This is a genomic window from Actinoplanes campanulatus, assembly GCF_014647795.1.
In the GTDB taxonomy this organism is placed as follows: domain Bacteria; phylum Actinomycetota; class Actinomycetes; order Mycobacteriales; family Micromonosporaceae; genus Actinoplanes; species Actinoplanes campanulatus.
In genome coordinates, this window is record NZ_BMPW01000018.1 from 169,476 (window position 1) to 224,648 (window position 55,173).

Below are 55,173 nucleotides of genomic sequence, written 5' to 3' on the forward strand. Positions count from 1 at the left end.
CTGGTGCAGAACGCGATCGGCGCCTCCCGTGCCGCGTGCATGGACGTCAACGCCGTCTGTGCGGGCTTCGTCTTCGCCCTCGGTGTGGCCAACGGCCTGATCGCCACCAACCCCGACGCGCTGGTCCTGGTCATCGCGTCGGACATCTACTCGCGCATCCTCGACTTCGGTGACCGGCGGACCGCCGTGCTCTTCGGGGACGGCGCCGGCGCCGCGGTGGTCGGCCGGGTCGCCGACGGTTACGGCATCGTCGACCTCGATCTCGCCTCGCGCGGCGACGCCAACGACCTGATCTACGTCAAGGGCGGTGGCAGCCGCCTGCCAGCCTCGCCGCAGACGGTCGCCGACGGCGACCACTACTTCCGGATGAACGGCCGGGGTGTCCGTGACTTCGTCGCCACCGCCGTGCCGCCCGCGCTCGACGCGCTGCTGCGCCGCAACGAGCTCAAGGCCGAGGACGTCGACCACTTCGTCCCGCACCAGGCCAACGGCATGATGCTCCAGGAGCTGGTCGAGTCGGCCGGCTTCCAGAACGCGCACACCCACCTCACCCTGCCCTGGTACGGCAACGTGGGCAGCGCCTCGCTCCCGGTCACCCTCGACGACGCCGCCCGCAACGGGTCGCTGCGCGACGGCGAGGTGGTTCTTCTCGCCGGATTCGGTGGCGGCATGTCGATGGGCGCGTGTCTTCTGCGCTGGGGGCGCTGAGACCTCTGATCTCCATCCCGGCCGGGTCCGCACGCGCGGGCCCGGCCGGGAGTCATTTCGGCTGGATCAGCCAGTCCCACGCCCGGCGTAGCCCGGTGGCGTGGCTCTCGGCCAGGTCGGCCGGCGCGTCGGCGCTCGGCTCGGCGAGGCGGACGGCCGGTTCGGTCACGATCACGGCGCGCTCGAAGAGCCCGTCCACCTGGTCGCCGCCGGCGAAACGCGGGCCGACCGGGGTCGCGATCAGCAGGCCGTGGAAGACGTCCTCGCGCTCGTCGGCGAGCACGTGCTCGATCGTGCCGACCGGGTCCCCGGACCGGTCGTAGACCGGCATCCCATCGGTGAGCACCAGGTATGAGACCGGTGCACCGAGGTCTTCGGGCACGGTCTCGCTGTTCTGCGTCATGCCGGTCGGGTTACCCCTCAACACAGCGATTCAGCCCCGGAAGGCCAACATCATCTTTTCGGTCGAGCGGCCTCTAAACATTTTGTACCGTTTTCGGTGTCTAGCGGCGAAACGCACGTGAAACCGCACGGTTCGCCGTGAATTCCCATACTGTCCGTTTTGCCAGTGAAGCGTCTCGTACGACGAGTACGGGAAAGGCGCGCACCGCGGTGCTCTCGCCGGCGGTGCTGCGATACAACCTGGCCGGGTGGCCACGACGGTCCGGGCGGTCCCGGACACGGTCACCCGGGCGGGCTGGGCCAGGACGGCCCCGGCGGTCCGGGGAACGGAGGCTCAGACGAAGACCCGAAGGGGTCCGGGTAGGGGCGGGCCCTGGTCATCACACCCCCGGTGGTGACCAGGGCAGCCCCTGAGCGGCGAACGGCAGGGTCCGGGCGGGCGGAATGGCCCGCGCCACCGACCGAACAGATACGCGATGCCCGGCCGGACGGAATCCGGCCGGGCATCGCATTTGCGCACGGCGTACGAAATGGTGGTTCGAAAAGTGGGCGCCCGGCCGATCCGGGGGGCACACCGGCCGGGCGCCCTGCTCATCAGCGGTTCGCCATGATGAGCCCCGCCGGGTCGCTGCAGACCAGGTAGAGGGCCCGGTCGATGACCGCCGGGTCGTAGGTGGTGCCATGGAACGTCGCCTCCAGGTGCAGGACGCCGTTCATCTCGCTGGTGGTCAGGGTGATGCCCTCAGGGCCGTTGAGCGTGGGCACGCTCTGGTTTACCCGGCCCGCCGGGTCGACGGCCCACGGCAGGTCACCGAGCATGTCGTGCCGGCCCTGGTTGCTGAACGTCAGCCGCGGCTGCGGCTCGACCGCCACCTCGGCCGGGTACGGGTCCGGCATGCCGGGCGCACCGGTCAGCATGATCTTGCCCTCGCGCAGCAGCATCATGGTCAGGATCCGGCCGGTGGCCAGCTCCGCCTTCAGCGTCGTGTGGATCGCCATCGGGTCGGTGAGGCTGGCCGGCGTCAGGAACGGGCCCATGCAGAAGTTGCTGTCGATGCTGACGCCCTTGTCCACGTACCGGCGGGCGTCGGCGAGGAACGTGCCGCCCCGCAGGTCCGGCTTGAGGCCCAGCTCGATCAGCGCCGCGGTGAACGCCGCGAACGTGATCGCCGAGGTGGTGACGCCGGGAGCGTGCTGGTCACGCCAGGTCCGCATCTGGCCGAGCACCTGGGCCGAGCGCGCGGTCCGCACGGTGAGGGCGGCCTGCCACGGACGGGTCGGGCCCTCCTCGATGTGCGGCGGGCGGGCGAAGCTCAGGCCCTCCTTCCAGCGGCCCGGCTTCAGGCCGAACTGCTTCCACCAGGCCTTCGGCAGCGCCGTCTTGTGCCGCTTCGACGGCGCGATCCGGGCCGCCCGCTGCTCGTACGCCGCCTGGACGATCTCGTGGACCAGCGTGTTGACCGGGCCGGCGTCGCCGTACGCGTGCGACACCTTCAGCGCGAAGTAGCCGCCGCCGACGAGGATCCGCACCGGGTGGTGGGCCCGCTGCTCGGACTGGAGCCGGCGGGTCATGTCGTCGAAGTCCACCGGGCCGGGGCCGAGGTCGGTCACCGCGTCCTCGACGTACCTGGCGAACGAGGCGCCGTCCATGTGCTGCCAGTTGGCGCCGGAACGGTCCAGCCGGGAGACGGCCCGGTGCGTCGGATCGGCGGTGTGCAGGCCGATCAGCGCGTCGCGCACCCGCTCGGCGTCGACCCCGGTGAGCGGGCCGACGGTGCGGATGTACTCCAGCGGCAGCCATGCGCGCTCGCGCAGGGTGAGGCTGGTGGTGGACATGACGTTAACTCCCTCTGCTACCGCGGACATGTCGACGACCGGGGCGAAGACGACCTTCAGCACGGTCGGGGCGACCAGTACCGTCTCGATCGCCATCACGATCGCCACGGCGGTGACCAGATCGTTCAGGTCACCGTGGGTGCCGGCCCACCAGGCGGCTAGCAACTCGGCCACGCCGGCGAAGACCGAGAAGATCCCCGCGCCGCGCAGCTTGCCCTGCACGCGGGAGATGGCCAGGAAGAAGTGGTGGAAGACGAACGGGACGTAGGTCAGGGTCAGGATGGCCAGGGTGTCGCCGGCGGTCCTCGCGTACTCCGCGCCGAACAGCCCCATGATCGTGTCGGACAGGAACAGCACCACGAGCGACGCCGGGAACCCGGCGCCCAGGCAGATCAGCAGGCCCACCCGGACCTTGCCGCGCAGCGCGCTCTTGTCGCCGGCGGTCACCGCGAACAGCGTGAGCGCCACGTTGCCCGGCACCATGGCCATGAAGGACAGCACCATGAACGCGGTGTAGAAGGCCGCGTTCGCCTCCGCGGACAGGGTCGCCGTGACGATCAGCGGCAGCGCGGCCCGGGGCAGGTAGGTGGCCAGGTTGAGCAGGTTGTGGTCGAAGGTCGCCCGGCCGCGCCCGCGCATCAGCGACGGCCGCGGGTGCAGCGAGTCGATCATGCCGCGCCGGTTCAGCACCCGGAACAGGATGGCGGTCGACGCCACGATGCCGGCGACCCAGGTGAGCAGCAGCACGGTGCCGGTCAGAGCCAGCCCGGGGATCACCGCGACCACGCCGAGCAGCACCAGCTTGAGCAGTGAGAACCAGGCGTTGCGCATCAGCTGGAGCGGGCCCTGCAACAGGCCGACCATGGCCTCGTCGAGGACGAGCGTCATGGCGTTCAGCGCGATGCCGACGACCAGCAGGAAGGAGCCGACGGTGCCGCCCAGCGCCTCCTGGAGGCTGGGGATCCACAGGGTGGCCACCAGCACGTAGAGCAGGCCGCCGACGGTCGCCGCCGAGCCGGCGGTGAGCAGGCAGGTCGAGATCAGGTCCCACTTGCCGCGGGCGATGGTGGGCAGTTCGGAGATGAGCATGGTGCCCATGCCGAACATGCCGATGGTGCCGATCAGCGTCATCGCCGAGACCGCGGCGGAGGCCTGGCCGACCGCCGCCTGCGGGGCCACGTGAGCCGCCACCCACCAGTAGGCGAAGCCGAACACCGAGGTGATGAGCGTGGTCGCCATGAGCGAGCCGGCGTTCAGGAACAGGTCGACGTGACCCTTGAGCGCCGCGAAGATGCCGCCCCTGCCCGTCGCCTCCGGCCCGGTGTGCTGCGGTGCGGCGTCGGTTGCCGTCACTCTGATATCCCCCCAAAGATCGACGCAGTCAGAAAACTAGTAACTCGCCGTATTTGTGGGCTAGGGCGGGACGCCCGAGCTTCGGCGACCGTCCGGTGTGGTAACCGGCCGTATCGGTGGTTGACAGGACCCTTTAGGTGGAATGACCACACCATATTGGGGGTCTTCACCGCGTGAATCAGCGCCGAATCAGACCGCGCGGCAGACTGTGATTTTCATCTCTGTAACTCTGAGTAACTGCGCAGATCACAGCCAACCGGACTTCTTGAGGCGGTGGTAGACGCCCCCGCCGATCAGCAGCATGGCCGCGATCGAGACGTAGAAGCCGTACGCCGCCCCGGTGCCCGGCATGACGTCGAAGTTCATCCCGAAGACGCCGGCGATCACGGTCGGCACCGCGGCGATCGCGGCCCACGCGGCGATCTTGCGCATGTCGTGGTTCTGGTCGACCGACACCTGGGCCAGCCTTGCCTGGAGGATCGAGTTCACCAGGTCGTCGAAGCCGCCGACCCGGTCCGCGGCCCGCGCCAGCCGCCCCCGCACGTCCTCCAGGTAGGGCCGCAGCCCGGCCGGCAGAACGCGCGAGTCGAGCAGCCGGGTCAGCGGCTCGGCCAGCGGCAGCACCGCCCGCTTGAATTCCACCATCTCCCGTTTCAGCTGGTAGATGTGGGCGAACTCGCCGGTGCGCTCGGACGCGAAGGTCTCCTCCTCGATGCGTTCCAGATCCCGTTCGACGTGCTCGGCCACGTCCAGGTAGCTGTCCACCATCCGGCTGCCCACCGCGTACGCCACCGACCACGGGCCCTGCCGCAGCACCTCGGGGCGGGCTTCCAGCTCCTTGCGCACCGCCCAGAGCGGGCCCACCGGGCCGTGCCGCACCGTGATCGCGAACCACGGGCCGATCAGGACGGTGACGTCCCCGGTCTCCACCACCTCGGACGTGGCGGTGAGGCGGTCGTGCTCGACGTACCGCGCGGTGCGCAGCACCAGCCGGGTCACGTCGCCCAGGGTCTGCACGCCGGGCCGGTGCCCGCCCGCGACGGCCTGCTCGACCAGCAGCTCGTGCAGCCCGAACACCTCGGCCACCGGTCGCATCGTGGCCAGGTCCGGTTCGTGCAGGCCGAGCCAGAGGAAGGTGCCACGGCGGCGCCGGGCCTGCCGGGCCGCCTCCGGATAGGAGACCGGCGCCGAACCGCCGCGCCGCAGGCCGTTCGCGTAGAGCGCGCAGTCCACCACCGCGTCCGGGTTGCCGCCGCGGGGGACCGGGCCGGACACCGGAACCGGCCGGGTGATGCCGCTCAGCAGCCGGCCGATCGCGTGCGGCAGGTCACCGAGGCGGGGCGGGCGCACCAGGCGCCGTCGTTCGGCTGAGTCGTCACTCCGACCGAGCATCGGCCCGCCACCTTCCCGCACGCATTCGGTTGCGAGGGAAAGGTAGCGGGCCGGGGGAAGCACGGCTCAGTCGGAGCGCCGCATGGCACGGACCCCGGCGGCCAGGCCGAGCAGCCCGACCAGTACGGCCGCGACCAGTCCCTCGAGCGTGCCGCGGGCCAGCACCTCGCCGTTGAACAGCGCCCGTTCGGCGTCCACCACGTACGTCATGGGATTGATCCTGGAAAGCGCCTGGAGCCAGCCCGGCCCGTTCTCGATCGGGAGCAGCACGCCGGCCAGCAGGAGCAGCGGGAACAGCAGGGTCTGCTGGACCGTCCAGAACATCCACTCCTTGTTCTTGGAGGCCAGCGCCAGCGTGTACGACAGCGCGCCCAGCCCGATGCAGAACCCGGCCAGGATGACCAGCCCGAGCAGCGCCCCGGCGAGGTGCAGCTCGAAGCCGAACGGGATGCAGACGGCCACGATGAGGGCGGCCTGCGCGATCATCGGCACGATCTCCTTCAGCGCCCGCCCGATCAGCAGCGCGGGCCGCCGCAGCGGGGTGACCAGCATCCGCTCGTGCGAGCCGGTCTGCATCTCGTAGAGCAGGTTGGAGCCGGTCATCGACGAGCCGAAGAGGCAGGACATCACGATGATCCCGGGCACGAACCACTGCAACGGGGAGCCGCCGTCCGGTGAATCGGGCAGCAGCGGCGCGAACAGGCCCAGGAAGAACAGCGGCTGGATCATCGAGAAGATCACGGTGAACGGGTCGCGGAGGACCGGCCGCAGCTCCCGGCTGAAGACCACCCGGGTGTCGGTGACGAGCGATGTCATGATCAGGCCTCCACGAGTTCGGATTCCGGCGCGCTGGCGTCCTCGCGCAGGCTGCGACCGGTCAGGGTGAGGAAGACGTCGTCCAGGGTCGGGCGGACGACCTCGATCGAGTCCGGCCCGAGGGCGGCCAGGCGGGCGGCGAGCCGGGGTCCGTCGTCGCTGGTGATCCGCACCTGGGCGCCGCGCTGTTCGCCACCGGAGGCGCGCGCCGCCTCGGCCGCCCCGTCGGGGCCGGCGAAGCCCAGGATCACCCGGTCGCCGACGTGCTTCGCCTTGAGCTGCCGGGGCGTGTCGTCGGCGATGATCCGGCCGTGGTCGATCACGATCACCCGCTCCGCCATCGAGTCGGCCTCGTCGAGGTAGTGCGTGGTGAGCACGATGGTGGTCCCGTGCTCGGCGCGCAGCCGCAGGATGTGCTCCTGGAGGTTGGCCCGGTTCTGCGGGTCCAGCCCGGTCGACGGTTCGTCGAGGAAGAGCAGCTCGGGCGCGTGGATGAGGCCCATCGCGATGTCCAGCCGGCGCCGCTGGCCGCCGGAGAGGGTGGAGACGGTCCGGTTCGCCACCTCGGCGAGGCCGAGCGACTCGATCAGCTCGTCGGCGCGGGTCCGGGCGGCGCGGACTCCCATGCCGTACGCCCGGCCCTGGCTGATCAGCTCGTCCCGGCCGCGCTGGCTGTGCCCGGCGCCGTTGCCCTGGCCGATGTAGCCGATCCGGAGCCGCACCTCACGCTGGTGGCGGACCACGTCGAAGCCGGCGACCTCGGCGCTGCCGCTGGTCGGGGGGATGAGGGTGGTCAGCATCCGCAGGGTGGTCGACTTGCCGGCCCCGTTCGGCCCGAGTATCGCGACCAGCTCGCCCCGCGCCACCGTCAGATTGATGCCGTCGACCGCGCGGACGTCCTTGAAGTGCTTCGTCAGCTCTCGCGTCTCGATCATTCCTCCACGGTAGGGTTCGTTGCGGCCACTTTCTGACCGCAATCCGATGGAGTCTGGTGCCATGGCGAATACGAGTGCACGGATGCTGCGGCTCCTGTCGCTGTTGCAGACACATCGCTACTGGCCCGGCTCGGAACTCGCCGAGCGGCTCGAGGTCAGCGCCCGCACGCTGCGCCGGGACGTCGACCGGCTGCGCGAGCTGGGCTATCCGGTGGACGCCTCGCGCGGGGTGGCCGGGGGCTACCAGTTGCAGGCCGGCGCGGCCATGCCGCCGCTGCTGCTCGACGACGAGGAGGCGGTCGCCATCGCGGTCGGGCTGCGCAGCGCCGCCGCCGGCTCGGTTGCCGGTTTCGAGGAGACCTCGGTCCGCGCGCTCGCCAAGGTGATCCAGCTGCTCCCGCCCCGGCTCAGGCGCCGGATCGACGCCCTCCAGGCGGTCACCGCGCCGGGCGTGTTCGGTGGCGGTCCGGTCCTCGACGCCTTCACCCTGACCACGTGCGCGATGGCCTGCCGGGGTGAGGAGCGGCTGCGGTTCGACTACACCCCGCGGCAGGGCGAGACCGCCCGCCGCCACGTCGAGCCGCACCGTCTCGTCTCGCTGGGCCGGCGGTGGTATCTGATCGCCTGGGACCTGGACCGTGGCGACTGGCGCAGTTTCCGCCTGGACCGGCTGACCGCCCCGCAGCCGACCGGCGCCCGGTTCCGTCCCCGCGAGCTGCCCGGCGGCGACCCGGTGCGGTGGCTGCGCTCCCGGATGCGGACCATCCCGAACCGGTACGCGGTGTCGGTCGTGGTGCGGACCGACGTGGCCACGATCCGCGGTTTCGTCGGCAACTGGGGCGAGGTGGAAGAACTGCCGGAGGGTGGCTGCCGGTTGCGGATGAACATCGACGACCTGGGCTGGCCGGTCATGGTGCTCGGGGTGCTGAACGCGCCCTTCACTGTGGAATCCCCGGACGAGCTGCGGGAACAGGTGCGCCGGGCGGGCGAGACGCTGCTGCGCGGCGCGGCCTAGGCGACTTTGGACGGACCGGCGCCCCCGTGGCGCCGGTCCGCAATGAAGAAAATACCGACGGGGTACGACAAGATCCCGTCACGTTTAACCATGCGCTTATATAAATCTCGATGAAAATCTAACCGGCGCGGCGGACCGACTCGGCGATCTCGAGCGCCTGCTTCGCGGTGAACGACCGGGGCGTCTGGATCCGGACGATCGAGCGGTCCGCGAGCCGCGCCTGCACCATCCAGAACTCCTCGGCCTGGAAGAGGTCGGCGGGCCGGCCCTGGACCGTCACCCTCGTCTGATTCTGGAGGCCCTGCACCTCCTCGTCCCGGAAGATCAGCCCTGACGCCGGCGTCCACTGCACGTGGAAGTCGATCTCCGGACGGGCCGGATCGCGGTACATCAGGATGCTCTCGTCCTTGAAGGCGGCCAGCTCCCAGCCGTCCGGGATGAGTCCCACGGTGACCTCGAAACGCAGCCGCTGCGGCTTGTCCTCGACCCTTTGGGCCAGCTCGATCAGCGCCTCGTCGGTGCCGTACCGGCCCTGACCGGTCAGGCGCAGCCACTCGCCGGGCCGGTGCTCCCAGACCAGGACCCGCGGCAGACCGTTGCCGTCGATCGACGACCCGGTGGGCTCGATGACCCGCCCCGGGCGGTCGCCCACCTCGACGTCGTGCTCGCCGATCCCCAGGAACCTCTTGTCGAAGTCCTTCTCGGTGCCGGTCAGGTAGACGTCGCTGCCGTCGTCGGCCAGGTAGACCGCGATCACCGGGTCGCCGGGGTTGGCGGTGAAGCTCGCCTCGCCGAGACCGGGCAGCGTGTACGGGAACTCCGGGACGCGCGCCGCCACCAGCCGGATCGGCCCGGCCGCGGTCGTCGTCGCCGTGGGGGCCGGGTCCGGTGGGTATCCCAGGCGGGGCAGTGTGACCCCGGCGACCGCCACGGCCATCGCCAGACCGAGCCCGGCCAGCGCCACGCGCCGGGAGAGAAAGCGGCGAGGCTGGGGAGAGTTCTCGGCGAGCAGCCGGGCGCGGGCCGCGTTCAGCACGGCGTCCGAGGGCGGGGCGGCGTCCGGGCCGTACGCGTCGAGCAGTTCGATGTCGTTCACTTGTCCACCTCCAGAGGCGCGAGGACGGCACGGGTCACCTTGCGGGCCCGGTTGATGCGGGAGCGGACGGTGCCGACCGGGATGTCCAGGGCGGCCGCGATCTCGGCGTACGAGAGCTGGGCATAGGCGAGCAGCAACAGCGCGTCGCGGTCCCGGGCCTTGAGTCTCGCCAGGGCCGCGGCGAGGTCGGCGCGCAGCGCCACGGCGTCCACCCGGTCGTCGGCGGAGTCGTCGGTGTGCGGGCGCGGCTGCTCCCCGGCGGCCCGGGCCAGCGCCCGGTAGTGCCGTTCCTCCTGCCGGACGTGCCGGTGCAGCACGTTGGTGGCGATGCCGAAGAGCCAGGCGCGAACCTCCAGCCCGACCGGCTGGTAGGACTCGCGCCGGCGGAAGGCGATCAGGAACGTCTCGGCGAGCAGGTCGTCCGCGGGCGCCCCGATCCGGCGGGCGAGATAGCGGTGGATCGCCACCGCGTGCCGGTCGAAGAGCGGCGCGAACTGTTCCGGCTCCCGCACCGATTCCCGGATCAGCACGTCGTCGGTGATGTCCATCAGGTCGTTCACAACCAGTTGATGCCCGCAGCGCGGGATCGGGTTCACGGAATCTGTCAGATACCCCGGGAGAAGCGCCAGGACCAGGCGTTGTCGGCCTCGGTCGAGCCGTAGGTGCGGCGCCGCTCCACCGGACGGAAGCCGCGCGCCTCGTAGAACGGGATGCCGAGCTCGTTGCCCTCCAGCGCGGCCACCCACATCTCGGTGGCGCCCAGCTCCCGGATCTGGTCGGTGATCCGGTCCAGCAGCAGCGTGCCGAGGCCGCGACCGCGCTCGTCCGGGTCCAGGTAGAGCACGAACAGCTCGCCCACGCCCGGCGCGGTGAGCCCGCCGCCGGCCGCGCCGACCACCCGGCCGTGCTCCTCGGCCACCTGGTAGCCGAGCCAGCCCGGGGGAGTCGCCGTGATCTCGCTGGTCACCCGTTCGGCGTTGTAGAACTCGGTGAGCATCCGCTCGATGAACTCCGGTGACAGCAGGTCCGGATAGGTGGTCCGGTAGCCCCGCGTACAGATGTCGCGGATCGCCGCCACGTCGGAGCCGGTCGCCGCCCGCACCTCAGCCATGGACGGAGGATAGGCCTCGCTGCCGGATGTGGTCGTCGTGCCACTCGGAGCCGACCAGGAACCGTTTCACCCCGACCACCTCGAAGCCGTGCTTGGCGTAGAACCGGGCGGCCCGCTCGTTCTGCTGGTTGACGCCGAGCCAGCAGGTCGCCGCGCCGGTCTTCGCCGCGGCCTCCAGGGTGCCGGTCATCAGCTCGGCCGCCGCGCCGCCGCCGTGCCGCTCCGGCGCCAGGTAGAACTTGCTCAGCTCGATGCTGGTCGCCGCGTCCACCACGACCGCCACGTCCGGGTCGCTGATCGGGCCCCGGACCAGCATCGAATAGCCCACCGGGTGATCGTCGACGGACACCAGCAGCAGGATCCGCCCCGGGTCGGCGAGGTAGCGGGCGAAGCTCTCCACCGACAGATGGGCGGCGACGAACGCGTCGATGTCGGCCTGCGTCGTCCCGGGCGGACAGGCCAGGCCGAACGTGCGGGCGGCCAGGTCGTGCAGCGACTTCTCGTCACCCTTGGTGGCGAAGCGTGTGGTGATCGTCATGGAGAAACTGTTTACAATCTTCAGAGTGAGCGAGCGGACGGTGCAACTCGGCGATGTTATCCCTCGGCCGGCCTCGGTGCGGCCCGTCACGGACGCGACGTTTCCGATCGTTTCCGGTACGGCCGTCAGCGCGCCGCCGGACCTGGAGCGGGTCGCCGCGCACCTGGGCCTGCCCCGGGCCGCCGACGGCGCGATCCGCCTGACCCTGGACCGGGAGCTGCCCGCCGAGGGCTACCGGCTGGAGATCACCGCGGACGGCGTGACCCTCGCCGGCGGCGCCCCGGCGGGCGTCTTCTGGGGCGTCCAGACGCTGCGCCAGCTCGGCCCGGTGCTGCCCGGCGGCGTCATCGAGGACCACCCCCGGTACCCCTACCGGGGCGTCATGCTCGACCTGGCCCGGCACTTCTTCACCCCGGACGAGGTGAAGGCGCACATCGACCTGCTGGTCCAGTTCAAGATCAATCACCTGCACCTGCACCTCACCGACGACCAGGGCTGGCGGCTGGAGATCCCCGGCTGGCCCCGGCTCACCGAGGTCGGCGGCGGCCCGGGCACCGGCGTGGACGGGGCCGGGCCGGGCTTCCTGACCTGCGCCGAGTACGCCGACCTGGTCGCGTACGCCGCCGACCGGTTCGTCACCGTGGTGCCGGAGATCGACATGCCCGGCCACGTGAACGCGGTGCAGGTCGCCTACCCCGAGCTCACCGCCGACGGGCAGCCGGTCGCGCCGCGCACCGACGCCGAGGTGGGCTACAGCTCGCTGGTGGCCGGCAAGGAGGAGACGTACGCCTTCGTCGAGGCCGTCCTGAAGACGGTCGCCGACCTGACCCCCGGCCCCTACCTGCACATCGGCGGCGACGAGTGCATGGCCACGCCGCCGGGCGACTACCGCGCCTTCCTGGAGCGGGTGCTGCCGATCCCGGCCGCCCACGGCAAGAGCGTGATCGGCTGGCACGAGATCGCCGCCGTCGACCTGCCGGAGAACGCGATCGTGCAGTTCTGGCGGATCGAGGAGTCCGACGAGGCGGTGGCCCGGGCCGCGGCGTCCGGCCGGCGCGTCATCGTCTCCCCGGCCGACCGCACCTACCTTGACATGAAGTACGACGCCGGCAGCCCGCTCGGGCTGGACTGGGCCGGGCACCTGACGGTCGAGCGGGCGTACGACTGGGATCCGGCCGAGCGGCTGCCCGGCGTCGGCGAGGAGGCGATCCTCGGCGTCGAGGCGCCGCTCTGGTCGGAGACCCTGCGCAGCGTCGACGACGTGCGCTACCTGACCTTCCCCCGGCTGCCCGCGGTGGCCGAGGTGGCGTGGTCACCGCGCGGAGGCCGGGACTGGGCGTCGTTCCGGGAGCGGCTGGCCGCCTTCGGGCCGCGCTGGACCGCCGCCGGGATCAACTTCCATCGAGCGCCCGAGATCGACTGGCACTGACCTCGCGGATCACCGCGTGCTCCGGGACGACCACCTGGATCCGGTCCCGGGGCAGCGCCGGGATCCGGGACAGGTCGATCGCGGTGTCCTGCGGCGGCAGATAGTGGTCCAGCGCCGCGAGCCGCCGGACCAGGGTGCCGAGCACGGCGACGGTGATCCTCTCGCCCGGGCAGCGGTGCCCGGTCCGGGGATCCCCGCCGCCCTGCGGGATGAGATCGAAGTCGCCGATCTCCCGGCCCAGGAACCGTGCCGGCGAGAACGCGTACGGCTCCGGCCACAGCTCCGGGTCGTGGTTCTGCCCGTAGACGTCGAGCAGCACCAGCGTCCCGGTCGGGATCGGCTCGCCCTGGAAGAAGGCGTCCCGGACGGCCCGGCCCCCGAGGAACGGGGCGAACGGGTAGAACCGCCGCACCTCGTGCACGAACGCCTCGGTGTAGTCGTCGTCGCCGGAGCGGATCCGGGCCTGATGACGCGGCCACATGTCCATGGCGTGCGCGGCGAACGCCAGGTACCAGGCCACCGCGATCGCCGGGCGGATGATGTTCAGCAGCTCGACGGCGGCCACCCGCGGGTCCAGCCGGGCGCCGTCCTCGGTGTGGTGCGCCACGGCGGACAGGACGGTGCCCGAGCGCGGCTTCGCCCGTACCGCTGAAATGATCTTGGAAAATCGCCTCTCCTCCCGGCGGCGTGCCGCGAGGGCCCGCGCGGTGCGCGGCCCGACCGCCGCGAACCCGTCGACCATCGCAGCGCAATGCCTGGCCAGGGCGTTCACCTCACGCTCCCGCAGGGGTACGCCCACCCAGCGCGACACCGCGGAGGCGAGGATCCGGGTCGCCTCGTCGAAGAGCCGCACCGGCGGACCGCCCCGCCACCGCTCGGCGGCCGAGTCGAACGCCTCCCCGGCCAGCTCGGCCAGCCGGTCGGCGCCGTCGTCCGTCAGCAGCGACGTGAACAGCGCCTTCCGGTGCCGGTGCGCCGTCCCGTCCAGGTTCTGCACCCCGCCGTCGCCGAAGAGGGTGCGCACCACGAGATCCGGCAGCGCCGAGTGCCGCTCCAGGTTGCCGGTGCCGTAGAAGAACTGCGCCGCGGACGGGCCGCAGATGCCGACAGCCAGCCGGCCCAGCACCCGGGTCCGCACCGCGCCGCCACCCGCCCGGCGGCGCAGATCGGGCAGCCACGCGTACCCCTTCAGGGCGACGGCCAGTGTCTGATCGAGGTCAGCCATACCGCTCCGTATAACCAGCAGTCCGGACACGAAACGGTTACGTACGGTTTTGGCCCTACGCTGGGTGGCCGGTCTGGGGGAGGAGTACGGCTTGAGTAGGAATGCACCACCGGTGGCGACGCGGTCGGCCATCGCGCTGGCCGGGTTTCCGGTCGTCGCCGGGCTCCAGCTCGCCGCCGTGCTGCTGCTCCTCTGGGCGGTCCTGTCGGTGCTGCCCAGCGCCGTCGCGCTGCGGGCCGGGGTGCCGCTGAGCATCGCCACCGTCGGCGCCCTGGGATACGAGACCTGGCGGGCCCTGCACACCCGTCGGCGCACCCCGGCCGGGGTGGCGGTCACCCGCCGGCAGGCCCCGAAGCTGTGGGAGCTGATCGACGGCGCCGCCGCGGCCGCCGGGGTCCGCCCGCCGGACGGGGTCACCGTGGTCGCCGACGCCACCGCGGCCCTCGGCGAGCGCACCCGGGTGCTCGGCCTGATCGGTGGGCGACGCGACCTCTACCTGGGCCTGCCGCTGCTCCAGGCGCTCCCGCCGGCCCGGCTCCGGGCGGTGGTCGCGCACGAGCTGGCGCACGGCTCGCCGAAACTCGGCCGGTGGGCGCCGCTCGCCTACCGCGGCCGGGTCGCGGTCGGCCGGATGGCGCCGCGGCTCTCCCGGCGCAATCCGGCCGGGGCGGTGCTCCGCGCGTACGCGAGGTTCTATCGCCGGATGGACGCCCCGTTCAGCCGCGCCCAGGAACTGGCCGCCGACCGGATCGCGGCCGACCACGCCGGGGTGGCCGACGCCGTGGCCGCGCTGCGGGACCTGCCCGCGCTGGCCGGCATGCAGCGCCTGTTCCACGCCGAATACGTGGGGCCCGGCTGGCAGGCCGGTTACGTGCCGGACGACGTGTTCGGCGGGCTGTTGCGGGTGCTGGCCGCCCGGTCGGTGGAGATGAGCATGCTGCGGGCCGCCGAGCCGGCGCCGAGTGGTCCGTGGGACACCCACCCGCCGCTGGCCGAGCGGGTGGCGGCCCTGACCCCGGAGCCCTCCCCAGCCGCTTCCGATACCGCGCCCCCTTCTGATGCCGCGTCCGCGCCCGAGGAGTCGCCCGCAGAGGAGACCGTGTCCGAGGAGAAACCCGCGGAACCGGACGAGGAGCTCGTCCCTGATCTGCCCGCGCTCGGGCGGGCGCTCCAGGCGGTGGCCTTCCCGCCGCGCGGGCGCACCGTGGTGAGCTGGGACGAATGCCTCAGCTTCGCCCGTACCATGGAGATGGAACGGGAAGCGGAAGCCGCCCTCGCGGCGATCTCGCGCGCCTCGGACGCGGCCGTTCCGGACGCCGCGCATCTGCTCACCCTGGTCGCCGACGGCCGGCTGCGTGCCGCGGCCGGCGCGGTCTTCCCGGACACGTCACCGGAGGAGATCACCGCGCGGATCGTCGACCTGCTCGGGCTCATGCTGGCCCTCGCCGCACTGCGCGGCGGCGTGGCCCGCTGGCGGCACAGCTGGACCGGAGCGGCCGAGGTGGTCGCCGTCGACGGCGCCAACCTGAACCTCGCCGAACTCGCCGCCGCGGCCGCCGACCCGGAGACCGCCGAGGCGGTCCGGACCTATCTGACCGAGAACGGCTTCGACCTGGCCGCGCGGGCGGACCAGCGCGCCGCGGCCCGCGCCCGGGTGCTCGGCGGGCTGGTCAACCTGTCCGCGGACGGCACGCGTACCGATCTGCTGATCACCGACCTGGGCCTGCTGCTGGTGCCGGGCCTGCCGCGGGGCCGGGGCGTCGAGGCGAAACGCCGGCTGACCCGGATCGCGGCCGACGGTGTCCCGGCCGGCACCGAGCCGCCCGCCGAGCCCGATTCCGATCAGGAGGTACGCCGGTTCGTGCCGTTCGCCGATGTCGCCGGGGTGACCGTCCTACCCGGACGGCGAAAGGGCTGGGTCCTCGGTCTGCGGGACGGCGGCAACCTGTCCCTGCGCCCCGCCCTCGACGCCGATGAGCTGCCCGGAGGCTGGGCGGCCTGGGACGAGGCCGTGACCTTCCTGGCCGGAACCCGCTGACCCGAGTCGCCTGTCCGACGATTCCGCAACCGTTACGTCACTTTGGGTCACAATAACTCCAGCGATTGTTTGCTTCGCCGGCGTCCGAATTGGGTAGCAGGTCCCGGAGCGGGGCGCGACGATCGTCTCGGACGCGGGGGAGGGGCCGTCATGGAGCGAGGTCCGTTGGCGCTCTTCGGGGCGATCGTGTCGGTCGGCTTGGGTCCCGCCCTGTGGCTGGGCGCGCAGCTCGGCGCGGTGAACCTGGCGCCCAGCCAGCGGCCGGCCCCGGTGAACGAGCAGTTCCCCGGTGTCGACATGGACTTCGGCGGCGCCGGCGCGGGTGATCCGGCCGTCGATCCGATGTCCACCTACCCGTTCACGCCGTACCACCCGCCCACGTCGACGGCGCCCGCGAAGCGGAAGCAGGCCGCCCCGGCGAGCCCCGCGACGGTCGAACCGGTGCAGCCGTCCCCGCCGCCGGCCTCCCCGTCGTCCGCTCCGCCGTCCTCGCCGTCGACCGCACCGGCCGGGCCGTCGCCCAGCACCGCGCCGGTGTCGCCGTCGCCTTCCCCGTCGCCCGAATGCTCCGAGCCGGAGGCCGGCGTCGATCCCGATCCGTCGGCACGTTGAGGGGGAGCCGCGAACGGCTCCCCCTCAACGTGTGCGGCGGTCAGAGGCCCAGCAGCCGGTCCAGGATGTCCCGGTAGCTACGCAGCTCGACACGCAGCGCCTCGGTCTCGTCGGTGCCGGTGGACAGTGAGCCGCGGTGGTCGCGCAGCGCCTTGGCCAGCTTGTCGACCGCCTCGTCCACCAGTCCGGCCGCCTCGCCGGTGGCCGCCTTCGGGTCGTCGACGAAACGCAGCTGGATGTCGCGCCACCGCTCGCGCAGCGACTCGACGTCGCCGCCCGGGAACAGCGCCACCGGGCCGGAGAGCGGCTTCTCCGCGGCGGGCCGCGGATCGTCCACAGCGGAGTCGGTCTCCGGGGTCAGGTGCGGGTCGTCGAAGGTCCGCCGATCCTCGATCGCCTGGTCCACCGCGGCGTCGTCCTTGTGCACGTCGTCCTCGGCGTCGGCCGTGTCGGCCTTGGCGGTGCCGTCCTCGAAGGCGACGGTACGGTCGGCGGCCGGCTCGGCGGCGGCGGTGGGGATCCGGTCGGTGCGCTCCGGGTCGTCGCCGACCGCGGAGGTGCCCACCGCGACGGGCTGCTGGTCCGGGCCGGTTTCCCGCTGCCACGGCGATCCGGCCCGCTGCTGCGGGACCGGCCGCGGGGCGGTCCCGTCGGCGCCGTCGTGTTCCTTGGCCTGGTTGTTCTGATCGGTCTGATCCGTCTGGCCGGTCTCGTCGGTCTCGTTGGCCTCGTTGGAGAAGAAGCGCATCGTCGGGGCTCCTCAGCGGCTGGTGGCGTCGGTTTCAGGAGTGGTTCCGGTGCGGGGCGCGGCCTCGGCGGCCGGCCGGGGCGCCGGGGTGGTGTGCGCGACCGGGTCCTCGCCGAGCAGGTCGGCGAAGAGAGCGCGGTAGTGGACGAGCGCCTGGCGCAGATCCTCGGTCTCGGCCCGGCCGTCCCGGCTGCGGATGCTGATCTCGTGGGCGGAGCGGTAGTGCTCCAGGGTGGCGGCGTGCTCCACGGACAGGTCGGCGAGCCGCTCGTCGTAGTCGCCGGTCGGGTAGCCGCGCTCGGTGATCAGGCGGGTGACCAGCTCGTCGGCGGTCGCCACCGCCTCCTTCGGGCTGTCCACGAACCGGATCTGGACCTCTTCCCAGGCGGCGGCGTACCGGGTCCGGGACTCGGCGGAGAGCGGCTCGATCTCCAGCTTCGCGTGCCGCTTGGTGCGCTCGAGCAGCTCCTTCTCGGCCTCGGAGCGGCTGCCGGTGTCGGCGACCACGCGGTCGTACTCCGGGCCGAAGGTCTGCCGCAACCGGCGGCGGCGCGCGGCCTGGACACCGACCACGACCGCGGCCAGCACCAGGAGGACGACGACTATCAGGACGATGGTGGCGGTGGTGGACATCAGGTTCCTCCTTCTTCCATCGCCTGTATTCCCATCCGATACCACGCGCCAATCCCACCGCGCCGAATAAGGGGTGAGCGGGACGCCACTGTCGTAAGACCGACGATCTAGCGAAAAAGATCGTGAGGCGTTCTGGCTGGACAAACAGGAGGAAGACGGCCGCTGGAGCGGTTTCGGGAACTAGCTGAGACGGACGTCATTACGTATTCTTCCGCAAGCGTGCCCACGGGTGTGCCGGTCGTCCCCCGCCGACCGGCCGGTGCCACGGGCGGCGCGCTGGTCGTTCCCTGCCGAACCCCTCGGGCGGAGCCTGATGAGAAGCCGTAACTGGTCGATCCGTTCGAAGATCATCGCGATGGTCGCGGTGCCGCTGTCCGCGGTGCTGGCCCTCTGGATCTTCGCGACCTCGGTGACCGCGGGCCCCGCCAACCATCTGCTCGACGCCCGCGAGTCGGTTCTCACGCTCGGCGACCCGGGGATGCGGCTGATCGGCCAGTTGCAGCGCGAACGCCACTACTCCGCCATCTTCCAGGCCACCACCCGCCCGTCGAAGACCGAACTGGCCCAGGAGCGGGTGATGACCGACCGGCTGGTCGGCGAGGTGCGGGCCGCCGCCCGGAAGGCGGACGCCAGCGAGGACGTCACCGTCCGCGTCGACGCCCTGCTCGGCGAGCTGGACAAGCTCGGCCAGATCCGCCGCGAGGTCGACGACCGGAAGACCAGCTACTTCTACACCGCACAGGACTTCGACCGGATCATCGAGTCCGCGTTCGAGGTCTCCCGGTCGGCGGCCGTCTTCTTCCACGACCGCGTCGACCGCGAGGTCCGCGGCCTGATCAGCGCCTTCCGCGGCCTGGAGTACATGAGCCGGATCGACGCCCTGCTGGCCGGCGCCAACGCCGCGGGACGGGTCGACGCCAAGACCCGGGAAACCCTGATCCTGTACGTCGGGACCTTCCGCTACCTGATCAACGCCGGTGTCGCGGACATGCCCGAGCGGGCCAAGGGCGACTACGCCCGGCTGATCACCCACCCCAGCTTCGTCAAGATCGACGAGTTGACCAACGCGCTGCTCGCCGAGCGCTACGCCGGCGGTCCGCCCCCGGTGAACGGCGTGACCTGGCAGGCCGAGTACGACTTCGTGTCCCAGGAGATGCGCGACTTCACCATGCGGGTGGTCGACGACGTGGCCGAGGACGCCACGCCGTACGCCATCGACATCATCGGCAAGCTGGCGGTCGGCGCCCTGCTCGGCGTGGTCGCGCTGGGCATGTCCATCTACGTCTCGGTCCGTCTCGGCCGCTCGATCGTGGGCCGCCTGATCCGGCTCCGCCGGGACGCGCTGGAACTGGCCTCGGAACGCCTGCCCTCGGTGGTCCGGCGGTTGCAGCGCGGCGAGATCGTCGACGTCGAGGTGGAGACACCCCCGCTGGAGTACGGGCTCGACGAGATCGGCCAGCTCGGCCACGCGTTCAACGACGTTCAGCGTACGGCCGTGCACTCCGCGGTCGAGGAGGCGAACGTCCGGCGCGGCATCAACGAGGTGTTCCTCAACATCGCCCGGCGCTCGCAGACGCTGCTGCACCGCCAGCTCTCGCTGCTCGACCGGATGGAGCGCCGGGAGACCGATCCGCAGGAGCTGGAGGACCTCTACCGGGTCGACCACCTGGCCACCCGGATGCGGCGGCACGCTGAGGACCTGGTCATCCTGGCCGGTGCGGCGCCCGGCCGGGGCTGGCGCAACCCGGTCCCGATGATCGACGTCATTCGTGGCGCGATCAGCGAGGTGGAGGACTACAAGCGGGTCGACATCCGCTCGATCCCGACGGCCGCCCTGTTCGGCCGCGCGGTCGGGGACGTGATCCACCTGCTCGCCGAGCTGATCGAGAACGCCGCCTCCTACTCGCCGCCGCACACCCGGGTTCAGGTCATCGGCCAGATGCTGCCGAACGGGTACGCCGTCGAGATCGAGGACCGCGGCCTGGGCATGTCGCCCGAGGCGCTGGAGCAGACCAACCACCGCCTCGCCGAGCCACCGGACTTCGACCCGGCGGACAGCGCCCGGCTCGGCCTGTTCGTGGTGGCCCAGCTCGCCCACCGGCACGGTATCCGGGTGTCGCTGCGCGCGTCGGCGTACGGCGGGGTGACCGCGGTGGCGCTGATCCCCGGCGACCTGGTGACCGGCGGACCCGGCGGCGGGCGGCGGCCCACCAACGGCTCCACCCCCGGCCCGCTGGTCGGCACCGGCACCGAGGACCCGTCCGGGTCGCTCGCGGCACTCCAGTGGCAGGGCAGCGGCGAGCTGAAGCAGATCACCACGCCCGGCCGCCGGGCCACCGTCGAGGACGAGAAGCCGGCGCACGACGGCGTCACCGTGAACGGTCACCACCGGGCGGCCGCCGAGCTCACCGGACCGGCCCCGAGCACGGTCGCGACCGAGTTGAGCGCCGAGGGCCTGGTGCAGCGCAGGCGTACCCGGAAGTCGGCCACCCCGCCGCCCGCCACCCCGCCCACCGACGTCGCGGACCAGACGATCGACCTGTCGGTGCTGGACGAGCTGGCCGCCGGGCTGCCGGCCGCGCCCCGGTCGGTGCCCCGCAACTCGGCGCCGCCGGCTCTTGACGCGCCGCCCGCCTCCGACGTGCCGGATCTCGACGTGCCGGATCTCGAGGTGCCGGATCTCGAGGCGCCGGATCTCGACGCTCCGTCGATTGAGGACGCCGAGGCGACCGTGCCCCTGCCGGAGCTGTCCGGCGACGACGGGCTGCCCCGCCGGGTCCGTCAGGCGAGCCTGGCACCGCAGTTGCGCCAGGCGCCGCCGGCCGAGGAGCCGCCGTCCACCGCACCGGCTCGCAGTCCCGAGCAGGTCCGTACGCTGATGAGCGCACTACAGCTCGGCACCACCCGCGGCCGCGTCGACGCGGCCCGCGCCGAATCGGCCGCCGGACACGCCGGAGATCCCACCGATGTGACGCCCGACGATGCGGCTACCGTCAGTCTCCCGGCCCTCCCGACGGCCGAAGAGAACGAGAACGCACCATCCGGGCCGGAGGTCGGCGTGAGCGGCGACCACGCCGAAGGTCCCGGGGAGAACCTCTTGCTGGAGAAGGACGCATAAGTGGCACAGACGAAGCAGAGCGCGAATCTCACCTGGCTCCTCGACGATCTGGTCGAGCGGGTGCCAACCGCGCAGCAGGCGGTGGTGCTCTCGGCCGACGGGCTGATGCTCGGGGCCTCCGCGGCGATGAGCCGGGAGGACGCGGAGCACCTGTCGGCCATGGCGGCCGGCTTCCAGAGCCTGGCCAAGGGTGCGAGCCGGCATTTCCGGGCCGGCCAGGTCCGGCAGACGGTGGTGGAGATGGAGGAGGCCTTCCTCTTCGTCACGGCCGCGGGGCAGGGCGCCTGCCTCGCCGTGCTGGCCTCCGCCGACGCCGACCTGGGCCTGATCGCCTACGAGATGGCCATGCTGGTCACCCGGGTGGGCCAGACCATGGCCGCCCCCGAGCGGTCGGTGCTGACACCGTCCGACGTCCTCTGAGCAGCCGCGTGTGACTCACGACTGGCTGGACAACGACGCGGGCCCGGTAGTGCGCCCCTATGCGATGACCCAGGGACGCGTCGCTCCGGCCGACTGTGACTTCGACCTGGTGGCGTTCGTCGTGGCGACCGTGCCCGACATGCCGCCCGGTCAGCACCTGCAGCCGGAGCACCATGCCATCGTGGCCGCGGCCTGGGAGCCGATCTCCGTGGTCGAGCTGGCCTCTCAGCTGGATCTGGCACTCGGTGTGATCCGGGTGTTACTCGGTGATCTACGCTCAGCGGGTCTCATCTCGCTGTACGAACCCCCGGCGGCGTCGCAGCCGCATGACGTCGACGTACTCAAGGCGGTTGTCAATGGACTCCGTGCGCTCTGACCGTAACGGTTCTTCGCGCATCCCCGTCGCTCTCAAGATCCTCATCGCCGGTGGGTTCGGCGCGGGCAAGACCACCATGGTCGGGTCGGTCAGTGAGATCCGCCCGTTGCAGACCGAGGAGGTCCTCACCGGGGCGGAGGGCGCCGACGACATCTCCGGTGTGGAGGGCAAGACCACCACGACGGTCACCATGGACTTCGGCCGGATCACCATCACCGAGGACCTTCAGCTCTACCTGTTCGGCACGCCCGGCCAGGACCGGTTCTGGTTCCTGTGGGACGAGCTGTCCCAGGGTGCGCTCGGCGCGGTGGTGCTGGCCGACACCCGGCGGCTGGCCGACTGCTTCCCGTCGATCGACTACTTCGAGCAGCGGGGCACCCCGTTCGTGGTGGCGGTGAACTGCTTCGACGAGCAGCACCGGTTCGCCCCGGAGGCGGTGGCCCGGGCCCTCGACCTGGACCCGGGTGTCCCGGTGGTCCTCTTCGACGCCCGCGACCAGGTGGCCGCCCGCAACGTGCTGATCGAGCTGGTGGAGTACGTGGCCCGCCGTCAGCTGACGGCCACGGCCCGCCGTTAGCGGATCGCGGAGGGCGGGGCGACCTGCCCGGGCGGGACGCAGATCAGCCACGGCTGGATCCGGCGCAGTGTTCGGTCGGTCAGCAGGCCGCGCCGGGCCAGATCATCCGGGCTCTGGTAGGGCCCGTGCTCGTACCGGTCGAGGGCGATCCGGTGCGCCTCGATCGGGCTGACGCCGCGCAGCCGGGCGATCTCCTGCGGTGGCACGTGGTTCAGGTCGATCAGCCCGCCGTCGTCGAAGGACCGCAGCAGATCGGGCCGCCCGATCCCGGCCTGCCGGGCGCCGTCCGGGTGGATCGCCGCGAACTGCCGGGCCAGTTGCCGCCGGGTGCGGGCGCCCCGGTTGTCGCCGGGATGGCAGGCGAGGATCGCGCCGTGCACCGCGGCGACCGGGATGAGCAGGAACATCAGCGTGAACCCGACGTCCTCGGCCGCACTGGTGGTCTCGCTGTCCAGGTCGCTCGGGTCGATCGCCAGGAAGAAGATCGCCGTGAGGTACGCGGTCACGTAGAACGCCGCCGTGAGCACGTCCCGCAGGGTGCGCCGCTGGAACGCCGCGTAGACGAAGTAGGCCCAGCTGGCCATCGAGCACGTGACCACCGGCAGGACCCCGGCCACCACGGCCTCGGCCAGCGGGATGCCGGTCCGGCGCGGGGACATCAGGTGTCCCGGCATCATGGCCGGCGGCGGCCAGGAGGGGGCCGGCGGCTGGTGCGGGACCGCGGGGGCGTACGGCGCCGGTGACCACGGCTGCACCAGCACCGGATCGGCGGCCGGCGGCGGCGGCGGGGGTGGTGGCGCCGGGGACGACGGCGGTGGCGTCGGCTCGGCGCGGTCGGCCCACGGGTCGACCGGTTCGGCGTAGAACGGCTCGTTGCGCAGGATCCGCCGGTGCGTCTCCTGGAGCCGCTCGCCGGGTTCGGCGCCCAGCTCGTCCAGAAAGAACTCCCGGGCGTCCCGGAACGCGGCCAGCGCCTCGGCCTGCCGCCCGCTGCGGTACAGCGCGATCATCATTTGTGCGCGCAGGCCCTCGCGCAGCGGGAACTCCTGCACCAGGCGGGACAGTTCGGAGACCAGGCCGGCGAATCCGCCCCGGGACAGTTCGATCTCGGCCCACAGCTCCCAGGCGCTGGCCCGCTCCTCGCTCAGCCGCAGCCGGGCGGCCTCGAAGACACCCCCGGTGAGGCCGCTGAGCGCCTCGCCGCGCCACAGGTCGAGCGCGACCCGGGCCCGGCGGGCGGCCTCCTCGAGGTCACCGCCACGCCGCTCCGCGTCGGCCCGGGCCAGTCCGGTCCGGAAGTCCTCGGCGTCCAGGGCGCCGACGTGCAGCACGTACCCACCGTCGGTCAGCGCGATCAGCTCGCCGGGGGTGCGCGGTGAACGCTCCGGATCGAGCACCCGGCGCAGGCCGGCCACGTACTTCTGCACCACGTTGGTGCCGTTCTCCGGGGGGACGTCACCCCAGACCGCGTCCACGATGCGGTGGACCGGCACCGGCCGGCCGGGGCTGAGCAGCAGGACGGCCAGGACCGCGCGCTGCTTCGCCGGCCCCAGATCGAGCGGCACGCCGTCCCGGAGCGCACGAACGGCACCCAGGATCTCGAACCGCAGCGGGTCGGTCGCCGGGTGCATCGTCACCCCAGCACCCCCCTGTTGAGCAGCAGTTTCCCCCCACGGCAGCGGAACCGCAGCCGGCAGCAGCATAGCCGCAGCGCATCGGCAGCCGTCTTCCGGAGGCTTCGTCACATCAACCCCGTACGTTCGAAGAAAGACGAAGCGATGAACGTTCTCACCAAGACAGCGAGCACCCTGTTGATCGTCGGCGTGACGCTGACCGGCTGCGGCGTGGGCGAGGCCGTCGAGGAGACGGTCGCGCAGGTTTCCGCGGCCACCACTCTGGCCGAGGGTGTGCCGACCACCGAGTCCCCGGTGTTCCGCTACACCATCAAGGGCGGCCAGCAGCCGCTCTCCGGTGTGGTCGACGGCCCGCACAAGGCCCTCACCACCGAGGCCCAGGAGAAGATCCCGGACACCGACATCACCCTGAGCATGAAGTTCCTGGTCATCGGCGACGAAGCCTGGACCAAGATCGCCTTCAAGAACGCGGGAGCGGACTCCGGTCTGCCGAAGCTGCCGAAGAAGTGGATGAAGCTGGACCAGGCGAAGCTCGTCAAGGACTCCAGCGAGGACTTCACCTACCAGGGCGAGTCCGACCCCGGCTACGTCAGCGACCTGCTGCGGGCCGCCGCGGACCTCAAGGAGACCGGCAAGGGCGCCTACGCCGGCACCACCGACCTGACGAAGTCCACCGAGGCCGAGATCGTCGACGCCGACACCCTGACCGCGCTGGGCGAGCAGGCCAAGGCCGTGCCGCTGGAGCTGACCCTGGACGCCGAGGGCCGGATCACCAAGGCGCTCGTCAAGATCCCGGCGGCCGGCAAGGCCAAGGCCGCCACCTACGAGGTCGTCTACGACCAGTACGGCGCCGCCGCCCCGCTGACCGCCCCGACCGACGGGGTGGCCGCCCCGGCCGACGTCTACGAGATGCTGAAGGGCTGACCTGCGGGGCGGCACCGGAACACCGCCGTCGGCGGCGCGGGTGAGAACGGGGGTCCGCGCCGCCGGCGGCGGTGTGCTGCCGTGCGAACACCCGATTCTGTGATGGGATCGGGGCATGGGTTCCAGCGATGAATACGTCTTCGTCGGGTGCTACACCGGTGACAAGGGAGGCGAGGGTGACGGCATCACGCTGCTGCGGCGTGACCCGGCGACCGGGGATCTGATCCGGCTCGGGCTGGTCGCGCGCACCCCGTCACCCTCCTTCCTGGCACAGCACCCCACACTCCCGGTCCTGTACGCCGTGAACGAGCTGGACCAGGGCAGCGTCTCGGCCTTCACGGTGGCCCCGGACTGCTCGCTGATCCCGCTGGCGGTCCGCCCGACCGGCGGCTCGGACCCGTGCCACCTGGCTGTCACGGCGGACGGGCGGCACCTCGTGGTGGCGAACTACGCGAGCGGCTCGGTGTCCGTACACCCTCTCGACGCCGAAGGCGCCCCCGGCGAGCGCAGCGATCTGCTCACGCTGACCGGCGGCGGGCCGGACGCGGAGCGTCAGGCCGGACCGCACGCCCACCAGGTGGTTCCGGAAAGCAACGGCGCCGAGGTGCTGATCTCCGACCTGGGCTCCGACCGGGTGTGGCGCTCCCGGCTGGACCCCAACTCGGGCCGGCTGAGCCTTCCGGAGCCCGCCGTGGAGGCGAAGCCGGGCACCGGCCCGCGGCACATGCTCCACTCGGCCGACGGCGCCCTGCTGCTGGTCGGCGAGCTGACCGGGAGCCTCACCTGGTACCGCCCGGCGGGTGGCCCCACGCTCGAATCGTGGGGCGAGACGCCGTCGAGCACGTCGTCCGGCGCGGTCTACCCGTCGGAGATCACGATGGGCCGGGACGGCAGGTTCGTCTATGTGGCGAACCGGGGGCCGGACACCGTCTCGGTCTTCTCCTGGGACGGCGAGCAGGCCACGCTGGTCGCCGAGGTGCCCACCGGAGGGGTGTGGCCGAGGCACATGGTCCTGCTGGGAGATCACCTCTACGTAACCAATCAGCGTTCACACAGCGTGACCGTTTTCCGCATCGACCCGGACACCGGAATCCCCGGAATCCAAGGGGAACCGACCGGCGAACCGACGCCAACCTGCCTGCATCGCTGGAATTCGGTAGTGATCAGGCCATAGGTTAGATCAGGCATTGCGGCGTGTCGGTGATTCCGTGGGACAAACCCGGCGCGCCGCGGGTCAATCTCGATACCGATCGGAACGGCGTCAACACGCTCCGTGTTTTCTAGATCAGGAAGCGCCAATCCGAGTAATTTTCGTCCGAACGTATATGGCATTCAGCTTCGGACATGCGCACTATGGAGCGCGTGTCTGGCCGCCATCGTAGAAACTTCAACTCCAAGGGAGCGGGCGTCGTCGGAGGTGCGATGGCGATAGTCGTCGTGATTGCGGGGACGTGGATCGGTTACCAGCAGGTCGCCGACTCCGAGTGCTCCGGAGCAGTCAACCTCACCGTCACCGCCTCCCCCGAAATCGCCCCTGCCGTCGACCAGGTCGCCAAGCAGTGGAGCGCCGCCGGCGCCGAGGTGGACGGGACCTGTATTCAGGTGACCGTCGCCGAGGAGGTCTCGTCGACCATCGCCGGCGCCGTGTCCCGCGACCACCAGGTGACCCTCGTGGGTCTGGACACCGCACCAGATGCGGTCCAGGTGCCCGACGTGTGGATCCCGGACTCGTCGGCCTGGCTGATGCGCCTGCAGCAGGAGGCCGCCGGCTTCCTGCCGAGCAAGGTCACCTCGGTCGCGCAGAGCCCACTCGTGCTGGCCGCGCCCGAGCCGATCGCCAAGCAGATGGGCTGGCCGGACAAGAAGATCGGCTGGACCGAGCTGGTCGGCAACTTCAGCGCCGCCGAGCCGCTCTCGGTGGGCATCATGGACCCCACCGTGGACGCGTCCGGTCTGACCAGCCTCGTGGCGATGAACCAGGCGACCGGCACCGCGTCGGCCGCCGCGCTCCAGGCCAAGACCCGCGCGCTGACCGCCGTGTCGCAGAACAAGTTCAAGCTGCGTGAGGAACTGCTGGCGAAGTTCCCGAAGTCGCCGGGCGACCTCACCAACCCGGACGCGGTGGCCATCGCGCCGCTCTCCGAGGAGGACGTGGTCGCCTACAACGCGCAGCGGCCGGCCGTGCAGCTCAGCGCGATCTACCTGGAGCCGTCCCCGGCGCCGCTGGACTACCCGTACACGATCATGCCGCAGGTGGTGGACCAGCAGAAGTCGGCGGCCGCCGACGGCCTGCTCAAGCAGCTCGCCGAGAGCGGCGCCAAGGACGCGCTGGCCGCGGTCGGTCTGCGGGCTCCGGACGGCACCTACGGCGCGGCCTTCAACGCCCCGATGGGCGCCCCCCAGGCCTCGCCGGCGGTCAGCGCCTCGGCCACCAAGTCCGCGGACGGCGGCGCTGCCGCGGGCGGCGTCACCGGCGCCGAGCTGAGCCAGGTGGTGGGTAGCTGGATCGCCCTCACCAAGCCCGGCCAGGCCCTCACCGTCTTCGACGTCTCCGGCTCGATGGGCGACCCGGTGCCGACCGCCGGTGGCAAGACCCGTGCCCAGGTCACCCAGGCCGCGGCAAGCGTGGGTCTGTCGCTGTTCAGCAACAAGTGGTCGGTCGGTGTGTGGCGCTTCTCCACCCGGCTGAAGGGCAAGCAGCCGTGGGAGCAGCTGGTTCCGATCAAGTCGCTGGCCACCTCCCGCCAGGAGGTGCAGGACTCGATCGGCCGACTGGACCCGACCAACGGCGGCACCGGTCTCTACGACACGATCCTGGACGCCTACAACCACGTGAAGGCGAACTACGCCCAGAACAAGGCGAACTCGGTCATCCTCTTCACCGACGGTGAGAACCAGAACGCCGACGGCATGACCCGGCCGCAGCTCCTGGCCGCTCTCAAGAAGGCTCAGGACCCGAAGACGCCGATCCGGCTGGTGCTCATCGCCGTCGGCCCGGACGTCAACCTGGACGAGCTCAAGGAGATCAGCAACGTGGTGAAGGGCAGCGGCGTGTTCCCGGCCGAGGACCCCACCAAGATCACCGCCATCTTCGCCCAGGCGATCGGCAGCCGGACCGGCGTCAGCTGATCCCGCGCGAACACGGAAACGGCCGTCGTCCCCTCGGGGCGGCGGCCGTTTCCGTGTGGTGGGCGCGGCTCTACACGTACCGCTGAGACGAGCGACGGAGCCAGCCCGCGGGATCCTCCCGGACCGCCCGGATGATCGCGTCCGCCGCGCCGCGCATGGCCGCGTCGGCGCCGAGCGCCGCCGGGCGCAGCGCGACCGGCGCGAGACCCGAGGTGAGGACCCGCTGCCGCAGCTCGGCCTCGATGCCCTCCCGCAGCCTTTCGAAGATCGGGGCGTACGCCCCACCGAGCACGATCACCGGTACGTCGAGCAGGTTGACCACCGCGGACAGGGCGATCCCGAGCGCCGCCGCGGCGAGCGGCTCACCGGACTCCAGGGCCTCCTGGCCGGCGTACTGCTCCAGGCAGCCCCGTGAGCCGCAGCGGCACGGCCGTCCGTCGGGGTAGACGGTGACGTGCCCGATCTCGCCGCTCCAGCCGCGCACGCCCCGGTAGAGCTCGCCGTCGAGGACCAGTCCGGCGCCGATGCCGATCTCGCCGGAGATGTAGAGGAACGTGGGGTCGCCGCCGGTCACCCGCAACTCGCCGAGGGCGGCCAGGTTGGCCTCGTTGTCCACGGTGACCGGCAGGTCGGCCAGTTCCGGTACGCGGTGCAGTTCGGCGACCGCGTCGATGTCCTGCCAGCCGAGGTTGGGCGCCACCCGGACCAGGCCGCGGCCGGCCACCAGGCCGGGCACGGCCAGCGCCGCCCCGGCGACGATCAGCCCGTCGGCCTCGGCGGCGAGCCGGGCCCGGGCGGCCAGGGCGCCGAGCGCGGCCAGGGCCTGTGCCGGGTCGGCGGGACGCTGGTCGGCGTGCTCGACGAAGCGCTGCCGCACCGCGCCGGTCAGGTCCACCACGCAGGCGGCCAGGTAGTCGACGTTGATCTCGAGCCCGAGCCCGGCGGGTCCGGTGGAGGTGAGGGTGAGCCCGACCGCGGGCCGGCCCGCGCCGGTGCGGGGCGGTGGGTCCACCTCGACCAGCAGGCCGCCCGACACCAGATCGTCGACCAGGGCGGAAACGGTCGCGCGGGTGAGCCCGGTGGCCGCGGACACCGCCGCACGCGATGGCTGATTTGTGCTGTTCGCGACTGTTTGCAGCACCAGTGCGAGATTATGGGCCCGCACGCTTGCCTGGCGAACCGGTGTCGTGGAAGGGCTCAACACGCCCTTGACAGTGCCATACCCTGGCCAAATAATTCAACCACTAAACAATTTCGGGGAGGTAACCCGTGTCCGTGCAGGCCACACGCGAAGACAAGTTCTCCTTCGGTCTCTGGACCGTCGGCTGGCAGGCCCGCGACCCGTTCGGCGACGCGACCCGGCCCGCGCTCGACCCGGTCGAGGCGGTGCACAAGCTCGCCGAGATCGGCGCCTACGGCATCACATTCCACGACGACGACCTGGTGCCGTTCGGCGCCGACGCGCAGACCCGGGACGGCATCGTCGCGGGCTTCAAGAAGGCGCTCGACGAGACCGGCCTGATCGTCCCCATGGTCACCACGAACCTGTTCACCCACCCGGTGTTCAAGGACGGCGGTTTCACCAGCAACGACCGCAACGTCCGGCGCTACGCGGTCCGCAAGGTGCTGCGGCAGATGGACCTCGGCGCGGAGCTGGGCGCCAGGACCCTGGTGCTGTGGGGCGGCCGCGAGGGTGCGGAGTACGACTCGGCCAAGGACGTGAAGGCCGCGCTCGACCGCTACCGGGAGGCCCTGAACCTGCTGGCGCAGTACTCGGAGGACCGTGGCTACGGCTTCCGCTTCGCCATCGAGCCGAAGCCGAACGAGCCCCGCGGCGACATCCTGCTCCCGACCGCCGGCCACGCCATCGCGTTCACGCAGGAGCTGGAGCGCCCCGAGCTGTTCGGCATCAACCCGGAGGTCGGCCACGAGCAGATGGCCGGTCTGAACTTCACCCAGGGCATCGCCCAGGCGCTGTGGCACAAGAAGCTGTTCCACATCGACCTGAACGGGCAGCACGGCCCCAAGTACGACCAGGACCTGGTCTTCGGCCACGGTGACCTGCTCAGCGCGTTCTCCCTGGTCGACCTGCTGGAGAACGGGCCGGACGGCGGCCCGGCCTACGAGGGCCCGCGCCACTTCGACTACAAGCCCTCGCGCACCGAGGACTTCGACGGCGTCTGGGAGTCGGCCAAGGCCAACATCCGGATGTACCTGCTGCTCAAGGAGCGGGCCAAGGCGTTCCGCGCGGACCCCGAGGTGCAGGCGGCGCTGGCCGCGTCCAAGGTGGCCGAGCTGAGCACGCCCACCCTGAACCCGGGCGAGAGCTACGCCGACCTGCTGGCCGACCGCAGCGCGTTCGAGGACTTCGACGCCGACGCCGCCGGCGCCCAGGGCTACGGCTTCGTCAAGCTGAACCAGCTCGCCATCGAGCACCTCATCGGGGCCCGGTAACCGATGGCGCTGGTAGCCGGGATCGACAGCTCCACCCAGTCCTGCAAGGTGGTGATCCGCGACGCCGAGACCGGTGAGCTGGTCCGGCAGGGCCGGGCGGCGCACCCGGACGGCACCGAGGTGCACCCGGACGCCTGGTGGGCCGCGCTCCAGCAGGCGATCGAGGAGGCCGGCGGCCTGGACGACGTGGCCGCCGCCTCGGTCGCCGGGCAGCAGCACGGCATGGTCGTGCTGGACTCCGACGGTGAGGTGGTCCGGCCGGCGCTGCTGTGGAACGACACCCGCAGCGCCGGCGCGGCCGCCGACCTGATCGAGGAGCTCGGCGGCGGTGACAAGTGGGCGGACGCGGTCGGCATCGTGCCGGTCGCCAGCTTCACCCTCACCAAGCTGCGCTGGCTGGCCCGCAACGAGTCGGAGAACGCGGCGCGGGTGTCCACGGTCTGCCTGCCACACGACTGGCTGACCTGGAAACTGTCCGGGAAGTCCGGTCTGTACACCGACCGCAGCGACGCCAGCGGCACTCTCTACTGGTCGGCCAGGACCGGCGAGTACCGGCACGACCTGCTGGAACTCGGTTTCGGTCGATCATTGAACCTCCCGGAGGTGCTCGGCCCGACCGGAATCGCCGGTCACCTGCCCAACGGCGCTCCGCTGGGCCCGGGCGCCGGGGACAACGCGGCGGCCGCCCTGGGCACCGGCGCGCTGCCCGGTGACGTGATCGTCTCGATCGGCACGTCCGGCACGGTCTTCGCCTCATCCGAGGTGGCGCCGAACGACCCGACCGGAACGGTGGCCGGGTTCGCCGACACCACCGGCCGGTTCCTGCCGATCGTGGTCACCCTCAACGCGGCCCGGGTCCTGGACGCCGCGGCCAAGATGCTCGGGGTGGACCACGACGAGCTGTCCCGGCTCGCGCTGTCCGCTCCGGCGGGCGCGGACGGGCTGGTCCTGGTGCCGTACCTGGAGGGCGAGCGGACCCCGAACCGGCCGGACGCCACCGGCGCGATCCACGGGCTCACCCTCCGGACGTCGACCCCGGCGCACCTGGCCCGGGCCGCCGTCGAGGGCATGCTCTGCGCGCTCGCCGACGGTCTGGACGCGCTGGTCGCGACCGGCGCGGTGGCCGACCGGATCGTCCTGGTCGGCGGCGGGGCGCGCAGCGAGGCGGTTCGCCGCATCGCGCCCGCGCTCTTCGGCCGGCCGGTCGTCGTGCCGCCGCCCGGTGAGTACGTCGCCGACGGCGCGGCCCGCCAGGCCGCGTGGGTCACCCTGGGCGGGGACGTTCCGCCCGCGTGGTCGGCGGCAACCCCGGCGGTGTACGAGGACGACAGCGTCCCGTTGATCCGGGAGCAGTACGCGGCGGCCCAGCACGCGGTCCTCGACCGCAGGCGCTGACCTGCCCGACCGGCTCCCACGGCGCTCCGGCCCATCCGGAGTGACCGTGGGAGCCGTTCGCGTATCCGTACCCCCGAACGTTCTCACCGGGGGTGAGAGGGCGGCGTTGCCCGGGGCGGCGCCGCCCCTCGTGTTCGGCGGATCTCCGGATAGCCTCTACCGGGTGACCAGCAGGGGCGGAAGCGTGCACCGGGCGTACAGCGTGGTGGTGTTCGTGATCCTGGCCGCGCTGGACAACGTGGCGATCGGCCTTGTTCCCCCGCTCTACGGCAGCATCGGCGCCGATCTCGGGGTCAGCGAGGGCCACATCGCGCTCGCCACCACGACCATGTTCCTGGTCAGTGCGTTCGCGGCGATCGGTTTCGCGTACGTCGGGGACCGCACCGACCGCAAACCGGTGCTGATCGTGGGCACCGTCATCTGGGTGGCCGGCACCGCGTGGTCCGGGCTGGCCGGCGACTACGGGCAGTTCCTGGCCTCCCAGGCGGTCGCCGCGTTCGGTCTCGGCGGCGTCGCCTCGGTCAGCTTCTCGGTGGTCAGCGACCTGATCTCGCCGCGCCGCCGGGGCCTCGTGATGAGCTTCTGGGGCCTGTCGCAGGGCGTCGGCACCCTGGCCGGCACCCTGGTCGGCGGGATCCTCGGGCACGACGACTGGCGGCGGCCGTTCCTGTTCGCGTCGGCCGCCGGGGTGGTCGCCCTGCTGGCCTACCTGTTCACCTACAGCGTGCCGCGCGGCGACAGCCAGCCCGAGCTGGCCGGGGTCGACTACGAGGAGCGGATCCACCACGAGGACCTGCCGGTCATCCTGAAACGGCGCACCAACGTCTGGCTGATCCTCCAGGGCGGCACGGCGCAGATCGCGTTCGGCTCGATGGTGTGGCTGCCGGTGCTGTTCCGGGCCCGGGCCGAGGACCAGGGCTACACCACCGGCACGGCGGTGCTGATCGGCAGCGTCTTCGCGACCGTCTTCCAGCTCGGGGCGGCGCTGTCGATCCTCGGCGGGCTGGCCGGCGACCGGCTGCAACGGCGTACGCCCCGGGGCCGGGCACTCGTCGCGTCGGTCGGGGTGCTCGCCGCCGTACCCCTCTATGTGGTGTTGTTCTTCGTGCCGATGAAGATCACCGTTCCGGACGGCGCGGGCACCGGCGCGGTGATCAGCGGGGTGTTCACCAACGTCCTGACCGAGCCGACCGTCGGGATCTGCCTCGCGGTGGCCGTCGTGGCGGTGATGCTGACCTCGGCGAACTCGCCGAACTGGTTCGCCATGATCGCCGACGTGAACCCGCCGCAGCACCGCGGCACCGTCTACAGCCTCGGCAACCTGATCAACGGAGCCGGCCGGGCGGGCGGCAACGTGCTGGTGGCGGTCGCCTTCGCGAGCCTCGCCGGGGCCTTCCCGCCACCGCTCAACTACGCGGTCGGGCTGGCCGCCTTCCAGTTCTTCTTCATCCCGACCGGGATCATGTACTGGCTGGCCAGCAGGACGGTGGCGAAGGACATGGCCGAGACGCACACCGCCCTGCTGGCGGTCGCCTCAGAGCATCGCCCAGACCGCCACATCGGTGGGGACCAGCCCGCCCGCGTCCAGCGGCTCGCTGCTCAGCAGGATCCGGGCCCCACCGGGTAGCGCCACCGGTTCGTCGCCGAAATTGGTGACCACCACGACGTCGCCGTTGCGGAACGCCAGCGCCCCCGGATCGGTCGCCAGCCAGACCAGCTCGCCGGAACCCAGCTCGTGGGCGCGCCGGATGCTCAGCGCCGACCGGTACAGCTCGTACGTCGAGCCGGGCACGCCCACTTGCCGGTCCAGCGCGTACTCCGCCCAGATCGCCGGCTGCGGCAGCCAGCTCGCGTCGGTCGGGCCGAACCCGAAGGACGGGGCGTCGGCCTCCCACGGGATCGGCACCCGGCACCCGTCCCGGCCGCGCTCGGCGTGCCCGGACCGCTCCCACGCCGGATCCTGCCGCGCCTCGTCGGGCAGCCCGGTGTGCTCCGGCAGGCCCAGCTCCTCACCCTGGTAGAGGTAGGCCGAGCCGGGCAGCGCCAGCATCAACAAAACTGCCGCCCGGGCCCGGCGCAGGCCCAGCCCGGCGTCCGGTTGCGGGTCGCCGATCCCGATGCCGGGCCGGCGGCCCTCACCGGGCGGGAAACCGAGCCGGGACGCGTGCCGCACCACGTCATGGTTGGAGAGCACCCAGGTGGTGGTCGCGCTGACCTCGTCGTTGGCGGCCAGTGACGAATCGATGATCTCCCGCAGCTCGGTGGCGGCCCAGGGCGCCTCCAGGTAGGGGAAGTTGAACGCCTGGTGCATCTCGTCCGGGCGCACGTAGCGGGCCAGCCGCTCCTCCGGCTGCACCCAGGCCTCGGCCACCAGGATCCGGCCGCCCGGGTACTCGTCCAGCACCGACCGCCACTGCCGGTAGATCTCGTGCACGCCCTCCTGGTCCCACATCGGCGGCGGCGGGCCGGCCGGCTCCAGACCGCCGAGGACCACCGACGGCGCGGTCCAGTCGGTCAGGTCGGCGTCCTTGATCAGGCCGTGCGCCACGTCCACCCGGAACCCGTCCACGCCGCGGTCCAGCCAGAACCGCAGGATGTCCAGGAACTCGGCGCGGACCTCCGGATGGTCCCAGTTCAGGTCGGGCTGGGAGACGTCGAACAGGTGCAGGTACCACTGGCCGTCCGGCAGCCGCTCCCAGGCCGGGCCGCCGAAGACGCTCTGCCACGTGTTGGGCGGCTCCGCGCCGTCCCGGAAGATGTACCGCTGCCGCTCCGGGCTGCCCGGTCCGGCGGCCAGGGCGGCCCGGAACCAGGCGTGCTCGCTGGACGTGTGGTTCGGCACCAGGTCGACAAGGACCCGCAGGCCGAGCTCGTGGGCCGTGTCGATCAGCTTGTCGGCGTCACCGAGCGAGCCGAAGCGGGGGTCGACGCCGCGGTAGTCGGCCACGTCGTACCCGGCGTCGTGCTGCGGGCTGGGGTAGAAGGGTGAGAGCCAGATCGCGTCGACGCCGAGCCGCCGCAGCCCGGGCAGGCGCGCGGTGATGCCGGGCAGGTCACCCATGCCGTCACCATCCGAGTCGGCGAACGACCGGGGATAGATCTGATAGATGACCGCATCGCGCCACCAGGCTTCAGTAGGCATGGCCCCACCATAGGTCGGGCCTCGCGCTCACTCGTCCAGGATCGCGGCGAAGCGCTCCTCGGCGAGGTCGAGCTGGTCCAGGATGTGCTCCTTGGCCTGGGTGGAGAGCGGCGTGTCCGGGCGCCCGACCAGCTCACGCAGCTTGGGTACGAGAGGCCGGTACTTCGTCGCCGACCGGTACGCCTTGTCCATCGTGGTGTGGATCACGCCGACCCCGTTGTCGGTGAAGTCGGAGATCTTGATGATCCGGGCCCACGGGTCGCGCTCCAGGTTCTCCGCCACGTGGGTGCGGTACTGCTCGTGCTTGTCGCGTGCCGGGTCGTACTCCGGGTTGGTGACCGACCGGACCAGCTCGGCGACCCGCGGGTTGAAGCGGCGCGCCAGCTCGGCCAGGGCGGCCTCGGTGTGCTCGGCGCAGAGCGAGTCCGGGTCGCTCCCGCCCAGTTCGGCCGGGTGATCCTCGACGGCGTCGTGCAGCAGCGCGGCGACCAGCACGTCGGTGTCCCGCACACCGTAGTAGCGGATGATCCGGATCGCCACCCGCAGCAGGTGGTTCAGGTACGGCTCGCGCACCCGGCGGTCGTCGGCGTGCAGGTCGGAGGCCAGGTCCAGCGCCTCGGTGAGGGTCTTGCGGTCGTCGGCCGGGAAGGACTCCAGTTCCAGAGCGAAACGGTCCCGCAGGCCGGCTTCCCCGTACACCTCCGTGATGGCGTGCAGTGGCATCGAGAGCAGCATCCTTGGCGCCATGCCGTTCAGGTATACCGGATCGCGGGCGGCGACGGGTTTCGATCAGCTACCGGATGTGGCGGGTGGCGCCGCCGGCGACGGCGCCGCGGCGGGCCGGGGTGACGGCCGCGGCCCGGGAGAGGGACGCGCGGCGCCGGCGTTCCGGTTGCCGACCACGGCCCGCGCCGCCGGGGTGAGCCGCATGGCGCCCATCGACGACTGCTTGAGTGACCACGGCTGCGGGGACTCGGCGTGCACGCCCCGTTTCGGGGTGCCGGCCCCGTCGGTGAACTCCTCCTCGGTCATCGCCTGCAGCGCGCTCAGCGCCACGGCGACGATGGTGGCCGTGGTGATCAGGATGATCGGCACCAGCATGGTGAGCGGCCGGATCCCGCCGGACGCCGGTGCGCCCGGGTGCAGCTCGATCGACATGGCCGCCATGCCGGTGTAGTGCATGCCGCAGACCGCGACGGCCATCACGGCTGCGGCTCCGGTGACCTTGACCGCGCCCCGGACCGAGACGGCGAACCACAGCGCCACCGTGCTGGCCGCGACCGCGATCAGGGCCGAGGCGGCCATCAGCGGCAGCGAGTAGTGGATGGTGGCGGGAAGCCGGATGCCCTCCATGCCGGTGTAGTGCATGGCGATCACGCCGGTGCCGGTGAACAGGCCGGCCGCCAGGGTCTTCGGGACGCTGCGCCGGCCGTGGCCGACCAGCAGCAGCCCGATGCCGACCGTCAGCACCGCGAAGGCCAGGCTCAGCAGGGTCATCGCGAGGTCGTAGCGGACCGGGCTCGCCGGCACCTCGAAGCCCAGCATCGCGGAGAAGTGCATGAGCCAGATCCCGCCGCCGCCGATCGCGAACGCCGCGATCACCAGCCATCGGTTGCGCCGGCCGCGGTTGCGCGCGTCCCGGGCCCGGCCGGTGCAGAGCAGCCCGAGAAACGAGCCGAGGAACGCCAGCATGTATGCGGCTATCGGATTGAACACGCCGTAGGTGAAGTGATGGACGTCGGCCACGCCCGGGATTGAGTCAGAAATCAGCGGCAGTACAACGCACCCGCTGTGCGGTGGGTCCCTAAAGAGAACCGGGGCCACCGGGGCGGTGTCCGATTCGGACGCGGCCGCGGCGACCCCGGTCCGGGTCGGCGATATTGCGGATGACGAGGAGGGATCAGGTGAAGATGCTGACGCCGCCGGGACCCACCAGGAGACCGACGATGATCAGCACAACGCCCCACAGGATCTGCCGCCGGAACAGCGCGAGGATGCCGGCGACCACGAGGATTACGGCGAGAATCCAAAGCAGTAGGTCCATGTCTCAGCGATTACCCGGACCGCCGAAACCGGAAACCTGGCATCAGGCGGGTACGAGCGGCGCGTCCACCGACTCGGACAGCAACTGATACACGTTGTACGCCTGCTTGATGACCGGGTGGGCGACGTTGCGGACCGGCACGCCACCGGGCGTACGGCCGCGCTCTGAGCCGTGGTGGGCGTGCCCGTGCAGGGCCAGGGCGGTCGGCGCCGAGTCGACGGCGTTGCCGAGCTGGTAGCAGCCCAGGAACGCGTAGATCTCCAGCGGCTCGCCGACCAGGGTGTCCGGCACCGGTGAGTAGTGGGTGAGCGCCACCAGCGCGTCACATCGGACCGAGCGCAGCGCCTCGCCGAGCCGGGCCGAGATCTCCTCGGTGGTGCCGACGAACTGCTTCATCTCCCGTTCGCCGAAGTTGCTGGCGCAGGCGCCGGCGAAACCACCGCCGAAGCCCTTCGCGCCGGCGATGCCGAGCCGGTGCCCGCGGATCTCCAGCACCGTGGCCGAGCACTCCAGGACGGTGATCCCGGAGTCGGTCAGCACCTCGGTGACCTGCTGCTCCTGGTCACTCTGGTGGTCGTGGTTGCCGAGCACCACCACGACCGGTACGCCCAGCCCGCCGAACTCCGTGGCGAAGCACTTCGCCTCGTCGACCGTCCCGTGCCGGGTCAGGTCACCGGCGACGAGCAGCGCGTCGGCCCGGTCGGGCAACTGCTCGAGGGCGGGACGGTAGCGGCCCACCACGTCCTTGTCCACGTGGACGTCGCCCACGGCGGCGATCCTGATCATGAAATCTCCTCCACCTCGCTGGGCGCCTGTGCCCGGGTGATGCCGATGTCGCAGGTGATCGCCACACCGGGGAAGTGCGAGCTGATCTGCCGGCAGATCTCGTCCCGCCGGTGGGTGCTCTCCACCTCCCCGCTGAGCACCACCACGTTCTCCCGGTGGTGCACGGTGATGCCCTGCTCGGCGATCTGTTCGTGTTCGATGAGCAGGCGATGGATCTCGGCCTCGAAATCGATCTGGTTCGTCACGTCATCCCCCAACCTTGAGTTCCGTCTCGCCGGGGAAGGAGACGACGTCCAGACGGTCGAGCAGCACCAGGAACGCCTCGGCGTACGGCGACTTGATGGTCTCCCGGCGAACCCGGCCCCAGTCGATCTGTTCCCGCAGCGAGCGGGCGACCGGCAGCCCGGTCGCGAAGTCGCAGTAGTGCTGGCTGTAGCTGAGCAGCTTGTGCACCATGAGCCGGGTCGCCGAGAGCACCGGCATGTAGATCGCCTCGACCGAGATCTGATCGGTGTCGTGCAGTGTCTCGTCGTCCACCGGCGACTCCACCGGACGGTAGATCAGGTCCACCATCCGGCCCTCGTCGTACACCTTGACCAGCCAGTCCTCGGGCGGCTGTTCGGTACTGCAGCCGACCGCGGCCAGTTCCTGGAGAGCCCGGTCCTTGTCCTGCTCGCGTATCAGGAAGTCGACGTCGTGATCACTGGAGTAACCGCCTCTGGCGTACACCGCGAAGCTCCCGCCCAGGGCGAAGGGTATGTCCGCGCTCTTCAGCGTCGATGCGACGCGCTTGAGGGTGATGGCCAAACCCGCGTCCACACGGTGTGGCATGGCGACCTCCTGTCCGTTCCCGGTGGATGACCGACTACCCGGAGTCGCGACACCTTGAACCCCTGCGCTCATTCTGGAGGACCGGCTCGCCCCTGCGGTGTGGAACAGAAGGTGCGGTACCCGGCTACCGTCGGTTGGTATGGCTCTCCCCGCGCAGTCCAGGCCCGCGGCGCTTCCCGCCCGCGGCGCCCGACGGTCGCCGCGCACCATCGCGCTCGTCGGCATAGACGGCTCCGGCAAGACCACCCAGGCCCGCGGTCTGGCCGCCCGCCTGATCGCGGACGGGTTCCCAGCCGCCTACCGGCAGAACGCGGGTGGCCGGCACTGGTTCGGCCGGATCGCGGTGCTTCTCGGCCGGGCGGACGCCGAGGACCTGTTCGGCCGCCGGGGCACGCTCGCCGTCGAGTCGGCGCTGCGCTGGCTGGCCATCGCCCGGACCCTGCTGCGCCGGGCCGTGCGCCGGGAGATCGCGGTGATGGACCGGTACGCGGTCTGCCAGTTCGCCAGTCTCCGGGCCCATGGCGCCCGCCCGGCCGCCGAACGGTTCGCCCGGCTGGCCTACCGGCTCTTCCCACGGCCGGACGTGACGTTCTTCCTCGCCGTCGACCCGGAGATCGCCCAGGAGCGGATCGAGCGGCGCGGCTACGACCACGAGTCGATCGAGTACCTGCGGGCCGCGACGGACGCCTACCGGTCGTTGCCGGAGTACTCTCGCTTCATCGTGATCGACGCCAACGGCACGCCCGACCAGGTCCTCAAGGCCCTCCGTACCGAGCTCGGCCTGGATCAGGCCTGACCGTAGACCGGGATCTGGGCGCCACTGGCCGGCGCCGACGCGTCCGAGGCCAGGAAGAGGATCACCGCGGCGATCTCCGCCGGGCTCACCCAGCGGCCGTGGTCGGCGTCCGGCTGGGCCGCCCGGTTGGCCGGCGTGTCGATGATGCTGGGCAGCACGGTATTGCAGCGCACGTTGTGCTTGCGGTACTCCACGGCGACCGCCCCGGCGAAGCCCAGCACGGCGGCCTTGGCGGTCACGTAGCCGGCCGCGCCCGGGAACGGTGACACCCCGGCCCGTGACGACACGCACACCACCGAGCCGCCGCCGGCCGCGACCAGGTGCGGCAGGGCCGCCGCCGTGGTCAGGTAGGTGGGCCGCAGGTTGACCGCCAGCATCGCCTCGAACTCGGCGACCGGGGTGTCGGCGATCAGGCCGCTGCCCGCGTACCCGCCGACCAGGTTGACCACGGCCCGCAGCGGCGCGGCCGGGTCCTCGGCGGCCACCGCGGCCACCGTACGGACGTCCGCCTCGACCGTCAGGTCGGCGTCCACGGCGATCGTGCCCCCGGGCAGCCGGCCGGTCGTCCCGGGGCGGACCGGCGCCACCACGCGCCAGCCGTCGGCCAGGAACGCCGTGATGGTGGCGGACCCCAGCCCACCTGTGCCGCCGGTCACCAGAGCGGTACGCGTCGCAGTCATGGGGAGCAGCTTGTCACACCGTAGAGCGTGTGCTTTACCTCACTCACCCGGCGATCCTGCCCCCGACCTGCGATTGTTCCGGGCCGCTGAAGCGTCACCCGTGCGGGCGAGTGATGTGTGGCGAGTCGAGGCGCATCGTGACCGGTGGTCCCGTTGGGCCCTCGAGATCCCGAATCTTTCGCGGGCGTTTGTTTCAGGCCCGTCTTTACCCGGCCGACAGTGCATATGAACCCCGCGGGCGCCAAACCCGTACTCGGGGGTGACGAGCATCGCGGTGCCCAGGGTGATGCCCGTCGCTGTGACGAGAAGAGGCCGATGGTGTTATGAGGAACGCGCGAAGGGTATCCGAACGTCTGCACGACGTCGCACTCAGGTACCGCGCACTGGGCTCTCAGCTATTACCCAGGCATTCGTGACACTTTCGACCCGCCAGCCGGAATCAGTGCGGCCAGCTTTTTGTTGTGTAGATGTGTCAGCAACCGCAATGCACGAGCTGCGGACGTTACGGGAGAGGGCTGATGGACGCAGGTAATGCCCGTAACAGGGTTAGTGACGGCAATGAGGGGACCGTGGGCAACGTGGAGAAGAGCACCGTGATGCGTACCGATCAGGTCGCCGAAGAGCGCGACCTCGTCGGAGTCTACCTGCACGAGATCTCCAGGACGCCGTTGTTGGACGCCGAGCGGGAGGTCGAGCTCTCCAAGGCGATTGAGGCGGGCCTTTACGCCGAGCACCTGATCGAAACGGGCGAGGACCGTCGCGGCGTCAGCCGGGAGGAACTGGAGCGCCTCGTCACCGAGGGCCAGCGCGCGAAAGACCTGTTCATCCGGGCCAACCTGCGGCTGGTCGTCTCCATCGCCCGCCGCTATGTCCGGTCCGGCATGCCGATGCTCGACCTGATCCAGGAGGGCAACACCGGCCTGGTCCGCGCCGTCGAGAAGTTCGACTACGTGCGCGGCTACAAGTTCTCGACGTACGCCACGTGGTGGGTGCGCCAGGCGATCAGCCGGGCCATCGCCCAGCAGGAGCGGACCGTCCGGCTCCCCGTGCACCTGGTCGAGGACGTCAACCGGATGCGCAACGTGACCCGTCAGCTCGTCCGTGAACTGGGCGGCGACCCGGAGCCCGAGCAGGTCGCGGCCGCTCTGGGCGTGACCGTGGAGCGCGTCAACGAGCTCACCCGTTGGGCGCAGGACACCGTCTCCCTGGACACGCCGGTCGGCGACGACGGCGACACCAACCTCGGCGACCTGGTGGCCGACAGCGACGCCCCGAGCCCGGAGGAGATCGTCCTCAACGCGCTCGAGCGGCAGCGCATCGAGGGCCTGCTGAACCACCTGGACGACCGGTCGGCCGGCATCATGCGGGCGCGGTACGGCCTGGAGGACGGCCGGGAGCACTCCCTGACCGAGGTGGCGTCCCGCTTCTCGCTGAGCCGGGAGCGGATCCGCCAGCTGGAGATCCAGGCGCTCGGCCGGCTGCGCGAGCTGGCCCGGGCCGAGGGCCTGCAGGCCGCCTGAGCCTCGGCTCACCGAAACGACGAAGGCCGGTGCCCCCGCGGGGGCACCGGCCTTCGCCGTCGGTACGGAGTTACTTGATCCGGCCGTAGCCGTTCGGGGACATGATGTCGATCGTGCGGTGCAGCACGTCCCGGCCGGCGGACGGGGCGTCGATGATCTTCCCGCTGCCCACGTAGATCGCCACGTGGCCGTTGCCGCGGTAGAACACCAGATCACCGGGTTGCAGGTCGGATCGGCTGATCCGGGCGGTGGCGCTGTACTGTGCGGCGGCGTTGTGCGGCAGGGACTTGCCCGCCGCCGCCCAGGCCGCCTGCGTCAGGCCCGAGCAGTCGTACGAGTTCGGGCCGGCGTCGCCGTAGCCGTACGGCTTGCCGATCTGGTTGAACGCGAACGTGACCGCCTTGCCGGCTGAGCCCGGGATGTCCGGGATCTCGCCGGTGTAGGAACCGGTGTCCTCCGTGGCGCTGCCGAAGGCGGCCTCGCGCATGTCGTACAGGTCATCGAGGTCGTCCTCGATCTTCTCCTTGCGCGCCGCCAGCTCCTTGACCTGTGCGGTCTGCTTGGTCTGGGTCTGCGCGAGGGCGGCCTTGCGCTCGGCGAAGGTCTGGGTCGTCTCGGTGAAGGCGTCGATGTCCTGCTGGTTCGACCGGGTGACCTGCTCGAGGAACGTCATCCGCTCCAGCAGACTCCCTTGATCCCCGCTCACCAGGACGTTCATCGGGCCGACACGGCCCTGCATGTACGTGGTGGCGGCGATGGTCTGGACCTTCTCGGTGGCCTCGGCGAGAGCCGTCTGGGCCGGCTTGAGCGAGGCCTCAAGCTTCACCGCGTCGGTCTTCGTCTTCTTCAGGTCGAGCCGCATCTTGTTGTACGACTCGGTGACGTCCTCGAGCTTCTCCGAAGCGGCGTCGATCTTCTTCTTCAGCTCGCTGGCGGACGGGGCGGCGTGTGCGGCCGTCCCTCCGGACGTGGTGATCGCGAACGCCGTCAACGCGACCACGAGCGCCCGGAGCCGGGTTCGGGGGTGTGGCACTGGTCAGGGGCCTTTCTTCCGCTTGGCCGCCCACCGGGTCGGCGGGAGAGCAGGGCTGGAAGAGAGGCCCCGTCCGCGTTTGCTCCCGGCCCGGTTCACGGCGGCCGCCGCCCGTGGGGTGGGGCGCCGGATCGCCGCGCGTCATTCGGCGGCGTTGGCCGGCGCCACCCGAGGGGTTGTGGCTGCGGACCGGACCAACCGCATTAACCTATCGACGAAAGAAAAGAAATCAAGGCCTGACCGAGTGATTTTTACCAATAGCCGGGATCGCGTCATTAATCCCGATAACGGGCTGTTATTTGATCGCCGCTGAGCGTTATTACAACGCGATAAACGGACTATTCGCTCAGGGCCGGTTCGGCGGCCGGGACCCAGTGCCGGGTCACCTGGCGTTCGGCCCAGAACGAGAAGAACGGGATGGTGCCGGCCAACATGACGAGGACCATCCGGCTGAACGGCCACTTCGCCCGGCGGGCCAGGTCGAAACTGCAGACCAGGTAGACCATGTAGAGGAAGCCGTGGAACGGGCCCACCGTCTCGACCACGATCGGGTTGTCGGCCGGGCCGTACTTGAGCGGCATGCCGACCACGACGAGGGCGATCAGGACCACGCCGACGATCCAGGCGATGATCCGGTAACGGGTGAGGGCTCCCTGCACGGCGGGTGACTCCTTGATCGGTATCTACTGGGGGATGCGGCCGGGGTAGTCGGCGGGGCGGGCGCCCGGGTTCGCGGCGAGCCAGGCCAGATAGTCGTTGTACGCGTCGAGCTCCGGATCCGCCTCGGCGGGCGCCGCCGGGCGGGAGTCCACCCGGACCGGGCGGCCCAGGGTGACCGCGGAACCCGGAGCGCGCGGCGGGGCCGGCTTCTCCGGGGCGGTCAGCGGCTCACCGGCCGCCTTACGACGGGCCACCTGGATCTCGCGGAACCAGATGAAGACGACGAAGCCCCCGAAGACCGGCCACTGGAACATGTAGCCCCAGCTGATCGCGTTGCCGTCGGCGGCGCGACTGAACTGCCACCAGCCGAGAGCCAGGCAGCCCGCGGTCAGCACGATCGCGAGCAGATGCCGGGCCATCCACGCCGGAGTCCACAGCCCTTTCATGCCCCGAGCGTACCGGCGGGTTTGGCGGGCGCACGCATGGGCAACCCGTGCTCACTGGCGGATTGACGCGAACGGAGACGGACGATGATGGAAGCGCGGTTGGAGGAGGGGGCGATGGTGAATTTCGACATCGGCATCGACCCCGCGGGCCTGGCCGACGACGACCTCTTCAGGGAGCTGGCGAGCCTCTACCGGACCCGGTTGCAGACGCTGCGACACGGCCCGGACGCGGCACTGGAGAACCACTTCAAGCGCACTGCCGAGCTGGAGACCGAGTACATGGCGCGCAAACCGGGCCGTGAGGTCGACCCCGACCGGCTCACCCAGGACTTCTGACGGTGGTGCGCGAGCGGGTGACCCGGATTGCCCGGCGGTACGCGCCGCACGAGCACCGGCCGCTGGACGGCTATCTGGTCGCCATGGGCGCCTTCGGTGCGATGACCGGGGTCCTGGCGGCGGCCGCCAAACTCAGCGGCCGCCCGATACCGGAGCGGCCGGCCATGTCCGATGTGGCGCTGCTCTCCATCGCCACCCACAAGCTCAGCCGGCTGGTCGCCAAGGACGCGGTGACCAGCCCGCTGCGCGCCCCGTTCACCCGGTACGCGGAGCCGGCAGGCGCGGCCGAGCTCAACGAGGAGGTGCGCGACGAGGGCAGCTCGGTGCGGCACGGGATCGGTGAGCTGATCACCTGCCCGTTCTGTCTGGCCGTCTGGGTCGCCACCGGGCTGACCGGTGGGCTGGTGCTGTCACCCCGGCTGACCCGGCTGGCGGCCACCGCGCTGACCGCCACGGCCGTCTCGGACTTCCTCCAGATGGCCTACTCGATCGCCAAGGAGAAGGCGGAGCGCATCGGCCGGGAGTAGATCCGGGTCAGACGTGGATGGCACGCAGCGCCTCGGCGGCCTCGTCCTGGGCGTACTCGCCCTCGGGCAGGGCGTCGATGCGGGTCATGGCGGCCGCCGGAAGGTCCGCGGCGATCGCTCGCCGGCGCAGGTCTCCGCTGGTCAGCCGCTCCTGAGCGTCGTAGGCGGCGTCCAGGAAGGTGTCCAGCTCTCGGATGTCGTCGGTCACGGCGGGTGAACTACCCGGGGTGGGCGCGGCCAAACCCGCGAGCGGTGATCCAGGTCACAGATGCTAACGGAATCATGCGACGGTGCCGACGGTTGTGTACGGATGCCGGTGTGCCCAGTGTCCCCGGGCCTCACCCATAGCCTGCACGGAATACCGCAAGCGGTTGTCCCCACGCATGTGGGGGCGATTCGACCGTTCGGCTGGAGCCGTGTTGAGCCACTCGCCGCGAGGCGACCTGCACACCGGCCTCCGCGTCCGCCCTCCCGGTCTCACCGGGAGGGCGTCGCGGTTTTCCGGGCCACTTGTGGGGTATCCGACCGCACATGACCGACGATCGCATCAGGCGGCGCGCCGCTGATCTGCTTCCGGAAGAGGCCGTGACCGGCAGCGCCGACCCGGAAGCCCAGGCCGAGGCGGTGCTCGCCGAATCCGGCGAACGTGTGGACGACCCCGGAGCGGCCCCTGACTCGTTCCTCGAAAAACGTCGTTCTGACGAGACGGTTTATTCCGGCAACACCCCCCCATTAGGGGCACCTCGTGGCGCGCTTTTCCGGATAGACGTGGCAATATCCCTCGGGTGTCCGCACCGAAACGCCGTGTCCCGGCCGCGCAGCGTGGCGCCCGGCTGACCCGGCGCACCCCCGCCGATGGCACGATCCAGCTGTCCCGCCGTGGGAGCGCCCGGCGCTCGCCCCGGTTCTCCGGAGCGCCGTCCGCCGGTCCGCACCCGGTGGAACTGGCCGGGCTGCTGCACGAGCTGACCGTCCGGCTGCTCTCCGCCGACTCGCTCACCCAGGCGCTCGACCGGCTCGCCACGTTCGCGGCCGGGGCGCTGCCAGGTGTGGTCCGCTGCTCGGTCGCCCTGATCGGTGAGGGCGGGCCGCTCACCGGGGCCGCCGCCGGCTCCGCGGGCGAGACCTTCGATCAGCTTCAGTACGCGGGAAGCGCCGGCCCGGGTCTGGAAGCGGCCCGCACACGTTCCGTGGTGACCTCCGCGGACCTCCCGGGCGACGAGCGCTGGCCGCAGCTGCACGCCGCGGCCCGGGCCGACGGGCTGGCGGCGGTTGCCGCGGTCCCGATGGACGTGCGGCGCAGCGCGGTCGGGGCGCTCAGCGTCTACCCGGATCGGGCCGGTGAGGTGAGCCCCGAGGTGCTGGTGACCGCGATGGCGCTGGCCGGGCAGGCGGAGGTGCTGCTCGGTGAGCTGCACCGGCGGGAGGCGCTCACCGAGGGCGCCGAGGTGGACCGCGCGGTCGGTGTGATCATCGCGCAGCGCGGCTGCGGCGTGCAGGAGGCCTACGCCGTCCTCCAGGAGAGCGCCCAGCGTCTCGGCCTCGACCGATCCACCGTCGCGGGCCGCCTGGTCGCCGCAGCCGCCCGGAATGCGGGAACCTAGCTCTTCTCCACCTGCTGGACCACCTCGAACTCCAGGAGGCTGGCGCCGGTCGCTACGGGCTTGGCACGCTCGCCGGCGTGTGCGGCCTTGGCGTCGCCGTTCGCCCAGTTCTGGAAGGCTTCCTCGCTCTCCCAGCGCGTGTACACGAAGTAGCGGGTCTCGCCGGCGACCGGGCGCAGCAGCTCGAAGCCGAGGAAACCGGGCGAGTTCTCGACCGCGCCGTGCCGGGCGGCGAACCGCTTCTCCAGTTCGGGGCCGGCGCCCTCGGGGACCTCGATCGCGTTGATCTTCACAACAGCCATGTGGTCACGCTACTGCGCCTGCCTGGGAAGGCGGCGAAGGCGGGGGTACGGGCGGGTGCTCCCACCCGTACCCCGAAGGTTTGATCTAAGCGGGACCGTCGCCGGTGGCCTGGAGCTCGTCCTCGGCGCGGGCCTGCTGCGCGGAGCGCTGCGAGAGCGGCAGCTCCGGCAGGAAGAAGACCACGATCAGGCCGAGGATCATCACGAAGAACGCGATCAGGTAGACGACGTGCACGCTCTCGGCGAAGCCGACCTTGAACGGGTGGGCGATCACGTCGGAGAGCCGGCTCAGGAACGACGTGTCGGCGAGGCCGGCGCCGCCCATGGCGGTCTTGAGCAGTTCGCCCTGGGCCGGGTCGGAGGCCAGCGCCTGCTGGAACTCGGGTGTCGCCCGGGCCGAGGCGTAGGCGTCCCTGATGTTGCCGGGCAGCACGTTGAACAGCACCGACAGGAAGACCGCGGTGCCGAGCGTGCCACCCATCGAGCGGAAGAAGGTGACCGCGCCGGTGGCGGTGCCGATCTCCCGGGGCGAGACGGCGTTCTGCACGGCGGTGATCATCGGCTGCATGTTGCTGCCCAGGCCGAGGCCCATCAGCACCATGACCAGCATGGTCCGCCAGAGCGGGGTGTCCGCGCCGATCAGCGAGAAGAGGAACAGCGCGACGACCATGAAGACGCTGCCGACGATCGGGAAGATGCGGTAGCGGCCGGTCTTCGAGATCAGCTGGCCGGAGATGATCGAGCCACCCATGATGCCGACGACGAACGGGATCATCTGGAGACCGGCCAGCGTGGCCGAGGAGCCCTTCACGATCTGGAGGTAGAGCGGGACGGTCATCAGGCCGCCGAACATCGCCATGCCGAGGATGGTGCTGGCGCTGACGCCGACCGCGACGGTGCGCTTGCTCAGCAGGGCGAGCGGCAGTAGGGCCTCGTCCTTGTAGGCCCGCTCGGCCAGCACGAAACCGATCAGGCCGACCACGCCGATCACGTAGCAGAGGATCGAGCGGCCGGAGGTCCAGCCCCAGTCCCGGCCCTGCTCGGCGACGGTCAGCAGCGGCACCAGGCCGAGGATCAGGGTGAGCGCGCCGGGCCAGTCGATCCGGTGGTCGACACGGTGGTGCGGCAGGTGCAGCACCCGGGCGACGACCGCCATGGCGGCCAGGCCGATCGGCACGTTGAGGTAGAACACCCAGCGCCAGCCGTCGGTCCAGAGGATCTGGTCGGCGCCCGCGAAGAAGCCGCCCAGGATCGGGCCGAGGACGCTCGCGGTTCCGAAGACGGCCAGGAAGAAGCCCTGATACTTGGCACGCTCACGGGGCGGAACGATGTCACCGATGATCGCCAGAGCGAGCGACATCAGGCCACCGGCGCCGAGACCCTGAATGGCCCGGAAGGCGGCCAGCTGCCACATGTTGTCGGACAGGCCGCACAGGAACGAGCCGAGGATGAAGATGCCGATGGCGAGCAGGAAGAAGGGCCGCCGGCCGTAGATGTCGGAGAGCTTGCCGTACAGCGGCGTGGAGATGGTCGAGGTGATCAGGAAGGCAGTGGTGGCCCAGGCCTGCAGGTCGAAGCCTTGCAGGTCGTCGGCGATGGTCCGGGTCGCCGTCGCCATGATCGTCTGATCGAGCGCGGCGAGGAACATGCCCATCATCAGCCCGCCGAGGATCGTCAGGATCTGGCGGTGGGTGAACTCCACCGGTTTGGCGTGAGTCACGCAGGCTCCCGTGGGGGTGTGGTCGGGTCGGTGCGCAGCAGCGCCTCGACCGCGTGGTTGAACTCTTCGAACAGATCCGTGAAGGCGGTGATCCGCTCGGCCGGCCAGTCGGCGAGGGCCCGCTCGAGCATCGCCGCACGGGCTTCCCGCACCCGCTCGCACGCCTGCACCCCGGCCTCGGTGACGGCCAGCCGCGAGGCACGGCCGTCCGCCGGATCCGCCTCCCGGCGGGCCAGGCCGGCCTTGACGAGCTGAGCGGCCTGGCGGCTGACCGTCGAGGGATCGGCCTGCTTGAACTCCGCGAGATCGGTGACTCGCATCGGGCCCATCGCACGCAACGGCGGCAGCAGCATCAGCGCGGAGAACTCGGCGCCGAGATCCCCGGTCTTGAACATGCCCCGGAATCGCGCGCCCATCCGGACCAACCGCACGATCTCGTCGCCGAGGCGGGTGGATTCCTGCTCATGCACTCCCGGCCTCCAGAGGTAATATGTGTGTAGCCTACAACTTGTTGTACGCCTCAATTACCTCTGAGCCGCCATACCCCGGTGACCATTGACTCGGTGTCCTCGAGAGCGGCCGGGACCGGCACGACGTATTCGGTGACCAGGTCGAAGAGGTGCCCGGGGAAGAAGCCGCGGCCCGGGTCGCCGACCAGCACGGTCGCGCCCGCCCGGCGGGCCGCGCGCAGGGTGGCGACCATCTTCGGGGTGACCGTGGGGCTGTAGAAGACGTCCCCGGCGAGCACCACCTGCGGTTCGTCGAGGTGGCCCACCAGGGACAGGCCGTTCGCCGACGCGTTGCGGTTGGCGGCCTCGACGGCGGCCGGATCGATGTCCGTCACGGCCACCGCGGCGGCGCCGCAGTGGGCGGCGGCGATCGCGGCCACCCCGGAGCCGGTGGCCACGTCGAGCACGCGGCGGCCGGCCACCTCGTGCGGATGGTCCAGAAGGAAACGGGCCAGCGCCTGGCCGCCGGCCCAGGCGAACGCCCAGAACGGGGGCGGCAGGTCGCTACGGAACTCGCCGCCGGTCAGATCGAACAGGCCGACCGGGCGGTTCACCAGGAACAGGGAGATCTCCGGGGCCAGTGGCACCGGCGTCAGGGTGGTGGGTAGCACCCCGTGATTCTGCTTGTCCTACCTGATCGGCTGCGGGGTGCTCGCCATGATCAGTTTGGCGCGGTACTCGGCACGGGCCTCGGCGGCCCAGGGCGCGTCCTCGTCCTCCAGCAGCGGACGCGACGCCAGCACCTCGGCGGCGGCCAGCGGGCGGGTGGCCCGGTCCGCGGAACGGCCGGCCGCCACGGCGAGCAGCTGATCGAAGGTGGCGGCGTCGACGTGCACCCGATCGGGGTCCAGCCGGAACGTGCCCCGGCGGCCGGTGATCACCGACTCCCGGTCCCGGACGCCCGGCTCCAGACGGTCGCGCAGCACCGCCAGATCCGACTTGACCGTGGCCGGGGCGACGCCTAGCGTGTCGGCCAGCTCCACAAGCGACCGACCTCCGCACAGCGCCAGGAGCGCGAGCAGATGACGGGGCCGGGCGCCGCCGAAGTCCTCCCCGGAGAGGACGATGCCGCGGGTCCGGACCTCGATCGGGCCGAAGAGCTGGATGTCGAACATGATCCAGAACTCTGCTTGTCCGGCGTCCGTGGCGGCAAGCCCCAAAGCGAGGGGGTGTGTCGGCCGAACGACGGGGCATCCGGTCCGCTCGGAGGCAACCGGTCGTCGGCCGTACCGGCGGGCAGCCTGTTGGTAGGTCGGGCATTCCTTCGGGTAATCCTTAGACTGCGCGGAGCCCGACGGGGGCGGACTGAGGAAGGTGACGTATGGACAGCGACGAGGCGATCACGGTGCTCGTCGTCGATGGCCACCAGACCTTCGCCGAGTTGCTCGGGCACGCTTTGGCTGGTCAGCCCGATCTGCGCTGGGTCGGGCACGCCAGGACGGGAGCCGAGGCGATAAGTCTCGCGGCAGAGTTGCGACCCGATGTGATCGTGCTCGATCCCGAGCTGTCCGATGCGGACGGCATCGCCATCGCCGAACTCATCCGGGTACGACAGCCGGATTCACGTGTGGTAATCCTCACTGCCAGCGAGGAACAGAGTCTGGTACGGCGGGCCACCACCGCCGGGGCGGCCGGATTCCTCTCCAAAAACGGTGCGCTCGGTGACGTGCTGAACGCCTTGCGTACCGCGCACCGAGGCAGCATGACCGTCTCCACCGACATCCTGGCCCGGCTGCTGCGCAGCACCACACCGGCCACCGCCCCGCGCGGCGGCGTCGCCAACGGTGGTCTGACGGTCCGGGAGAACGAGGTGTTGCAGCTGATGGCGGCCGGTTTGGACGCCCGGACCGTGGCTCGCCGGCTGGGTATCAGCGTGCACACCTGCCGCGGATATCAGAAGGCCGTGCTCGCCAAACTGGGGGCGCACAGCCAGCTGGAGGCGGTCGCCATCGCCACCAGGCGCGGGCTCGTTCGACCTGACCCACGGTAAACATCCTTGTCACTCATCCGATAGGCGATTCCTTACGTACTTCCATCGGGGGACATACCGAGGTTGCGCTGCAGGGAGGAATCGCGTGGACCGTACCGCCGCCGTCGGCTCATCTCCCGACTCGGCTGGAGCCGGGGCGGGGGAGGAGCGTACGGCTTCGGGGCTGCCGTTGCGGCGGCCCAAGAAACCACCGCTCGAACCGGAAGGGGAACCGGTCTCGTGGTTCGGCGGCGAGTCGGACACCGGCTCGCTCTCGTCGCCGGTCGCGGCACCGCCGCCCGAATCCGCGCCGTCGGAACCGTCGCCGCGTTCGGTGTCGTCGCCGCCCGCGTTCGGCCCCGCGTCGCCGGCCGGGCCGGGACGGACGTCCTTCGGCTTCAGTGACGGGCCGATCGGTCGATCCCGGACGGGGCGTGCGCCCGGTGAGGGCGACGCCGGCGGCGATGGGGAGCCGTCACGGCACCCGAAGCCGGCCGGCGGCTCGATGGGGGCGCTTGCGGCCGCCTCGGGTGCGCTGCCGGTGACGGACGAGTTGCCCGCCCGCAGGCGGAGGAACCGCTCCGATGTGCCCTCCGAGGAGCTGCCCGTCGTGCGTACGACGGGGAATCCGGCGCCTTCCTTCCCGGAGCCGCCTGCCGCGGAGCCCTCGGCTTTCGCGGAACCGCCCGCGTGGGGCCCGATCGGGAGCCCGGCCGGGGAGACGTTCTGGAGTGGAGCGCGCGACCAGCGGCCCAACGAGCCGGCCGTCTGGAGCGAGACCCCGGCGTCCTCCGCCTCGGCGCCGCCCGCCGTCCGTCCGCGGCCGCGGCAGTCCCGGCTGGTCACCGCCGGCATGACGATGCTCGGCGTGGTGGCGCTGGCCGTCGTGGCGTTCACCGGCGTCGTCTACTACACCGGCGACGACAGCCAGATCAGCGACATGCTGCAGCTCGGGGACGACCAGCGGGTGGTGACCGGGCCGCTGGAGTCGCGGACCATCGCCACGTTCGAGATGCTGGCCGCCACCGACCGGGTGCGGTTGACCATCGCCGACCTGGGCACCGACATGTACCGGATCAGCGCGCCCGACAACGCCGGCATCCGGCCCAACGCCGAGTTCCGTGACGACCGGCTGCGGGTGGACGTGGCGCGGGACGAGACCGGCACCGGCGGCGAGGTGGAGGTCGTGCTGTCCGCGAAGGTGCGGTGGACCATCCGCTTCTCCGGCTACTCGGCCGAACGGATCGTCGACCTCAGCGAGGGACGGATCCGGGGTATCGAGATCGTCGGCGGCACCCGGCGGGCCGAGCTGACCCTGGCCGACGCCTCCGGCACGGTGCCCATGAAGATCACCGGCGGGATCGAGGAGCTGATCCTGCGGGCGCCCAGCGGCAGCCCGGTCCGGGTGAAGGTCGGCGGTGGCGCCGGGACGGTGACGGCCGGCTCCAAAACGCTACGGAACGTGGCGCCCGGGTCCACGCTCACCCCGAAGGACTGGACCAGCGGCAACCGTTACGACGTCGACGCGGTCGCCCCGGTCACCCTGCTGACGGTCGAGACCGCCTGACCTTCCCGGTCAGGCGGTCTCGAACCGCTGAATCGTCAGTTCAGAACGCGCAGGCGGACGGTCTGCTCCATGGCGCGGAGCTGGTCGAGCACCTCGTCGCTGTAGCCGCGGGCGATGTCGGTGATGAGGTAGCCGAACTCGCCGCGGGTGCTGAGCATCTGGCCCTCGACGTTGACACCGTGCTCGGCGAGGATCCGGTTGACCTGTGCCAGCACGCCCGGCGTGTTCTTGTGCATGTGCACGATGCGGTGCATGCCGGGCAGCTCGGGCAGGGTCACGCCGGGCAGGTTCACGCTGAGCGTGGTGTTGCCGTCGGTCACGAACTTGGCCAGCTTGTTCGCCACGAAGCCGCCGATGTCGGACTGGGCCTCCTCGGTCGAACCGCCGATGTGCGGGGTGAGGATCACGTTCGGCAGGCCGCGCAGCTCGGACAGGAACTCGTCGCCGCGGCCCTTCGGCTCGGTGGGGAAGACGTCGACCGCGGCGCCGGCCAGGTGGCCGCTCTGCAGCGCGTCCCGCAGGGCCAGGTGGTCGACCACGATGCCGCGGGACAGGTTGAGGAACAGGCTGCCCGGCCGCATCTTGGCGAACTGCTCGGCGCCGAAGAAACCGGCGTTGCCGGGCCGGCCGTCCACGTGCAGGGTGACGATGTCGCTGGACTCGAGCAGCTCGTCCAGGCTGGCGCAGCGGTGCGCGTTGCTCAGTGCCAGCTTGTCGGCGGTGTCGTAGAACGAGACCGACATGCCGAGGTTCTCCGCGAGCACCGACAGCTGGGTGCCGATGTTGCCGTAGCCCACGATGCCGAGGCGGCGGCCGCGGATCTCGTGGGCGCCGTCGGCCGACTTGTCCCAGACGCCGGAGTGCATCAGCGTGTTCTTCTCGGCGAGCCGCCGGGTCAGCGCGATGATCTCGGCGATCGCCAGCTCCACCACGGAGCGGGTGTTCGAGAACGGCGCGTTGAAGACCGCGACGCCACCGGCGGTGGCGGCCGGCAGGTCGATCTGGTCGGTGCCGATGCAGAACGCGCCGATCGCGACCAGGCTGTCAGCCGCCTCCAGCACCTTCGCCGTCACCTGGCTCTTGGACCGGACACCGAGCAACTGCACTCCGGAGATGCGGTCGATCAGCTCGACCTCGTCGAGCGCGTTGCGCAGGGACTCGACCTGGAATCCGTCCTCCTCGAGCCGGGAGACGGCGTCGGGGTGGATGCTCTCGAGAAGCAGGACACGCACCTTGGGCTGGTCGATCATCATCTTCCGTTCCATGTTTCGGTTGGCCGCCCGGGCCGCCACGCCGAAGCCCAGTTCAGGGCGTCCAGCCTAGTCCTCCGGCATGCCGGGTCCGGTGCGGTGTGCTTGAGGTCCCATCTACCGGTCAACCCCGTAACTGTTACGGGACGGCCGCGGGTGTGGTTCAGTCCGGTTTCACGGCCGTGACGCTAACGGGTGGACCTTTCTTTTTCCTTGCGCATGATCCGTTCCTTGGCCTTGCGCGGGATCCGTTCTTTTCCCAGCGCCGGCTCCGTTGCGTCAGTCGCCGAGGGCGTCGCGCAACCAGGGCAGCAGGGCGTCGCCCTGGAAGCGCTGGAAGGCGCGGACCGTCGGCAGGCCCGGTGGTGGCGCGAGGCGGGAGCGGTGCTGGAAGTAGGCGGCGGCGCCCGCGAACACGCCCACCACGGCGTCGTGGTCGACGCCGCCGAGCAGCGGGCCGGGATCGCCGCCGTGCACGATCACGTTGATCGCCAGCAGCACGGAGTCGAGCCAGGCGGGGCCCACGCAACCCCACGGCCAGTCGATGAAGACCAGCCGGCCGTCGGCCCGGACCAGGATGTTGTCGGCCCGCAGGTCGGCGTGCACCATGGTCTGCCCGCTGGACAGCGCGGCGATGCCGTGGGCGGCGGCCGCGCGCAGCGCGCCGAGCCGGCGTGCGGCCCAGGGGTCGAGGTCGTCCGGCGGCGCGGCGGCGATCAGGTCCCACGAGGCGAAGTCGGCGGCGAGCCGACCGGCCGCCGTGGGCAGGCCGGGCACCGGCGCCGGGGTGAGCGCGGCGGCCAGGTCGCGCAGCGCGGCCGCGGCCGCGTCGATCTCCCCGGCCACCCACGGGACGCGCGGGTGGGCGCCCGCCACGTCCTCCAGCACCAGGACCACCCAGGCGCCGTCGTCGAAGCCGCCCAGCATCCGCGGCACCGGCGCGTGCTCCGGCAGGGCGGCGGTGATCCGCAGCTCACGCCGGGCGAGGTCGGCCGACTCCTGGTTGAGCGCCGGGGTGACGGCCTTGACGAAGGCCCGGGCTCCGGACGCGGTGCGGACCCGGTCGGCGGTGCCGGGGGAGAAGCCACCCGGCTGGGAGGCCGCCGCGACGACCCGGCCGCCACCGATGATCTCCTCCACCGCGTGCTGGACCGAGCCGGGCAGATCCGCCCAGCCGATCCGCGTGCCACCCGCCGCCGTCGTCATGCCGGGGATCGTGGCAGGCCGTGGACGACCCGCGAAACAGATTTTCGCCAGCTGTGGACAAGGTCCCGGCGGCCTGTGGACGAGCGTGGAACTGTCGTACCCGTGGGTGAGGATGCGGGCATGAGCGAGGCGTACGTGAGGCGATACGGAACCGGGCGGCGGGCAGCCCCGCGGGTGGCGGGGGACGCGCGGCGGGAGGCGGCCCGCCGCCGGGCACACGGCATGGTGGAGCGCAACGCGGCCCGGCTGGCCCGGGCACGCGCTGCGGCGCGGCGGAGCCGGGTTATCGCCGACGATTCCGGGTAGATCCTGCCGGTTCAGAGCGATCCGG

The 55,173-nt window shown here is 71.3% G+C and carries 57 protein-coding genes (1 of these 57 cut by a window edge); 24 read left to right on the forward strand and 33 right to left on the reverse strand.

All coding sequences use genetic code 11. The features are described from left to right. Positions 1-708, forward strand: the 3' portion of a protein-coding gene (locus IEZ13_RS31220) for a 3-oxoacyl-ACP synthase III family protein (RefSeq protein ID WP_229795274.1). 279 nt of this gene lie to the left of the window's left edge; 708 of the gene's 987 nt are visible here — the last part of the coding sequence; the start codon falls outside the window, past its left edge; its stop codon occupies positions 706-708. A 52-nt stretch (positions 709-760) separates the two neighbouring features. Here IEZ13_RS31220 and IEZ13_RS31225 read toward each other — a convergent pair whose 3' ends face one another. The 5 genes from IEZ13_RS31225 to IEZ13_RS31245 all read right to left on the reverse strand — a co-directional run bounded on the left by IEZ13_RS31225 (position 761) and on the right by IEZ13_RS31245 (position 7,442). After that, the gene (locus IEZ13_RS31225; protein ID WP_183224832.1) at positions 761-1,111 is read right to left on the reverse strand and encodes a PRC-barrel domain-containing protein; all 351 of its coding nucleotides are present in this window, start codon (positions 1,109-1,111) and stop codon (positions 761-763) included. Positions 1,112-1,704: 593 nt separating this feature from the next. After that, entirely contained in the window at positions 1,705-4,299 is a 2,595-nt protein-coding gene (locus tag IEZ13_RS31230; protein WP_183224831.1) for a lipopolysaccharide biosynthesis protein, read from the reverse strand. Between the two features lie 246 nt (positions 4,300-4,545). Further along, positions 4,546-5,691 carry a magnesium and cobalt transport protein CorA gene (locus IEZ13_RS31235; RefSeq protein WP_183224829.1) on the reverse strand — a complete coding sequence of 382 codons (1,146 nt, stop codon included), beginning with the start codon at positions 5,689-5,691 and terminating at the stop codon, positions 4,546-4,548. Positions 5,692-5,757: 66 nt separating this feature from the next. Then, positions 5,758-6,507 (reverse strand): ABC transporter permease, encoded by a 750-nt coding sequence (locus IEZ13_RS31240; RefSeq protein WP_183224828.1) that lies wholly within the window; start codon positions 6,505-6,507, stop codon positions 5,758-5,760. Positions 6,508-6,509: 2 nt separating this feature from the next. Beyond that, positions 6,510-7,442, reverse strand: coding sequence for an ABC transporter ATP-binding protein (locus IEZ13_RS31245; protein ID WP_183224827.1), 933 nt, complete (start codon positions 7,440-7,442; stop codon positions 6,510-6,512). Between the two features lie 61 nt (positions 7,443-7,503). Between IEZ13_RS31245 and IEZ13_RS31250 the strand changes: the two genes are divergently transcribed. Then, on the forward strand, positions 7,504-8,457 hold the full coding sequence (locus IEZ13_RS31250) for a helix-turn-helix transcriptional regulator (RefSeq protein ID WP_183224825.1): 954 nt from the start codon (positions 7,504-7,506) through the stop codon (positions 8,455-8,457). 118 nt (positions 8,458-8,575) lie between these two features. Here the strand turns inward: IEZ13_RS31250 and IEZ13_RS31255 are convergent, their stop codons facing one another. The 4 genes from IEZ13_RS31255 to IEZ13_RS31270 are packed head-to-tail and all read right to left on the reverse strand — an operon-like array spanning position 8,576 to position 11,202. After that, positions 8,576-9,553, reverse strand: coding sequence for a hypothetical protein (locus tag IEZ13_RS31255; RefSeq protein WP_183224824.1), 978 nt, complete (start codon positions 9,551-9,553; stop codon positions 8,576-8,578). Further along, positions 9,550-10,101 (reverse strand): RNA polymerase sigma factor, encoded by a 552-nt coding sequence (locus tag IEZ13_RS31260; RefSeq protein ID WP_183224974.1) that lies wholly within the window; start codon positions 10,099-10,101, stop codon positions 9,550-9,552. Before IEZ13_RS31260 ends, IEZ13_RS31255 begins: the two co-directional genes overlap by 4 nt. 56 nt (positions 10,102-10,157) lie before the next feature. Next, positions 10,158-10,664: a GNAT family N-acetyltransferase gene (locus IEZ13_RS31265; protein WP_183224823.1), complete on the reverse strand. Its 507-nt coding sequence runs from the start codon at positions 10,662-10,664 to the stop codon at positions 10,158-10,160. Next, positions 10,657-11,202 carry a GNAT family N-acetyltransferase gene (locus tag IEZ13_RS31270; protein ID WP_183224821.1) on the reverse strand — a complete coding sequence of 182 codons (546 nt, stop codon included), beginning with the start codon at positions 11,200-11,202 and terminating at the stop codon, positions 10,657-10,659. The genes IEZ13_RS31265 and IEZ13_RS31270 overlap by 8 nt, the downstream gene beginning before the upstream one ends. A 25-nt stretch (positions 11,203-11,227) precedes the next feature. Here IEZ13_RS31270 and IEZ13_RS31275 point away from each other — a divergent pair, with 25 nt between their 5' ends. Then, positions 11,228-12,631, forward strand: a complete 1,404-nt coding sequence (locus IEZ13_RS31275) for a beta-N-acetylhexosaminidase (RefSeq protein ID WP_229795276.1) — start codon at positions 11,228-11,230, stop codon at positions 12,629-12,631. Here IEZ13_RS31275 and IEZ13_RS31280 read toward each other — a convergent pair. Further along, a complete protein-coding gene (locus IEZ13_RS31280; RefSeq protein WP_183224818.1) occupies positions 12,594-13,856 on the reverse strand; it encodes a cytochrome P450 in 1,263 nt (420 codons plus the stop codon). The genes IEZ13_RS31275 and IEZ13_RS31280 overlap by 38 nt on opposite strands. A gap of 91 nt (positions 13,857-13,947) precedes the next feature. On the opposite strand from IEZ13_RS31280, the gene IEZ13_RS31285 reads away from it, so the two are divergent. Then, positions 13,948-15,894: a M48 family metallopeptidase gene (locus IEZ13_RS31285; protein WP_221245961.1), complete on the forward strand. Its 1,947-nt coding sequence runs from the start codon at positions 13,948-13,950 to the stop codon at positions 15,892-15,894. Between the two features lie 150 nt (positions 15,895-16,044). After that, positions 16,045-16,506, forward strand: a complete 462-nt coding sequence (locus tag IEZ13_RS31290) for a hypothetical protein (protein WP_183224817.1) — start codon at positions 16,045-16,047, stop codon at positions 16,504-16,506. Between the two features lie 40 nt (positions 16,507-16,546). On the opposite strand, the gene IEZ13_RS31295 is transcribed toward IEZ13_RS31290, so the two are convergent. Further along, positions 16,547-17,254, reverse strand: a complete 708-nt coding sequence (locus IEZ13_RS31295; protein WP_183224815.1) for a hypothetical protein — start codon at positions 17,252-17,254, stop codon at positions 16,547-16,549. A 12-nt stretch (positions 17,255-17,266) separates the two neighbouring features. Continuing rightward, entirely contained in the window at positions 17,267-17,887 is a 621-nt protein-coding gene (locus tag IEZ13_RS31300; protein WP_183224814.1) for a hypothetical protein, read from the reverse strand. 313 nt (positions 17,888-18,200) lie between these two features. On the opposite strand from IEZ13_RS31300, the gene IEZ13_RS31305 reads away from it, so the two are divergent. The 4 genes from IEZ13_RS31305 to IEZ13_RS31320 all read left to right on the forward strand — a co-directional run bounded on the left by IEZ13_RS31305 (position 18,201) and on the right by IEZ13_RS31320 (position 22,378). Further along, positions 18,201-21,005, forward strand: coding sequence for a sensor histidine kinase (locus tag IEZ13_RS31305; RefSeq protein WP_183224813.1), 2,805 nt, complete (start codon positions 18,201-18,203; stop codon positions 21,003-21,005). After that, positions 21,006-21,425, forward strand: coding sequence for a roadblock/LC7 domain-containing protein (locus tag IEZ13_RS31310; protein WP_183224812.1), 420 nt, complete (start codon positions 21,006-21,008; stop codon positions 21,423-21,425). Between the two features lie 64 nt (positions 21,426-21,489). Then, complete coding sequence (locus IEZ13_RS31315) at positions 21,490-21,801, forward strand: DUF742 domain-containing protein (RefSeq protein ID WP_229795301.1); 312 nt, start codon at positions 21,490-21,492, stop codon at positions 21,799-21,801. Beyond that, positions 21,782-22,378, forward strand: a complete 597-nt coding sequence (locus IEZ13_RS31320) for a GTP-binding protein (protein WP_183224809.1) — start codon at positions 21,782-21,784, stop codon at positions 22,376-22,378. The genes IEZ13_RS31315 and IEZ13_RS31320 overlap by 20 nt, the downstream gene beginning before the upstream one ends. Here IEZ13_RS31320 and IEZ13_RS47625 read toward each other — a convergent pair. Further along, the gene (locus IEZ13_RS47625) at positions 22,375-24,009 is read right to left on the reverse strand and encodes an AfsR/SARP family transcriptional regulator (RefSeq protein ID WP_260179503.1); all 1,635 of its coding nucleotides are present in this window, start codon (positions 24,007-24,009) and stop codon (positions 22,375-22,377) included. The two genes, IEZ13_RS31320 and IEZ13_RS47625, sit on opposite strands and share 4 nt — an antisense overlap. Before the next feature lie 147 nt (positions 24,010-24,156). On the opposite strand from IEZ13_RS47625, the gene IEZ13_RS31330 reads away from it, so the two are divergent. From IEZ13_RS31330 to IEZ13_RS31340, 3 genes are all read left to right on the forward strand, one after another. Next, positions 24,157-24,936, forward strand: a complete 780-nt coding sequence (locus IEZ13_RS31330) for a hypothetical protein (protein WP_183224806.1) — start codon at positions 24,157-24,159, stop codon at positions 24,934-24,936. Positions 24,937-25,051: 115 nt separating this feature from the next. Next, positions 25,052-26,110 carry a lactonase family protein gene (locus tag IEZ13_RS31335; protein WP_183224805.1) on the forward strand — a complete coding sequence of 353 codons (1,059 nt, stop codon included), beginning with the start codon at positions 25,052-25,054 and terminating at the stop codon, positions 26,108-26,110. Between the two features lie 248 nt (positions 26,111-26,358). Beyond that, positions 26,359-28,065, forward strand: coding sequence for a VWA domain-containing protein (locus tag IEZ13_RS31340; protein WP_183224804.1), 1,707 nt, complete (start codon positions 26,359-26,361; stop codon positions 28,063-28,065). A gap of 70 nt (positions 28,066-28,135) precedes the next feature. On the opposite strand, the gene IEZ13_RS31345 is transcribed toward IEZ13_RS31340, so the two are convergent. After that, entirely contained in the window at positions 28,136-29,230 is a 1,095-nt protein-coding gene (locus IEZ13_RS31345; RefSeq protein ID WP_183224803.1) for an ROK family protein, read from the reverse strand. Positions 29,231-29,334: 104 nt separating this feature from the next. On the opposite strand from IEZ13_RS31345, the gene xylA reads away from it, so the two are divergent. The 3 genes from xylA to IEZ13_RS31360 all read left to right on the forward strand — a co-directional run bounded on the left by xylA (position 29,335) and on the right by IEZ13_RS31360 (position 33,541). Next, complete coding sequence (gene xylA, locus IEZ13_RS31350; RefSeq protein WP_183224802.1) at positions 29,335-30,519, forward strand: xylose isomerase; 1,185 nt, start codon at positions 29,335-29,337, stop codon at positions 30,517-30,519. A gap of 3 nt (positions 30,520-30,522) precedes the next feature. Further along, positions 30,523-31,914, forward strand: a complete 1,392-nt coding sequence (gene xylB / locus IEZ13_RS31355) for a xylulokinase (protein ID WP_183224801.1) — start codon at positions 30,523-30,525, stop codon at positions 31,912-31,914. Between the two features lie 163 nt (positions 31,915-32,077). Further along, positions 32,078-33,541, forward strand: a complete 1,464-nt coding sequence (locus IEZ13_RS31360; RefSeq protein ID WP_183224800.1) for an MFS transporter — start codon at positions 32,078-32,080, stop codon at positions 33,539-33,541. Here the strand turns inward: IEZ13_RS31360 and IEZ13_RS31365 are convergent. From IEZ13_RS31365 to IEZ13_RS31395, 7 genes are all read right to left on the reverse strand, one after another. Beyond that, on the reverse strand, positions 33,449-35,056 hold the full coding sequence (locus IEZ13_RS31365) for a glycoside hydrolase family 13 protein (protein ID WP_183224799.1): 1,608 nt from the start codon (positions 35,054-35,056) through the stop codon (positions 33,449-33,451). The genes IEZ13_RS31360 and IEZ13_RS31365 overlap by 93 nt on opposite strands. 27 nt (positions 35,057-35,083) lie before the next feature. Then, entirely contained in the window at positions 35,084-35,779 is a 696-nt protein-coding gene (locus tag IEZ13_RS31370) for an HD domain-containing protein (RefSeq protein ID WP_229795278.1), read from the reverse strand. A gap of 66 nt (positions 35,780-35,845) precedes the next feature. After that, positions 35,846-36,802: an MHYT domain-containing protein gene (locus IEZ13_RS31375; protein ID WP_183224797.1), complete on the reverse strand. Its 957-nt coding sequence runs from the start codon at positions 36,800-36,802 to the stop codon at positions 35,846-35,848. A gap of 154 nt (positions 36,803-36,956) precedes the next feature. After that, on the reverse strand, positions 36,957-37,100 hold the full coding sequence (locus IEZ13_RS31380) for a GPGG-motif small membrane protein (RefSeq protein WP_014688232.1): 144 nt from the start codon (positions 37,098-37,100) through the stop codon (positions 36,957-36,959). A gap of 42 nt (positions 37,101-37,142) precedes the next feature. Then, on the reverse strand, positions 37,143-37,886 hold the full coding sequence (locus IEZ13_RS31385) for a metallophosphoesterase family protein (RefSeq protein ID WP_183224796.1): 744 nt from the start codon (positions 37,884-37,886) through the stop codon (positions 37,143-37,145). Beyond that, positions 37,883-38,131 carry a hypothetical protein gene (locus IEZ13_RS31390; protein ID WP_183224795.1) on the reverse strand — a complete coding sequence of 83 codons (249 nt, stop codon included), beginning with the start codon at positions 38,129-38,131 and terminating at the stop codon, positions 37,883-37,885. Before IEZ13_RS31390 ends, IEZ13_RS31385 begins: the two co-directional genes overlap by 4 nt. Position 38,132: 1 nt before the next feature. Next, a complete protein-coding gene (locus tag IEZ13_RS31395) occupies positions 38,133-38,717 on the reverse strand; it encodes a nucleotidyltransferase family protein (protein ID WP_183224794.1) in 585 nt (194 codons plus the stop codon). Positions 38,718-38,856: 139 nt separating this feature from the next. On the opposite strand from IEZ13_RS31395, the gene IEZ13_RS31400 reads away from it, so the two are divergent. Continuing rightward, entirely contained in the window at positions 38,857-39,513 is a 657-nt protein-coding gene (locus tag IEZ13_RS31400) for a dTMP kinase (RefSeq protein WP_183224793.1), read from the forward strand. On the opposite strand, the gene IEZ13_RS31405 is transcribed toward IEZ13_RS31400, so the two are convergent. After that, the gene (locus tag IEZ13_RS31405; protein WP_183224792.1) at positions 39,504-40,193 is read right to left on the reverse strand and encodes an SDR family NAD(P)-dependent oxidoreductase; all 690 of its coding nucleotides are present in this window, start codon (positions 40,191-40,193) and stop codon (positions 39,504-39,506) included. The two genes, IEZ13_RS31400 and IEZ13_RS31405, sit on opposite strands and share 10 nt — an antisense overlap. 518 nt (positions 40,194-40,711) lie before the next feature. Here IEZ13_RS31405 and IEZ13_RS31410 point away from each other — a divergent pair. Beyond that, a complete protein-coding gene (locus tag IEZ13_RS31410) occupies positions 40,712-41,713 on the forward strand; it encodes a sigma-70 family RNA polymerase sigma factor (protein ID WP_183224791.1) in 1,002 nt (333 codons plus the stop codon). A 70-nt stretch (positions 41,714-41,783) separates the two neighbouring features. Here the strand turns inward: IEZ13_RS31410 and IEZ13_RS31415 are convergent, their stop codons facing one another. The 3 genes from IEZ13_RS31415 to IEZ13_RS31425 all read right to left on the reverse strand — a co-directional run bounded on the left by IEZ13_RS31415 (position 41,784) and on the right by IEZ13_RS31425 (position 43,852). Then, positions 41,784-42,746 carry a C40 family peptidase gene (locus IEZ13_RS31415; RefSeq protein WP_229795279.1) on the reverse strand — a complete coding sequence of 321 codons (963 nt, stop codon included), beginning with the start codon at positions 42,744-42,746 and terminating at the stop codon, positions 41,784-41,786. Between the two features lie 338 nt (positions 42,747-43,084). Continuing rightward, positions 43,085-43,405, reverse strand: a complete 321-nt coding sequence (locus IEZ13_RS31420; protein WP_183224790.1) for a DUF3817 domain-containing protein — start codon at positions 43,403-43,405, stop codon at positions 43,085-43,087. A gap of 24 nt (positions 43,406-43,429) precedes the next feature. Beyond that, on the reverse strand, positions 43,430-43,852 hold the full coding sequence (locus IEZ13_RS31425) for a hypothetical protein (protein ID WP_183224789.1): 423 nt from the start codon (positions 43,850-43,852) through the stop codon (positions 43,430-43,432). 84 nt (positions 43,853-43,936) lie between these two features. Here IEZ13_RS31425 and IEZ13_RS31430 point away from each other — a divergent pair, with 84 nt between their 5' ends. Then, positions 43,937-44,188, forward strand: coding sequence for a DUF6158 family protein (locus IEZ13_RS31430; protein ID WP_208468916.1), 252 nt, complete (start codon positions 43,937-43,939; stop codon positions 44,186-44,188). Continuing rightward, positions 44,185-44,715: a DUF1360 domain-containing protein gene (locus tag IEZ13_RS31435; protein WP_183224971.1), complete on the forward strand. Its 531-nt coding sequence runs from the start codon at positions 44,185-44,187 to the stop codon at positions 44,713-44,715. Before IEZ13_RS31430 ends, IEZ13_RS31435 begins: the two co-directional genes overlap by 4 nt. Positions 44,716-44,722: 7 nt before the next feature. On the opposite strand, the gene IEZ13_RS31440 is transcribed toward IEZ13_RS31435, so the two are convergent. Beyond that, positions 44,723-44,923: a hypothetical protein gene (locus tag IEZ13_RS31440; protein WP_229795281.1), complete on the reverse strand. Its 201-nt coding sequence runs from the start codon at positions 44,921-44,923 to the stop codon at positions 44,723-44,725. 323 nt (positions 44,924-45,246) lie between these two features. Between IEZ13_RS31440 and IEZ13_RS46995 the strand changes: the two genes are divergently transcribed. Further along, positions 45,247-45,552: a hypothetical protein gene (locus tag IEZ13_RS46995; RefSeq protein ID WP_229795283.1), complete on the forward strand. Its 306-nt coding sequence runs from the start codon at positions 45,247-45,249 to the stop codon at positions 45,550-45,552. After that, complete coding sequence (locus IEZ13_RS31450) at positions 45,501-46,319, forward strand: ANTAR domain-containing protein (RefSeq protein ID WP_183224786.1); 819 nt, start codon at positions 45,501-45,503, stop codon at positions 46,317-46,319. Before IEZ13_RS46995 ends, IEZ13_RS31450 begins: the two co-directional genes overlap by 52 nt. Here IEZ13_RS31450 and mhuD read toward each other — a convergent pair. The 5 genes from mhuD to IEZ13_RS31475 all read right to left on the reverse strand — a co-directional run bounded on the left by mhuD (position 46,316) and on the right by IEZ13_RS31475 (position 49,965). After that, positions 46,316-46,621 carry a mycobilin-forming heme oxygenase MhuD gene (gene mhuD / locus IEZ13_RS31455; RefSeq protein WP_183224785.1) on the reverse strand — a complete coding sequence of 102 codons (306 nt, stop codon included), beginning with the start codon at positions 46,619-46,621 and terminating at the stop codon, positions 46,316-46,318. The genes IEZ13_RS31450 and mhuD overlap by 4 nt on opposite strands. 85 nt (positions 46,622-46,706) lie before the next feature. Then, the gene (locus IEZ13_RS31460) at positions 46,707-48,341 is read right to left on the reverse strand and encodes an MDR family MFS transporter (protein WP_229795285.1); all 1,635 of its coding nucleotides are present in this window, start codon (positions 48,339-48,341) and stop codon (positions 46,707-46,709) included. Next, positions 48,338-48,811, reverse strand: coding sequence for a MarR family winged helix-turn-helix transcriptional regulator (locus IEZ13_RS31465; RefSeq protein WP_229795287.1), 474 nt, complete (start codon positions 48,809-48,811; stop codon positions 48,338-48,340). The genes IEZ13_RS31460 and IEZ13_RS31465 overlap by 4 nt, the downstream gene beginning before the upstream one ends. A gap of 50 nt (positions 48,812-48,861) precedes the next feature. After that, positions 48,862-49,461 carry a class I SAM-dependent methyltransferase gene (locus tag IEZ13_RS31470; RefSeq protein WP_183224784.1) on the reverse strand — a complete coding sequence of 200 codons (600 nt, stop codon included), beginning with the start codon at positions 49,459-49,461 and terminating at the stop codon, positions 48,862-48,864. Between the two features lie 18 nt (positions 49,462-49,479). After that, a complete protein-coding gene (locus IEZ13_RS31475) occupies positions 49,480-49,965 on the reverse strand; it encodes an AfsR/SARP family transcriptional regulator (protein WP_183224783.1) in 486 nt (161 codons plus the stop codon). Positions 49,966-50,171: 206 nt separating this feature from the next. Here IEZ13_RS31475 and IEZ13_RS31480 point away from each other — a divergent pair, with 206 nt between their 5' ends. Together IEZ13_RS31480 and IEZ13_RS31485 are read left to right on the forward strand one after the other, a co-directional pair. Further along, positions 50,172-50,840 (forward strand): response regulator, encoded by a 669-nt coding sequence (locus IEZ13_RS31480; RefSeq protein ID WP_183224782.1) that lies wholly within the window; start codon positions 50,172-50,174, stop codon positions 50,838-50,840. Between the two features lie 589 nt (positions 50,841-51,429). After that, positions 51,430-52,386: a hypothetical protein gene (locus IEZ13_RS31485; protein ID WP_183224781.1), complete on the forward strand. Its 957-nt coding sequence runs from the start codon at positions 51,430-51,432 to the stop codon at positions 52,384-52,386. 35 nt (positions 52,387-52,421) lie between these two features. Here IEZ13_RS31485 and serA read toward each other — a convergent pair whose 3' ends face one another. Together serA and IEZ13_RS31495 are read right to left on the reverse strand one after the other, a co-directional pair. Then, a complete protein-coding gene (gene serA / locus IEZ13_RS31490; protein ID WP_183224780.1) occupies positions 52,422-53,639 on the reverse strand; it encodes a phosphoglycerate dehydrogenase in 1,218 nt (405 codons plus the stop codon). A gap of 276 nt (positions 53,640-53,915) precedes the next feature. Further along, positions 53,916-54,842 (reverse strand): phosphotransferase, encoded by a 927-nt coding sequence (locus IEZ13_RS31495; RefSeq protein WP_183224779.1) that lies wholly within the window; start codon positions 54,840-54,842, stop codon positions 53,916-53,918. Between the two features lie 120 nt (positions 54,843-54,962). Between IEZ13_RS31495 and IEZ13_RS31500 the strand changes: the two genes are divergently transcribed. Then, the gene (locus tag IEZ13_RS31500) at positions 54,963-55,148 is read left to right on the forward strand and encodes a hypothetical protein (RefSeq protein ID WP_183224778.1); all 186 of its coding nucleotides are present in this window, start codon (positions 54,963-54,965) and stop codon (positions 55,146-55,148) included. Positions 55,149-55,173: the final 25 nt, after the last annotated feature.

Excerpts from the sequence above, each read along its gene's own strand:
- IEZ13_RS31265 (WP_183224823.1), bottom strand. The coding sequence starts at position 10,664 with ATGGCTGAGGTGCGGGCGGCGACCGGCTCCGACGTGGCGGCGATCCGC.
- IEZ13_RS31260 (WP_183224974.1), bottom strand. The coding sequence starts at position 10,101 with ATGGACATCACCGACGACGTGCTGATCCGGGAATCGGTGCGGGAGCCG.
- IEZ13_RS31380 (WP_014688232.1), bottom strand. The coding sequence starts at position 37,100 with ATGGACCTACTGCTTTGGATTCTCGCCGTAATCCTCGTGGTCGCCGGC.
- IEZ13_RS31365 (WP_183224799.1), bottom strand. The coding sequence starts at position 35,056 with ATGCCTACTGAAGCCTGGTGGCGCGATGCGGTCATCTATCAGATCTAT.
- IEZ13_RS31495 (WP_183224779.1), bottom strand. The coding sequence starts at position 54,842 with ATGACGACGGCGGCGGGTGGCACGCGGATCGGCTGGGCGGATCTGCCC.
- IEZ13_RS31400 (WP_183224793.1), top strand. The coding sequence starts at position 38,857 with ATGGCTCTCCCCGCGCAGTCCAGGCCCGCGGCGCTTCCCGCCCGCGGC.
- xylB (WP_183224801.1), top strand. The coding sequence starts at position 30,523 with ATGGCGCTGGTAGCCGGGATCGACAGCTCCACCCAGTCCTGCAAGGTG.
- IEZ13_RS46995 (WP_229795283.1), top strand. The coding sequence starts at position 45,247 with ATGACCGACGATCGCATCAGGCGGCGCGCCGCTGATCTGCTTCCGGAA.
- IEZ13_RS31385 (WP_183224796.1), bottom strand. The coding sequence starts at position 37,886 with ATGATCAGGATCGCCGCCGTGGGCGACGTCCACGTGGACAAGGACGTG.
- IEZ13_RS31335 (WP_183224805.1), top strand. The coding sequence starts at position 25,052 with ATGGGTTCCAGCGATGAATACGTCTTCGTCGGGTGCTACACCGGTGAC.
- IEZ13_RS31330 (WP_183224806.1), top strand. The coding sequence starts at position 24,157 with ATGAACGTTCTCACCAAGACAGCGAGCACCCTGTTGATCGTCGGCGTG.
- IEZ13_RS31370 (WP_229795278.1), bottom strand. The coding sequence starts at position 35,779 with ATGCCACTGCACGCCATCACGGAGGTGTACGGGGAAGCCGGCCTGCGG.
- IEZ13_RS31340 (WP_183224804.1), top strand. The coding sequence starts at position 26,359 with ATGGCGATAGTCGTCGTGATTGCGGGGACGTGGATCGGTTACCAGCAG.
- IEZ13_RS31430 (WP_208468916.1), top strand. The coding sequence starts at position 43,937 with ATGATGGAAGCGCGGTTGGAGGAGGGGGCGATGGTGAATTTCGACATC.
- IEZ13_RS31315 (WP_229795301.1), top strand. The coding sequence starts at position 21,490 with ATGACCCAGGGACGCGTCGCTCCGGCCGACTGTGACTTCGACCTGGTG.
- IEZ13_RS31475 (WP_183224783.1), bottom strand. The coding sequence starts at position 49,965 with ATGTTCGACATCCAGCTCTTCGGCCCGATCGAGGTCCGGACCCGCGGC.
- IEZ13_RS31405 (WP_183224792.1), bottom strand. The coding sequence starts at position 40,193 with ATGACTGCGACGCGTACCGCTCTGGTGACCGGCGGCACAGGTGGGCTG.
- IEZ13_RS31410 (WP_183224791.1), top strand. The coding sequence starts at position 40,712 with ATGGACGCAGGTAATGCCCGTAACAGGGTTAGTGACGGCAATGAGGGG.
- IEZ13_RS31295 (WP_183224815.1), bottom strand. The coding sequence starts at position 17,254 with ATGCGCTTCTTCTCCAACGAGGCCAACGAGACCGACGAGACCGGCCAG.
- mhuD (WP_183224785.1), bottom strand. The coding sequence starts at position 46,621 with ATGGCTGTTGTGAAGATCAACGCGATCGAGGTCCCCGAGGGCGCCGGC.
- IEZ13_RS31235 (WP_183224829.1), bottom strand. The coding sequence starts at position 5,691 with ATGCTCGGTCGGAGTGACGACTCAGCCGAACGACGGCGCCTGGTGCGC.
- IEZ13_RS31245 (WP_183224827.1), bottom strand. The coding sequence starts at position 7,442 with ATGATCGAGACGCGAGAGCTGACGAAGCACTTCAAGGACGTCCGCGCG.
- IEZ13_RS31280 (WP_183224818.1), bottom strand. The coding sequence starts at position 13,856 with ATGGCTGACCTCGATCAGACACTGGCCGTCGCCCTGAAGGGGTACGCG.
- IEZ13_RS31240 (WP_183224828.1), bottom strand. The coding sequence starts at position 6,507 with ATGACATCGCTCGTCACCGACACCCGGGTGGTCTTCAGCCGGGAGCTG.
- IEZ13_RS31250 (WP_183224825.1), top strand. The coding sequence starts at position 7,504 with ATGGCGAATACGAGTGCACGGATGCTGCGGCTCCTGTCGCTGTTGCAG.
- IEZ13_RS31290 (WP_183224817.1), top strand. The coding sequence starts at position 16,045 with ATGGAGCGAGGTCCGTTGGCGCTCTTCGGGGCGATCGTGTCGGTCGGC.
- IEZ13_RS31425 (WP_183224789.1), bottom strand. The coding sequence starts at position 43,852 with ATGAAAGGGCTGTGGACTCCGGCGTGGATGGCCCGGCATCTGCTCGCG.
- IEZ13_RS47625 (WP_260179503.1), bottom strand. The coding sequence starts at position 24,009 with ATGCACCCGGCGACCGACCCGCTGCGGTTCGAGATCCTGGGTGCCGTT.
- IEZ13_RS31300 (WP_183224814.1), bottom strand. The coding sequence starts at position 17,887 with ATGTCCACCACCGCCACCATCGTCCTGATAGTCGTCGTCCTCCTGGTG.
- IEZ13_RS31480 (WP_183224782.1), top strand. The coding sequence starts at position 50,172 with ATGGACAGCGACGAGGCGATCACGGTGCTCGTCGTCGATGGCCACCAG.
- IEZ13_RS31225 (WP_183224832.1), bottom strand. The coding sequence starts at position 1,111 with ATGACGCAGAACAGCGAGACCGTGCCCGAAGACCTCGGTGCACCGGTC.
- IEZ13_RS31270 (WP_183224821.1), bottom strand. The coding sequence starts at position 11,202 with ATGACGATCACCACACGCTTCGCCACCAAGGGTGACGAGAAGTCGCTG.
- IEZ13_RS31500 (WP_183224778.1), top strand. The coding sequence starts at position 54,963 with ATGAGCGAGGCGTACGTGAGGCGATACGGAACCGGGCGGCGGGCAGCC.
- serA (WP_183224780.1), bottom strand. The coding sequence starts at position 53,639 with ATGATGATCGACCAGCCCAAGGTGCGTGTCCTGCTTCTCGAGAGCATC.
- IEZ13_RS31320 (WP_183224809.1), top strand. The coding sequence starts at position 21,782 with ATGGACTCCGTGCGCTCTGACCGTAACGGTTCTTCGCGCATCCCCGTC.
- IEZ13_RS31305 (WP_183224813.1), top strand. The coding sequence starts at position 18,201 with ATGAGAAGCCGTAACTGGTCGATCCGTTCGAAGATCATCGCGATGGTC.
- IEZ13_RS31395 (WP_183224794.1), bottom strand. The coding sequence starts at position 38,717 with ATGCCACACCGTGTGGACGCGGGTTTGGCCATCACCCTCAAGCGCGTC.